General features: G+C 71.0%; 43 protein-coding genes, 3 pseudogenes and 4 riboswitches (1 of these 50 running past the window's edge). Of the genes and pseudogenes, 19 read left to right on the forward strand and 27 right to left on the reverse strand.

Going from position 1 to position 57,671, the window contains the following annotated elements:
- The 3 genes and pseudogenes from istB to FG154_RS13405 all read left to right on the forward strand — a co-directional run.
- Positions 1-684: pseudogene (gene istB, locus FG154_RS13395) on the forward strand (IS21-like element helper ATPase IstB); the annotation flags it as partial.
- A 61-nt stretch (positions 685-745) separates the two neighbouring features.
- A pseudogene (locus FG154_RS13400) lies at positions 746-1,123 on the forward strand (IS5/IS1182 family transposase); the annotation flags it as partial.
- A 208-nt stretch (positions 1,124-1,331) separates the two neighbouring features.
- Positions 1,332-2,027, forward strand: a complete 696-nt coding sequence (locus FG154_RS13405) for a class I SAM-dependent methyltransferase (protein ID WP_342779074.1) — start codon at positions 1,332-1,334, stop codon at positions 2,025-2,027.
- A 39-nt stretch (positions 2,028-2,066) separates the two neighbouring features.
- On the opposite strand, the gene FG154_RS13410 is transcribed toward FG154_RS13405, so the two are convergent.
- Entirely contained in the window at positions 2,067-3,026 is a 960-nt protein-coding gene (locus FG154_RS13410; RefSeq protein ID WP_246100273.1) for a glycosyltransferase family 2 protein, read from the reverse strand.
- 346 nt (positions 3,027-3,372) lie between these two features.
- Between FG154_RS13410 and FG154_RS13415 the strand changes: the two genes are divergently transcribed.
- The 4 genes from FG154_RS13415 (at position 3,373) to FG154_RS13430 (ending at position 18,684) form a co-directional block, all read left to right on the forward strand.
- Complete coding sequence (locus FG154_RS13415; protein ID WP_281282079.1) at positions 3,373-4,812, forward strand: oligosaccharide flippase family protein; 1,440 nt, start codon at positions 3,373-3,375, stop codon at positions 4,810-4,812.
- Positions 4,809-5,621, forward strand: a complete 813-nt coding sequence (locus tag FG154_RS21065) for a methyltransferase, TIGR04325 family (RefSeq protein WP_186312366.1) — start codon at positions 4,809-4,811, stop codon at positions 5,619-5,621. The genes FG154_RS13415 and FG154_RS21065 overlap by 4 nt, the downstream gene beginning before the upstream one ends.
- Before the next feature lie 356 nt (positions 5,622-5,977).
- The gene (locus tag FG154_RS13425) at positions 5,978-15,931 is read left to right on the forward strand and encodes a non-ribosomal peptide synthetase/type I polyketide synthase (protein WP_145108788.1); all 9,954 of its coding nucleotides are present in this window, start codon (positions 5,978-5,980) and stop codon (positions 15,929-15,931) included.
- The gene (locus FG154_RS13430; RefSeq protein ID WP_145108791.1) at positions 15,928-18,684 is read left to right on the forward strand and encodes a condensation domain-containing protein; all 2,757 of its coding nucleotides are present in this window, start codon (positions 15,928-15,930) and stop codon (positions 18,682-18,684) included. Before FG154_RS13425 ends, FG154_RS13430 begins: the two co-directional genes overlap by 4 nt.
- 23 nt (positions 18,685-18,707) lie before the next feature.
- Here FG154_RS13430 and FG154_RS13435 read toward each other — a convergent pair whose 3' ends face one another.
- Positions 18,708-19,355, reverse strand: a complete 648-nt coding sequence (locus FG154_RS13435; RefSeq protein WP_145108794.1) for a 4'-phosphopantetheinyl transferase family protein — start codon at positions 19,353-19,355, stop codon at positions 18,708-18,710.
- Between the two features lie 65 nt (positions 19,356-19,420).
- Here FG154_RS13435 and FG154_RS13440 point away from each other — a divergent pair, with 65 nt between their 5' ends.
- Positions 19,421-21,310 carry a CocE/NonD family hydrolase gene (locus FG154_RS13440; protein WP_186312367.1) on the forward strand — a complete coding sequence of 630 codons (1,890 nt, stop codon included), beginning with the start codon at positions 19,421-19,423 and terminating at the stop codon, positions 21,308-21,310.
- On the opposite strand, the gene FG154_RS13445 is transcribed toward FG154_RS13440, so the two are convergent.
- The 3 genes from FG154_RS13445 to FG154_RS13455 are packed head-to-tail and all read right to left on the reverse strand — an operon-like array spanning position 21,214 to position 25,764.
- Positions 21,214-22,425 (reverse strand): glycosyltransferase, encoded by a 1,212-nt coding sequence (locus FG154_RS13445; RefSeq protein ID WP_145108800.1) that lies wholly within the window; start codon positions 22,423-22,425, stop codon positions 21,214-21,216. The two genes, FG154_RS13440 and FG154_RS13445, sit on opposite strands and share 97 nt — an antisense overlap.
- Positions 22,418-24,553 (reverse strand): GumC family protein, encoded by a 2,136-nt coding sequence (locus FG154_RS13450; RefSeq protein ID WP_186312368.1) that lies wholly within the window; start codon positions 24,551-24,553, stop codon positions 22,418-22,420. Before FG154_RS13450 ends, FG154_RS13445 begins: the two co-directional genes overlap by 8 nt.
- Complete coding sequence (locus FG154_RS13455; protein WP_186312369.1) at positions 24,550-25,764, reverse strand: polysaccharide biosynthesis/export family protein; 1,215 nt, start codon at positions 25,762-25,764, stop codon at positions 24,550-24,552. The genes FG154_RS13450 and FG154_RS13455 overlap by 4 nt, the downstream gene beginning before the upstream one ends.
- 513 nt (positions 25,765-26,277) lie before the next feature.
- Here FG154_RS13455 and FG154_RS13460 point away from each other — a divergent pair.
- Positions 26,278-26,478: pseudogene (locus FG154_RS13460) on the forward strand (transposase); the annotation flags it as partial.
- Here the strand turns inward: FG154_RS13460 and FG154_RS13465 are convergent.
- A complete protein-coding gene (locus tag FG154_RS13465) occupies positions 26,396-27,235 on the reverse strand; it encodes a DUF4198 domain-containing protein (RefSeq protein ID WP_145108809.1) in 840 nt (279 codons plus the stop codon). The pseudogene FG154_RS13460 and the gene FG154_RS13465 overlap by 83 nt on opposite strands.
- 140 nt (positions 27,236-27,375) lie before the next feature.
- Positions 27,376-27,581: riboswitch (cobalamin riboswitch) on the reverse strand.
- A 73-nt stretch (positions 27,582-27,654) separates the two neighbouring features.
- Positions 27,655-27,841, forward strand: a riboswitch (cobalamin riboswitch).
- Between the two features lie 91 nt (positions 27,842-27,932).
- Here FG154_RS13465 and FG154_RS13470 point away from each other — a divergent pair.
- Complete coding sequence (locus FG154_RS13470; protein ID WP_145108812.1) at positions 27,933-28,310, forward strand: cysteine-rich small domain-containing protein; 378 nt, start codon at positions 27,933-27,935, stop codon at positions 28,308-28,310.
- Between the two features lie 47 nt (positions 28,311-28,357).
- Here the strand turns inward: FG154_RS13470 and FG154_RS13475 are convergent, their stop codons facing one another.
- From FG154_RS13475 to FG154_RS13515, 10 genes are all read right to left on the reverse strand, one after another.
- Positions 28,358-29,812 (reverse strand): cobyric acid synthase, encoded by a 1,455-nt coding sequence (locus FG154_RS13475; RefSeq protein ID WP_145108815.1) that lies wholly within the window; start codon positions 29,810-29,812, stop codon positions 28,358-28,360.
- Positions 29,809-31,365, reverse strand: a complete 1,557-nt coding sequence (locus FG154_RS13480) for a cobyric acid synthase (RefSeq protein WP_145108818.1) — start codon at positions 31,363-31,365, stop codon at positions 29,809-29,811. The genes FG154_RS13475 and FG154_RS13480 overlap by 4 nt, the downstream gene beginning before the upstream one ends.
- Positions 31,362-32,723 carry a cobyrinic acid a,c-diamide synthase CobB gene (locus tag FG154_RS13485; RefSeq protein ID WP_425456852.1) on the reverse strand — a complete coding sequence of 454 codons (1,362 nt, stop codon included), beginning with the start codon at positions 32,721-32,723 and terminating at the stop codon, positions 31,362-31,364. The genes FG154_RS13480 and FG154_RS13485 overlap by 4 nt, the downstream gene beginning before the upstream one ends.
- Before the next feature lie 85 nt (positions 32,724-32,808).
- Positions 32,809-33,013: riboswitch (cobalamin riboswitch) on the reverse strand.
- A 54-nt stretch (positions 33,014-33,067) separates the two neighbouring features.
- Positions 33,068-33,745, reverse strand: coding sequence for an energy-coupling factor ABC transporter permease (locus FG154_RS13490; RefSeq protein ID WP_145108821.1), 678 nt, complete (start codon positions 33,743-33,745; stop codon positions 33,068-33,070).
- A gap of 64 nt (positions 33,746-33,809) precedes the next feature.
- Positions 33,810-34,017: riboswitch (cobalamin riboswitch) on the reverse strand.
- 362 nt (positions 34,018-34,379) lie between these two features.
- A complete protein-coding gene (locus FG154_RS13495) occupies positions 34,380-34,775 on the reverse strand; it encodes an HMA2 domain-containing protein (protein ID WP_145108824.1) in 396 nt (131 codons plus the stop codon).
- Between the two features lie 180 nt (positions 34,776-34,955).
- Positions 34,956-37,067, reverse strand: coding sequence for a heavy metal translocating P-type ATPase (locus tag FG154_RS13500; RefSeq protein WP_145108827.1), 2,112 nt, complete (start codon positions 37,065-37,067; stop codon positions 34,956-34,958).
- Between the two features lie 4 nt (positions 37,068-37,071).
- Entirely contained in the window at positions 37,072-37,464 is a 393-nt protein-coding gene (locus FG154_RS13505) for a hypothetical protein (protein ID WP_145108830.1), read from the reverse strand.
- A gap of 4 nt (positions 37,465-37,468) precedes the next feature.
- Positions 37,469-37,639 (reverse strand): hypothetical protein, encoded by a 171-nt coding sequence (locus FG154_RS21070; RefSeq protein ID WP_186312370.1) that lies wholly within the window; start codon positions 37,637-37,639, stop codon positions 37,469-37,471.
- 3 nt (positions 37,640-37,642) lie between these two features.
- On the reverse strand, positions 37,643-37,825 hold the full coding sequence (locus FG154_RS13510) for a hypothetical protein (RefSeq protein ID WP_145108833.1): 183 nt from the start codon (positions 37,823-37,825) through the stop codon (positions 37,643-37,645).
- Positions 37,822-38,373, reverse strand: coding sequence for a hypothetical protein (locus FG154_RS13515; RefSeq protein ID WP_145108836.1), 552 nt, complete (start codon positions 38,371-38,373; stop codon positions 37,822-37,824). Before FG154_RS13515 ends, FG154_RS13510 begins: the two co-directional genes overlap by 4 nt.
- A gap of 215 nt (positions 38,374-38,588) precedes the next feature.
- Here FG154_RS13515 and FG154_RS13520 point away from each other — a divergent pair, with 215 nt between their 5' ends.
- The gene (locus tag FG154_RS13520) at positions 38,589-38,831 is read left to right on the forward strand and encodes a FeoA family protein (RefSeq protein ID WP_145108839.1); all 243 of its coding nucleotides are present in this window, start codon (positions 38,589-38,591) and stop codon (positions 38,829-38,831) included.
- A gap of 195 nt (positions 38,832-39,026) precedes the next feature.
- The gene (locus tag FG154_RS13525; protein ID WP_145108842.1) at positions 39,027-39,515 is read left to right on the forward strand and encodes a ferredoxin reductase domain-containing protein; all 489 of its coding nucleotides are present in this window, start codon (positions 39,027-39,029) and stop codon (positions 39,513-39,515) included.
- A 22-nt stretch (positions 39,516-39,537) separates the two neighbouring features.
- Here the strand turns inward: FG154_RS13525 and FG154_RS13530 are convergent, their stop codons facing one another.
- The 6 genes from FG154_RS13530 to FG154_RS13555 all read right to left on the reverse strand — a co-directional run bounded on the left by FG154_RS13530 (position 39,538) and on the right by FG154_RS13555 (position 45,979).
- Positions 39,538-39,930 (reverse strand): hypothetical protein, encoded by a 393-nt coding sequence (locus FG154_RS13530; RefSeq protein ID WP_145108845.1) that lies wholly within the window; start codon positions 39,928-39,930, stop codon positions 39,538-39,540.
- On the reverse strand, positions 39,930-42,122 hold the full coding sequence (locus tag FG154_RS13535; RefSeq protein ID WP_246100275.1) for a TonB-dependent receptor family protein: 2,193 nt from the start codon (positions 42,120-42,122) through the stop codon (positions 39,930-39,932). Before FG154_RS13535 ends, FG154_RS13530 begins: the two co-directional genes overlap by 1 nt.
- A gap of 72 nt (positions 42,123-42,194) precedes the next feature.
- Positions 42,195-43,442: an NnrS family protein gene (locus tag FG154_RS13540; RefSeq protein ID WP_145108909.1), complete on the reverse strand. Its 1,248-nt coding sequence runs from the start codon at positions 43,440-43,442 to the stop codon at positions 42,195-42,197.
- A 5-nt stretch (positions 43,443-43,447) separates the two neighbouring features.
- The gene (locus FG154_RS13545) at positions 43,448-44,188 is read right to left on the reverse strand and encodes an ABC transporter ATP-binding protein (RefSeq protein WP_145108851.1); all 741 of its coding nucleotides are present in this window, start codon (positions 44,186-44,188) and stop codon (positions 43,448-43,450) included.
- On the reverse strand, positions 44,188-44,997 hold the full coding sequence (locus FG154_RS13550) for an ABC transporter permease (protein WP_145108853.1): 810 nt from the start codon (positions 44,995-44,997) through the stop codon (positions 44,188-44,190). The genes FG154_RS13545 and FG154_RS13550 overlap by 1 nt, the downstream gene beginning before the upstream one ends.
- Before the next feature lie 7 nt (positions 44,998-45,004).
- The gene (locus FG154_RS13555; RefSeq protein ID WP_145108856.1) at positions 45,005-45,979 is read right to left on the reverse strand and encodes an ABC transporter substrate-binding protein; all 975 of its coding nucleotides are present in this window, start codon (positions 45,977-45,979) and stop codon (positions 45,005-45,007) included.
- Between the two features lie 201 nt (positions 45,980-46,180).
- On the opposite strand from FG154_RS13555, the gene FG154_RS13560 reads away from it, so the two are divergent.
- Entirely contained in the window at positions 46,181-46,657 is a 477-nt protein-coding gene (locus FG154_RS13560) for a hypothetical protein (protein WP_145108859.1), read from the forward strand.
- Positions 46,658-46,830: 173 nt separating this feature from the next.
- Here FG154_RS13560 and FG154_RS13565 read toward each other — a convergent pair whose 3' ends face one another.
- The 5 genes from FG154_RS13565 to hutW all read right to left on the reverse strand — a co-directional run bounded on the left by FG154_RS13565 (position 46,831) and on the right by hutW (position 52,192).
- The gene (locus tag FG154_RS13565; RefSeq protein WP_145108862.1) at positions 46,831-47,193 is read right to left on the reverse strand and encodes a hypothetical protein; all 363 of its coding nucleotides are present in this window, start codon (positions 47,191-47,193) and stop codon (positions 46,831-46,833) included.
- Positions 47,194-47,199: 6 nt separating this feature from the next.
- The gene (locus FG154_RS13570; protein ID WP_145108865.1) at positions 47,200-49,212 is read right to left on the reverse strand and encodes a TonB-dependent receptor; all 2,013 of its coding nucleotides are present in this window, start codon (positions 49,210-49,212) and stop codon (positions 47,200-47,202) included.
- A gap of 123 nt (positions 49,213-49,335) precedes the next feature.
- Positions 49,336-50,226 (reverse strand): Rossmann-fold NAD(P)-binding domain-containing protein, encoded by an 891-nt coding sequence (locus FG154_RS13575; protein ID WP_145108868.1) that lies wholly within the window; start codon positions 50,224-50,226, stop codon positions 49,336-49,338.
- Entirely contained in the window at positions 50,223-50,765 is a 543-nt protein-coding gene (gene hutX, locus FG154_RS13580) for a heme utilization cystosolic carrier protein HutX (RefSeq protein ID WP_246100277.1), read from the reverse strand. Before hutX ends, FG154_RS13575 begins: the two co-directional genes overlap by 4 nt.
- A gap of 50 nt (positions 50,766-50,815) precedes the next feature.
- A complete protein-coding gene (hutW, locus tag FG154_RS13585; RefSeq protein ID WP_246100279.1) occupies positions 50,816-52,192 on the reverse strand; it encodes a heme anaerobic degradation radical SAM methyltransferase ChuW/HutW in 1,377 nt (458 codons plus the stop codon).
- Positions 52,193-52,460: 268 nt separating this feature from the next.
- On the opposite strand from hutW, the gene FG154_RS13590 reads away from it, so the two are divergent.
- The 6 genes from FG154_RS13590 to FG154_RS13615 all read left to right on the forward strand — a co-directional run.
- Positions 52,461-53,411, forward strand: coding sequence for a ChuX/HutX family heme-like substrate-binding protein (locus FG154_RS13590; RefSeq protein WP_186312371.1), 951 nt, complete (start codon positions 52,461-52,463; stop codon positions 53,409-53,411).
- Entirely contained in the window at positions 53,408-54,238 is an 831-nt protein-coding gene (locus FG154_RS13595; protein ID WP_145108877.1) for a heme/hemin ABC transporter substrate-binding protein, read from the forward strand. Before FG154_RS13590 ends, FG154_RS13595 begins: the two co-directional genes overlap by 4 nt.
- Before the next feature lie 28 nt (positions 54,239-54,266).
- On the forward strand, positions 54,267-55,289 hold the full coding sequence (locus FG154_RS13600; protein WP_145108917.1) for a FecCD family ABC transporter permease: 1,023 nt from the start codon (positions 54,267-54,269) through the stop codon (positions 55,287-55,289).
- Positions 55,289-56,086 (forward strand): heme ABC transporter ATP-binding protein, encoded by a 798-nt coding sequence (locus FG154_RS13605; protein WP_145108880.1) that lies wholly within the window; start codon positions 55,289-55,291, stop codon positions 56,084-56,086. Before FG154_RS13600 ends, FG154_RS13605 begins: the two co-directional genes overlap by 1 nt.
- Positions 56,087-56,293: 207 nt before the next feature.
- Entirely contained in the window at positions 56,294-57,493 is a 1,200-nt protein-coding gene (locus FG154_RS13610) for a GTP-binding protein (RefSeq protein WP_145108883.1), read from the forward strand.
- Positions 57,490-57,671: the 5' portion of a DUF6525 family protein gene (locus tag FG154_RS13615; protein WP_145108886.1), read on the forward strand. Its footprint extends 76 nt past the window's final position; the window shows 182 of its 258 coding nt (coding positions 1-182); the start codon lies at positions 57,490-57,492; its stop codon lies beyond the right edge, outside the window. The genes FG154_RS13610 and FG154_RS13615 overlap by 4 nt, the downstream gene beginning before the upstream one ends.

Consider the following 57,671-nt stretch of genomic DNA (forward strand, 5'->3'; position numbering starts at 1 on the left):
GTACCGATGCTGTCGCAGCTCCTGAAGGCCGAGGTCGCGGAACGCGAGGTCCGCTCCATCGCCTGTCACATGAAGGCCGCGCGCTTCCCGGCCTAAAAGGATCTCGCGGGCTTTGACTTCGCCGCCAGCGAGGCCAACGAGGCCCTGGTCCGCCAGCTGCACCGCTGCGAGTTCATCGACGGCTCCCACAATGTCGTGCTGATCGGCGGGCCCGGCACCGGGAAAACGCACATCGCAACGGCCCTCGGCGTCCAGGCTGTCGAGCACCATCGCAAGAAGGTCCGCTTCTTCTCAGCCATCGAGCTCGTCAACACGCTCGAGCAGGAGAAGACCAGAGGCAAGGCCGGGCACCTCGCCAAAAGCCTCACGCGCGCCGATCCCGTGATCCTCGACGAGCTCGGATACCTTTCGGTCTCCACCACCGGCGGTACCCTGCTGTTCCACCGTCTCAGCAAGCCCTACGGGCGCAGCAGCGTCGTCATCACCACCAACCTGAGCTTCAGCGAGTGGGCCGCGGTCTTCGGCGACGCCAGGATGACTACCGCCCTGCTCGACCGGCTCACCCACCGCTGCCACATCCTCGAGACCGGAAACGACAGCTTCCGCTGCCACGCCAGCGCCAAGGCAGCGCGCAGCAACAAGGGGGCCGACCCCAACGACCCAAACCTGAGACCACGACCATAACCTTCAGGCGGGTCACTGCTCGATAAAAAACCCGGGTCAGTACTCAGCGATAATCAACACCTACGACACACGACGCTGCCACACGGCCATCGGCGAGCGCCGCGCCACAGCCGTCATCCCGGTCCGCCGGAACGGCCGGCCCTGGAAGGAAGATGGTCCCGCCGCCCGCGCCCGCAACGAGACCCTGCGCGCCACCCGGCCCTTTGGCCGAGCGCTCAGGAAGCGATGGACAGGCTACCACGCTCGAAGCCCGATCGATGCGAAGATGCTCTCGCCGGTTCGCTCGAACCGTTGGCGCTCACCGGCTCGGCTCACGGCCTTCGGTGAACGCATCATGGCGCGGGACCCCGACCGCCAGACCGCCGAAATCCACATCCGCGTCGCTCTCACCAACCGCTTCAACGCCCTCGGCACCGACGAGATCGTCCGCGTCGCGTAACGTTAGGGCGGAAAAGGGGGCGCTATACGTCAAGCTGGCGTTCTGCAACAACTCCAGTGTCCAGTGCACTGACGAGGCGGCCATGCCGCCACCTGCAGGTGCCGAAAACTGAAATTCCAGCCACAGGCCTTTCTGTTCATGTCATTCACATCACGGAGCGGACAATTCCTATCGCAGCGGACGGAAATACGCCGGCGTCCTGTCCCCGATCCTTGCACCCCGCAGCGTGGTGGATCTGGGCTGCGGCCGCGGGACCTGGCTCAAGGCCTTCCGCGAGACCGGGGCCAAGCGCACCCTCGGGCTTGACGGCGCCTGGAACACCCCCGGCAACATGGTCGATCCCGCCATCGACTTCCGGGCCGTGGATCTGAACCGTTCGTTCAGCCTGCCCGACGGCGAACGGTTCGACCTCGCCATGTCGCTGGAAGTGGCCGAGCATCTGGAGCCGGCTGCGGCGGAGACCTTCGTGGCCTCGCTGACCGGGCTGTCGGACGTGGTGATGTTCGGGGCAGCCTTCACCGCGCAGGGCGGCACGGACCACCTGAACGAACAGCGCCCGAGCTACTGGGCGGGCCTGTTCATGAAGCAGGGCTACCGCCCTTTCGACCTCTTCCGTCCGCTGCTCTGGGGCGATCCCGAGATCGACTACTGGTATCAGCAGAACACCTTCCTCTACGTCAAGGCGCAGTCGCCGGTCATGGATATCCTCGCCGCCCACGCCCATGCGCCGATCCGCAACCTGGCCTTCATGGACTGCGTCCATCCCGACCTCTTCCTCAGTGCGGTTCGCCGGACCACCCTGCCGGCCGCCCTGACGCGGACCGCGCGGGGCATGGTGCCCGAGGCCCTGAAGCCGCTGGCCCGCAGGATCCGGCGCATCGTCCGGCGCCCGCCCGGGGCCTGAAGGCGCGCGCTCACCGGGTTCGCCCGGGAGCCGCCGCCCTCAGGGCAGGTCCAGCGCCCGCTCGGGCCGCAATCGGCCGCGCAGGAGGTCGCCGAGCGCGATCAGGTTTCCGCGCAGCCTGCCCCGCCGATCGGTCCAGGGCTCGGGCCGAACGGACTTCAGGCCGTTCGCGATCAGGTTGCGCAGCAGCATTCTCAGCGCCCGGCGCGGGCTCATGCTGCGCTTGCCGATCAGATGCACGGGGTTGGCGATCTGCGAATAGCCAAGCCGGAGGCCGCTGGTGCGCCCCGACTTCACGCCCAGATGCACGCCCCGCATCGCCTCGTTCCGCACGATCCGGCCGAAGGGGGACAGGCGGCGCGAGAAGTCCACGTCCTCGAGCCAGCCATAGAGCGGCAGCCGCTCGTCAAAACGCAGCCCCGCCAGAACCGGCCCGGCGCGGAAGGCCATGTTGCAGCCATAGCCGTTGTAGACCTCGGTCAGGCGCTCCGCGGGCGCGGGGCCCGCCGCCGCAATCAGCGCCGCCGCCTGCGCATGGCCGAGGCCCGGCCCGCAGATCCCGTCGGCCAGCACCCGGCCCGTCATCATCACCACCTCGGGGTGGTCGCGGAAACCGGCGTCCAGCCTCTCCAGGCAATCGGGAGCCAGCACGAAGTCGTCGTCGATGAACAGCACGATCTCGCCGGGCCGGATCCGGTCGAGGATGGCGTTCCTCTGCCGCGTCAGCCCCTTCGGAGCGGTCAGGAACTCGACGTCGCCGAGGCCGGGGGCCAGCCGCAGATCCGTGCTGGCCGCGACGCAGACCAGGATCCGGTCCGGCGGCCGACTCTGGCCCGAGACGGCGGCGAGCGTCGGCAGGAGCACCTCGGGTCGGCCGGTCGTGGCGATGGCGACGACGATTCCCATGCGCGGAACGCAGGCTTCCGCGCCCCTGCCGGGCAGGGGATCGCATCGCAGGGTGCCGAGGCTCGTGTCGATCGTGTCTTGGGTCATGGTCATGAATCCGATGCGGCCGGAACGGCCGCTTCCCTGGCAGGACTGCCGGATCACACCGGCTGCGATAATGCCAGTGCCGCGGCCCGGAGCAACAGGTTTCTTCCCGCCCCGCGCCCGGGCCGGACGGGCATCGGCCGGAAGGGGCAGTGGGCGGGAAGGGACTGCACCCGCCGGCCATGGTCTCGCCTTCCGGTGAAATGGACAGGCTTCCGCCCTTGGCCGACCATCGGGGCCGATAGGACGATTCGTTTCATGCCGGAAGCAGGCGGCCATAACCGCTGGAGATTTTCTTTTGACCATTGATCCCAGTGCGGACGCGCTCGGTCGAGGAGGACGGCCTCCCAGCATCGTGAAGGGCGGGATACTTACCACGATGGCCCGCGTGCTTTCGCAGGGCTCCCAGCTCGCCATCTTCCTTCTGGCCGCCCATGTCATGGGACCGGCCCAGTTCGGTGTCTTCGCCCTCGTCTCGGCGGTCGCGCTCATCGCGCTGCGCATGTCCGAGGCGGGCTGGGCCGAATTCGTGATGAGCTGGACCGGCGACGACGAGGTGCCGGGGCAGGTGCTCACCGTGGCCATCCTCTCGGGCCTCGTCGTGGGATGCGCGGGGCTGGGTCTCTCGCTGGCGGTGCAGGCCTGGCCCGGCCTCGGCGACGCGGGTCGGCTCGGGATGCTCTTCAGCCTGTGGATCTGCCTCGCCACGACCTGGACCGCGCACAACGGACTGATGCTGCACCAGCAGAGGCTGGCCGCCTCGGCCTCGGTGCTGATGCTGGGCGAGGCCGCGGGCTTCGTCGTCTCGGTCTGGGCGCTGCTCGAGGGCCACGGCATCTTCGCCATGGCCTACGGGCGGGTCGTCCAGCAGAGCGTCCAGCTCGCGCTGGCCGTCCGCATCCTGCGCACCCGCCCCCGGCTGGGGATGAAGCGCGAGGTTCTGGGGCAGCTGATGCGCTTTTCGGGCAACATCCTCGCCGCCCGGACGATCTCGACCATCAGGGTCTATGCCGCGACCTTCGTCATCGGGGCCTTCCTGGGGCCCGCCAGCGTCGGCTTCTTCCGGCTGGCGCAACGGCTGGTCGGCGCCTTCGCCGAGGTCATGAGCGAGACGGCCCGCATCATCGCCTGGAGCATGTTCCGCAGCGCCCGCACCCGTCACGGCTCCGGCCGCGGCTTCCAGGAAGAGGCGGCGGTCTTCTTCCCCGCCCTCCTCGTCCTGGCGGTGCCGGTCTTCGTCTGGATCGCGCTCGAGGCTCAGCCCCTCGTCACCGGCCTGCTGGGTCCCGAGTGGGCCCCGGCCGCGCCGGTGATCCTGATCGTGGCCCTGTCGCAATGCCTGCTGCTGCCGACCTACGCTTCCGAGCCGCTGCTCTCGCTGGCGGGCGAGGTCCGGCGGATCCCGCGGGTGTCCCTGTTCAACGCGGGCGTCGCCATCGGGCTGGCCCTTGTCACCGGGCCCGTCGGCATCATGGCGGTGGCGCTCGGGCAGGCCCTGGCGGCGGCCATTGCGCTCGCCACCAGCATCTGGCTGCAGCAGCGCCATGCGGGGCTGAACTGGCGCGGGATCCTGCCCGGTACCTTCCGCGCCTTGCCCGCCCTCGGAGCGGGGGTGGCGTTGCTGCTGCTGCTGCGGACTCAGCCCGCGATCGACGCGCTGCCGCCGCTCCTGCGCCTTGTCGCGGTCGGGTTCCCGGTGCTCGTGACCTATGCCGCAGGCCTTGCTCTCGCCTATCCCGGCGCCGCGCGGCAGGCCGCGGCCCTGCTTCTGCGCCGCGCGAAGGTGGCACCATGATCCGGCTGACCTCGCTCGCCCGGAACGGACTGAGCGGTGCGGCGCTGCCCGCCCGCGCCATGATCGGCCGGCTGCGCCAGTATGGCCCCCGGCCGCCACGCTTCGCGGGCGCCTATGGCAGCGTGGCCGAGGCGCTGGCCGCGGTTCCGCCTGGACAGCTGGCCGGCTACGACCATGAGGCCGCGACCGAGGTTTCCTTCGAGGCGATGACCCAGGTGCATCTGTGGGACTACCCGGTGCTGTTCTGGCTCGACCGGGTGCTGGCTCCCGGCATGACCGTGCTGGATGCCGGCGGCCATCTCGCGACCAAGCACACCGCCTTCCGCCGGTTCCTGCACCTGTCCGGCATCACCTGGGCGGTGCTGGACCTGCCGGCCATCGTGCAGCGCGGCCGCCGGCTGCAGGCCGAGGGCCACCTGCCGGCCTCCGTGCAGTTCCACGAGGACCCCTCTGCCTGCCCGGCCGCCGACGTGCTGCTGGCCTCGGGGCTGCTGCAGTATCTCGAACAGCCCCTCGCCGATCTGGTGGACAGGCTGGCGCAGCGCCCCTCGGTCATCCTGCTCAACAAGGTGGCCACGCGCGATGGGCCCGAAGTGGTCACGCTCGAACGGATCGGGCCGACCCGCGTCGCCTACCGCATCCGCAACCACGGCCAGTTCAAGCAGGAATTGCGCGGGATGAACCTCCACTTGATGGACGAATGGGTGATTCCCGGACTCGGCCATCGGATCGCTACCCATCCGGGTCTGGGGACGAGCATCAGTCGTGGGTTTGCGCTGAGTTCGCATCCCCCTAAAGCCGTACGATAAGATTTTCGGACCGGAAAAATTATGACTTTCGTCGACGATCCGATTGTTCTTCCGGAAACCGGACAGTTGCCGTAAAAAGTCTTGATTACAAAGCGATAAATCCGACGATGTCAGAGCGTTCATTGCAGGCTGGTAAAATACATGGTTTTCAATCTGCGCGTGATTGACAAGGTGGTGGGGTTGTCGCGATGAATGAGGGCGGGCGGAACGGTCCAGCGATCGCCCGGATTTGAACTCAAAGCCTGAGGCTGGCGCGGCGAAACGTCAGCCAGACATCGAAAGCCGGCTCCTCGGGATTGGAAAGAGACATTCATGATAACGGGCCCGTCTGCCCGTTCATTAAAAGGTGTTGCGTAGTGTCCAGCAGAGACTCCGCTCCGCTTGAGAATGCGTTTCAGGACTTCACCCCGGCCCTGCCGCTTTTCAACATATTTGAAAACGTGGTCGGCACGCGCCCTGAGGCGGCCGCCCTGATCTCCGAACGGACGCGCCTGACCTATCGCGAGCTGCACGCCCGCGCCGTTTCCCTGGCCGCCCGGCTGGTGCGGTCGGGCGTGGGCCCCGGAGACGTGGTCGGCATCGTCTCGGGACGCTCGGTCGAGGCGCTGATCGGCATGCTGGCTATCCTGCGCGCGGGCGGCGCCTACATGCCGCTCGATCCGACCTATGCCCGCGAACAGCTCGCCTACATGGTCGGGGATGCCGGCCCCGTGCTGCTGCTGCATGCCTCGGGCGAAGCGGACCTGGCCCGGACGCTGGCGGCGGGGGCGCGTCCCGTGCTGGCCATCGCGGAGGATCCGCAAGCCGCGGAGGCCGCCTCGTCCCTGCCGGACTGGCCCGCGCGCAGCGGCGAGGATCTGGCCTATGTCATGTACACGTCGGGCTCCACCGGCAAGCCCAAGGGCGTCGAGATCCCGCAACGCGGCGTGGCGCGGCTTGCGATCCGGCAGCCGGACTGCCAGTACCTGCCCTCCGACGTGGCGCTGCACAGCTCGACCTTCGGCTGCGACGGGTCGGTGCTCGAGATCTGGGGGCCGCTGCTGAATGGTGCCGCGCTGATCGTCATCGAGACGCCGAAGCCCGCGCTGGAGGTGATCGCCTCCACGATCCTCGGGCAGGGCGTGTCGGCGATGGTGCTCTACACCGGGATCTTCCACCTGATGGCCGAGCATCACCCCGAGGCGGTCGGCCGGCTGCGCCTGCTGATCGTGGGTGGCGACGTGATGATGCCGCGGCTGGCCGCGCGCGCGCTCGAGCACGGGGAGATCCACGGCCCCGGGCTGAAGCTCGTCAACGCCTACGGGCCGACCGAGAACACGGTGATCGGCACGCTCCATGTGGTGGCGCCCGCGGATTTCGATGGCTCTCCGTTGCCGATCGGCCGTGTAGCGGCGCATGACGAGGTGCTGGTGCTGGACGAGACCCTGGCCGAACTGCCGGACGGCGAGGCGGGGCAGCTCGCCCTCACCGGACCCGGGCTCGCCCTCGGCTACCGCAACAAACCCGAGCAGACCGCCGAGCGCTTCGTGCCGGACCCGCGACCGGGCCGCGAGGGAAAGATCTATCTCACCGGCGACCTGGTGCGGCGGCGGCCGGACGGGGTGGTGCAGTTCCTCGGGCGGATCGACCGGCAGGTGAAGCTCGGCGGGCGGCGGATCGAACTCGACGAGGTCGAGCATGTGCTGCGCCGCCAGCCCATGGTCGAGGACGGCTCGGTCGAGGTCATCCGCGCGCCGAACGGGGACCGGCGCCTCGCGGGCTTCGCGCGGCTCGTCGAGGGGACGGATCTCGACCCCGAGGCGGCGGCCGCGGCCATCCGCGAAGGCATGGCGCGTGAACTGCCCGAGGCGATGGTGCCGGGACTGGTGACCGTGCTCGAGGCGCTGCCGCTCACGCCCGCCAACAAGATCGACCGCAAGGCACTGGTGGCACTCGCCGAGGCGCGGCAGGCCGAGGCGGCCGCCGTCCTGGCCGACGAGCCCGTCGCGGAGGATGCCTCCGGGACCCCGGCGGCGCACCCGGCCGCGCCTGTTGCCTCCGTCACCGAGCTTCGGGCCCGCATCGCCGCCCTCTGGCAGCGGGTGCTCGGCTGCGGCCCGGTTCCGCCCGGGCGGACCTTCTTCGAGATGGGCGGCAGCTCGCTGCAGCTCATCGACGTCCATGCGCTGCTCGAGAAGGAACTGGGCCTGCGCATCGACATCACCCTCATGTTCGAGACCCCCCGCCTGCAGGACCTGGCCGAGCGTCTGGCCGCCCTCGTCGGGGCCCCCGCCGCCGGGGCGGAGGCCGCGGTCCCGGCCGCCCCCGCACAGGACGAGGGCGCCATCGCCATCGTCGGCATGGCGGGGCGCTTCCCCGGCGCGCCGAGCGTCGAGGATCTGTGGCGGCACGTGACCGAGGGCACGAGCCTCTTCCGCCGCTTCGACCCCGCCGAGATCGAGGACGTCTTCACCCCGGCCGAGCGCGCCGCGCGCGGCTATGTGCCCGTCCGGCCGGGTCTCCAGGACGTGGAGCTGTTCGACGCCCGCTATTTCGGCATGTATCCGAAGGAGGCCGCCGCCACCGACCCGCAGGCGCGGCTCTTTCTCGAGACCTGCGTCGAGGCGCTGGAACAGGCGGGGACCGATCCCGCCCGTCCTCCGGGGGCGATCGGAGTCTTCGCCGGCGCGTCCTTCAGCACCTATCTCGTCCGCCACGTGCTGCGCGACCGGGCCACGGCCGAGGCCTTTGCCACCGGCTACCAGGTGGACATGTTCGCCGAGATCCTCGGCAACATCTCCGACACGCTGGCGACGCGGGCGGCCTTCAAGCTCGGCCTGCAGGGGCCCGCGATCACGGTCAGCACCGCCTGCTCGACCTCGCTCGTGGCCATCGCCCAGGCCTGCCAGTCGCTGCGGGCGGGCCAGTCCGACATGGCGCTGGCGGGCGGCGTCTCGATCACCTTCCCGCAGAAGCGTGGCTACCGCTGCACCGAAGGTGGGATGGTATCGGAAAGCGGCGCCTGCCGCCCGTTCGACGGCCGCGCCGACGGCACCGTCTTCGGCCATGGCGTGGGGGTCGTGGTGCTGAAGCGGCTCGCGGATGCGCTGGCGCAGGGCGACACGATCCACGCGGTGATCCGCGGCGTGGGCATCAACAACGACGGGCGGGACAAGATCGCCTATACCGCCCCATCGGTCACCGGCCAGGCCGGGGCGATCCGCATGGCGCATCGCGACGCCGGGGTGGAGCCCGCCTCGATCGGCTATGTCGAATGCCACGGCACCGCCACGCCGCTCGGCGACCCGGTCGAGATCCGCGGCCTGGCCTCGGCCTTCGGGGAAGCGCCGCAGGGGCGCATCGCGCTCGGCTCGGTCAAGGGCAACATCGGCCACCTCGACGCGGCGGCCGGCGTCACCAGCGTCATCAAGACGGCCCTCGTGCTGCGCGAGGGGCTGATCCCCCCGATGGCGGGCTTCGAGACCCCGAACCCTCGCATTCCCTTTGCCGAGCTTCCCTTCCGCGTGCCGACCGCCGCCACCCGCTGGACCGGCGAGGGTCCGCGCCGCGCGGGCGTGAGTTCCTTCGGCGTGGGCGGGACCAACGTCCATCTGGTGCTCGAGGAACCCCCGGCGGCCCCCGCGGCAGAGCCGGTGACGGCGCCGCAGGTCCTGCCGATCTCGGCCCGCTCGCCCGAGGCGCTGGCGGCGCTGGCGGCGCGCATGGCGGGGTATCTGGACAGCCATGCCGGGGATCTCGCCGATGTGGCCTTCACCCTGCAGGAAGGCCGCACCGTCCACGACCACCGGCTGGCCATCGCCGCACGCGAGCCGGCCGAGGCCGCGGCCCGGCTGCGCAAGGCCGTGCCCCCCAAGGGCCCCGCGCCCGCCGACGCGCCACCGGTGGTGTTCCTCTTCCCCGGCCAGGGCTCGCAATATCCCGGCATGGGCTCGGGCCTCTATGCCGAGGAACCCGAATACCGCCGCTGGATCGACGAGGGGGCGGCGATCCTCGAGCCGCTCCTCGGGCTCGACCTGAACCAGCTTCTCTGCTTCGGCGACACCTCGGACAAGGATATGGCGCGGGCGCTGCGCGACACGCGCCTGACCCAGCCCGCGCTGTTCCTGACCCAGGTCGCCACCGCGAGGCTCTGGCTGTCGCGCGGCATCCGGCCCTCGGCCATGATCGGCCATTCGGTGGGCGAGTTCGCCGCCGCCGTGATCTCGGGCGCAATGAGCTTCGCGGACGGGCTGCGCATCATCGCCCGGCGCGGGCAGCTGATGCAGGACATGCCCGGCGGCGCCATGCTGGCCGTCCGGGCCGAGGCGGCGCGCATCGAGCCGCTGCTGCGGCCTGGCGTGGATCTCGCCGCGCGCAACGCGCCGAAGCTCAACGTGCTGGCCGGATCCTTCGAGGCGATCGAGGCGATGGAGGCGACGCTGGCCGGGGCGGGCATCGCCTGCTCGCGGCTCCATACCTCGCATGCCTTCCATTCGGCCATGATGGATCCGGTCTGCGAGGCGCTGGCAGGGGAACTCGCCGGCCTCGACCTGAAGGCGGGAGAGATCCCGTGGATTTCCTGCGTCACCGGGGCCCGGGTAACGGAGAAGGAGGCGCGCGACCCGGCCTACTGGGCCCATCAGGCGCGCGCCACGGTCAACTTCGATGCCGCCATCCGGGTTGCGGCATCCGAAGGGCAGGCCCCTGTGCTGCTCGAGGTCGGGGCGGGAAGCACGCTCTCGACCTTCGCCGCGCAATGCCTGTCGCGCCTTGGCCATGGCGGTATCCTCCAGTCGCTGCCGGATCACACCAGACCGGTTCCGGACGGTTTCGCCATGACCGAAGCGCTGGCCGGGCTCTGGGCGGCGGGCGTTCCGGTGGACTGGTCACGGGCCGGTCCGCGCGGCTCCCGCCGCCTGCCGCTTCCCACCTATCCGTTCGAGCGGCGCCGGCACTGGATCGACGCGCCGCCCGCCGCGGCATCCGCGCACGTGGCCGCCGCCATTCCCGCGCCCCTGCCCGTCCCGGCAGAGCCGACCGCGGCCCCCGCACCGACCGCCGTCCTGCAGAGCCCCTACCCTGGAGAGTCCCTTCCGATGACCAGCACGCCTTCGCGCAGCCTGCGCCTCAGTTCCGACCTCCTGGCCCTGCTCGCAGACCTTTCTGGCGAGGAACTCGGGCCCGACCAGGCCGAGACGAGCTTCCTGGAGCTGGGCTTCGACAGCCTCTTCCTCGGTCAGGTCGCGCAGCGGCTCGCGCGGGACCATGGGGTCGAACTGACCTTCCGGCAGCTGCTTTCGGATTATCCGTCCGTGGCGGCGCTCGCCGCGCACATGGATGCCGTCCTGCCGCCGGACGAGCCGGTGGCGGCCGCGCCCGTGGCCCGGGTTGCCGTCGCCGGCACGTCTCCCGCCGGAAGTGAGACCCCCGCCCCCGCCATGGCAATGCCTCCCACGCCGCCTGCGGCCTTCGCCGCCCCGGCCCTGCCGGCCGAGGGGATTGCGGGCGTGCTGCAGTCGCAGATGCAGACCATGCAGGCGATCTTCACCGAACAGTTGCGCGCCCTGGGCGGACAGGCCCCTGCTGCGCTTGCCCCTGCCGCCCCCGTCGCGGTGCAGGCTCCTGCGCCCGTTCCCGTCTCCGTTCCGGCGCCCGTGGCCCAGCTGGCGGCGCCGGCCGTGCAGGCCGGGGGGGCCGAGGAGGCTCCGGCCTCCGCCCGCTTCCGCTTCGGCCGCGGCGTCGATCTCTCCGGCGGCCAGTTCGACGCCCGCCAGCAGGCCTTCGTCAATGATCTCGCCCGGCGCTACTCGGCGAAACATGCCGGCTCCAAGGCCCATACCGCGAAGCACCGCCCCGTCCATGCCGACCCGCGCACCGCCGCGGGCTTCCGGCAGGAATGGAAGGAGCTGGTCTTCCCGATCGTCGCCGAGCGGGCCAAGGGCGCGCGGATCTGGGACATCGACGGCAACGAGTTCATCGATCTCGTGAACGGCTTCGGCCAGACCGCCTTCGGCCATTCGCCCGATTTCGTGCTGGATGCCGTGCGGCGGCAGCTGCAAAAGGGCTTCCCCATTGGCCCGCAGGCGGAACTGGCGGGCCCCGTCGCCGCGAAATTTGCCCGTATGGTGGGGCACGAGCGGGTGACCTTCTGCAACACCGGATCCGAGGCGGTGATGGCCGCCATGCGGCTCGCCCGCGCGGTCACGGGACGCGACCGGATCGTGGTCTTCGGCAACGACTACCACGGCCAGTTCGACGAGGTGCTGGTCAAGGGCCGCAGCCGCGGCGGCGATCCCGTGGCGCTGCCGATCGCGCCGGGTATCCCGCGCTCGGGCCTCGGCAACATGGTGGTGCTGGGCTATGGCGCGCCGGAAAGCCTCGAGTGGCTGCGCGCCAACGGCCGCGACGTTGCCGCCGTCATCGTCGAGCCCGTCCAGAGCCGCCACCCCGAGTTGCGCCCGGCCGAGTTCGTGCGCGAGCTGCGCGCCATCACCGCCCAGCAGGGCTCGGCGCTGGTGATGGACGAGGTGGTGACCGGCTTCCGCACCCACCGGCGCGGGATGCAGGGCCTCTGGGGGATCGAGGCCGACATGGCGACCTACGGCAAGGTGCCGGGCGGCGGCATGCCGGTGGGGATCCTCGCGGGCAAGGGCCGCTTCATGAACGCCCTCGACGGCGGTCTCTGGGGCTATGGCGATGACAGCCGCCCCGACACGCCGCCCACCTTCTTTGCCGGCACCTTCGTGCGCCATCCGCTGGTGGTGGCGGCGGTCGATGCCGTGCTCGACCATCTGGAAACGCAGGGGGATGACCTCTGGACCGCTACGGCCGAGCGGGCGGCAGTGCTCGCCGCGCGACTGAACCGGGCCCTCACCTCGCGCGGCCTGCCCGAACTCATCCACGGGTTCTCGAGCTGGTTCGCCCTGAACCTGTCGCAGCACGAGGCGCGCGCCTCGCTCGCCTATCCGCTGATGCGGATGGAGGGGATCCACATCATCGACAGCTACTGCGGCTTCCTGACAACATCCCACGGCGAGCAAGAGTGCGACCGCATCGCCCGCGCCTTCGAGAGCGCGCTGGACCAGTTGCAGTCGATCGGCATCCTTGCCTCCGGGACCGAGGCGGCGGCGCCGCCCGCGGACATCGCGGCTCCCACAGCCGCCCCCGCCGCGGCGCCGCCCACGAACGCCATCCCGCTGACCGAGGCGCAGCGCGAGATCTGGATGACGAGCCAGCTGGGCGACGCGGCCTCGTGCAGCTTCAACGAGGGTGCCTCTCTGCATCTCGACGGGCCGCTCGACGTGGCGGCGCTGGAGGCGAGCCTGTCCGACATCCTCGCCCGGCACGACAGCCTGCGGCTGGTCTTCGCCCGCTCGGGCGAGAGGTTCGACGTGACGGATCCCGCGCCGGTGGACCTGCCGCTCACCGACCTGTCGGAGGCGCCCGACCCCGAGGCGGCGCTGGCCGGGATCCTGCAGGCCGAGGCCGAGACCCCGCTCGACCTGGTGGCGGGACCGCCGATCCGCTTCCGGCTGGTCCGCGGCGGCCCTGACCGGCACACGCTGGTCGCCACCGCCCATCATATCGTCTGCGACGGCTGGTCCTACAACGTGATCTTCACCGACCTCGCCGCGCTCTACGCCGCCCGCGTCGAGGGACGGGCAGCCGCGCTGCCGCCCGCACCCTCCTTCGCCGCCCATGCACTGGCGCGCCGGCCGCACGACCCGGCGCACGAAGCCTGGTGGCGCGGCGAATATGCCACCGTGCCTGCCCTGCCCAACCTGCCGGGCGACCGGCCGCATCCGGCGATCAAGAGCTTCCGGGGGGGCACCGTCACCGAGCGGCTCGACGCCGAGGTGCTGAAGCTCGCCCGGAAGGCCGGGGCGAAGCAGGGCTGCACGCTGTTCGCAACCCTTTTCGCGGCGCTGCAGATCACGCTTGGCCAGCTCTCTGCGGCTCAGGACGTGGTGCTGGCGGTGCCGACCGGAGGGCAGGCGCTCCTGCCCGATCCGAACCTCGTCGGCCATTGCGTGAACTTCCTGCCGGTGCGCGTGCCCTTCGCCGAAGGCGCCACGGCGGCGGATCACCTGAAGGCCGTGCGCGACAAGGTGCTGGCCGCGCTCGACCATTCCGACGTCACCTATGGAACGCTCGTGCGCGAGTTGAAGATCGAGCGCAGCCTGAACCGGCTGCCGCTGACCGAAGTGCAGTTCAACCTGGAAAAGGTGGCCGAGGGGCTGGCGATGCCGGGGCTTTCGGTTGCCACCCATCCGAACCCGAAGGCCGCGGTCAACTTCGACCTCTTCTTCAACATGATCGAAAGCCGCGAAGGGCTGCGACTGGACGTCGATTACAATTCCGACGTCTACGAGGCCGCAACCGTGCGGCGCTGGATCGGCCATTTCGCCCTTGTGCTGCGCGGGTTGGCCGAGGATGCCGACCGTCCGCTGGCGGACCTGCCGCTCGTCGAGGAAGGCGCGCTGCCCGCCCTTCCCGCCACCCTCATCGCACCCCCGGCCGCGCCCACGCTGCATGGGCTGGTGGCGGCCGCCGCGGCGCGCTGGCCCGAGGCTCCGGCCATCGAATTTGCGGGCCGCAGCCTCACCCATGCCGAGCTTGCCCGGCAGAGCGACGCGCTGGCGGCGCGGCTTCGTGCCGCCCTGCCCGAGGGGCGCGGCCGGGTGGCCGTGGCGCTCGAGCGTTCCGAGCTGCTGCCCGTGGCGCTTCTGGCCGTGATGAAGGCGGGCCATGCCTTCGTGCCGCTCGACCCGCGCCACCCGCCGACCCGGCTGCGCCATGTGCTGGAAGCCGCGCGGGCGCAGGCGCTGATCCTGCCCGACGCCATGCTTCCCGCCTATGCCGAGGGGCTGGAGATCGCCGCCATCGGGGTCGCGGGCGAGGCGCCGGAACCCGTGAGCCTGCCCGCCACCGGACCGGACGATCCGGCGTACGTGATCTTCACCTCCGGCTCCACCGGCACGCCGAAGGGAGTCGAGATCCCGCACCGCGCCGTGGTGAACTGCCTGTCGTCGATGGCGGCCGAGCCCGGCTTCACCGCCGCCGACCGGCTGCTGTCGGTCACCACCGTCTCGTTCGACATCGCCATACTCGAGCTCTTCCTGCCGCTGATTTCGGGCGGCTCGGTGGTGGTGGCCGCGACCGAGGACGTGCTCGACGGCTTCCGCCTCGCCGCGCGGCTGGGCCAGGGCGACATCACCGTAATGCAGGCCACCCCCACGCTCTGGGGGATGCTGCTGGAAGCCGGGCTGAAGATCCCCGCGGGGCTGAAGGTCATGGCGGGGGGCGAGCCGCTGCCGCTCGACCTCGCACGCCGGCTGATGGCGGAGGGGGCCGAGCTGTGGAACCTCTACGGGCCGACCGAGACGACGATCTGGTCGGCCGTGAACCGCATCCGGCCCGAGGATGCGACGATCACCATCGGCCATCCGATCGCCAACACCGCGCTCCATGTCCTCTCGCCGGAGGGCCGGCCGCTGCCGGTGGGGGTGACGGGAGAGCTGAACATCGGCGGCGCGGGCCTCGCCACCGGCTATTTCGGCCGCGAGGACCTGACGCGGCCCGCTTTCCGCAAGCTGACGGTGGGGGGGCGGACCCAACGGCTCTACCGCACCGGCGACCGGGCGCGGCTGCTGGCGGATGGCTCGGTCGAACTTCTTGGCCGCGGCGACGGCCAGATCAAGCTGCGCGGCTTCCGCATCGAACTCGGAGAGATCGAGATGGCGCTGCGCGCCGTGGACGGCGTGGCCCAGGCGGCGGTTGACCTGCGGACCAATCCACGCGGCGAGAAGCAGCTCGTGGCCTGGATCGTGCCCGAGGCGGGCGCCGATCCCGCACCCGAGACGCTGATGGCCGCGCTGGAGCGGGTGCTGCCGAACTACATGATCCCGTCGCGCTGGGTCACGCTGAGCGCACTGCCGCAGACGCTGAACGGCAAGCTCGACCGCAAGGCGCTGCCCGCGCCCGAGGCCGCGGCGCCCGTCACGCCGCTGCGCGAGCTGACGCGGCCCGCCACGCCCATGGAGGAACGCCTCGCCGGGATCTGGGCCGAGGTGCTGGGGATGGAGGCGATCTCGACCACCGACACGCTCTATGCGCTCGGGGCGGATTCGCTCACCGTCTTCCGCATCGCCGCCCGGATGCTCGATGCGGGCCTGAACCTCGAGGCGCGCGACCTTCTCCAGCATCCGACCATCCGCGACCTCGCCGCCTTCGCCGCGAGCCGCGAGGCCTCCGGCGCGCCCGCGGGCGCCCGGCCCTCGCTGCGCTCGTTCCGCCACGGCGCGCGGCGCGAAGGAGCCATCGCATCATGACCCACCCGCTTCCCCTGACCGAGCCGGTCGTCGCCCGCTTCCCCGCGACCGCCACGCAGCTGCGCTTCTGGTTCCTCGACCAGATGACGCCCGGCACCCCGGCGCTGAACGTGGCGGTGCGCTGGGAGCTCCGCGGCCAGGTCCTGCCGTCGAGCATCGAGGCCGCCTTCCAGCGCGTCGTCGACCGGCACGAGATCCTGCGCACGCGGCTGGTGGAGGAGGACGGCCAGCTGATGCAGGAAGTGGCGGCCGCGGTCCGCTTCCGCCTGAGCGTGGTCGAGTTGCGCGTCGCGGCGGGCGAGGACCCGTCCGAGCGGATCGAGGCCATCGCGCAGGAGACGGGCGCGGTGCCCTTCGACCTTGCCAAGCCTGGCCTGATGCGGGCGACGCTGGTCCGCCTGTCGCCGGAACGGGCGATGCTGTTGATCGTGGCGCATCATGTCTGTTTTGACGGCTTTTCGATCCGCGTCCTCGGCCACGAGATCGGCACCATCGCCGAAGCGATCGAGGCGGGCCGCGAGCCCGACCTGCCCGAGCTGCCGCTGCAATACGGCGACTACGCGCTCTGGCAGCAGGAATACCTCGCCTGCGGCGTCCTGGAGGAGGACGGCGCCTACTGGAAGGCGCAGCTGGCCGACGCGCCCTATTTCGAGATCGAGGCCGACTTCCCCCGTGCGAGCCGCCGCGGCACCGCCGCCGCCATGACTTCGGTCGTGCTGCCGCCGTCCTTCGGCGAGCGGCTCGAGGCCGAGGCGAAGCGGCGCGAGGTCTCGGTCTTCGCCTATGGCACAGCGGTGCTCTCGGCCTGCCTTGCGCGCTTCACGGGGCAGACCGACATCCTGATCGGGACCCAGGTGGCCAGCCGCAACGACGTGGATCTCGAGCCGCTGATCGGCGTCTTCATCAACAACCTCGTGCTGCGCCTGCCGACCGACCCCGAGGCGGCCTTCGCTGACCATCTCGGCCGGGTGCGGGGCGTGGTGCAGGAGGCGCTGGCGCATCAGTCAATGCCGTTCCACAAGCTCGTGGAGCTGATGAACCCGCCGCGCGATCCCTCGCGCATGCCGCTCATTTCGATCAACTTCAACATCCAGCGCACCTTCCTGCAGAACCGCCGCTACGGGAAGTTCGAGCTGCTCTCGGCACCGTCCCACACGCCGGGCGCGGTCTACGATCTGAACTTCCAGATCGTGGGGCGGCCCTCGGGCTGGCGGGTGACGCTGGAATACGCGACCGAACTCTTCCAGCCGGCCACCGCGCAGGCGCTGCTCGACCTGCTGGTGGCAGGCTTCGATCAGGCGCTGGACCATCCGGGCGAGCCGCTGAAAGCCCTGCCGCTCGACCATGCGGTGCTGGAACGACGCGACCGGCAGGCGGGGCGGCTCGCCCGGCTGGAAGCCGCCGCCCGCGACATGGGCGGTGTGGCCGATGCCGCGGCGGTGGCCGAGCCGGACGGCACCTATCTCTTCGTCGTGCCTCGGCCGGATCACGCCGGCCCGCTCGAGGACCTGCCGGCCGAGGTGGCGGCCCATCTGGCGACGCGGCTCGATCCGGCGGACGTGCCCTGGGGGGTGAGCCTGCTTCTCGCTCTGCCCCGCGACGCCGAGGGCAACCTGCGCCGCGACCGGCTGCGCGTGCCGAAGAAGCCGACCTCTGCCCCGGCGGCGCCCGCATCCGCCCCGCTCCGCAGCATCGAGGCGCAGCTCATCCGGATCTGGAAGGACGTGCTCGACCGCGACACGGTCGAGCCCACATCGAACTTCTTCCACCTCGGCGGCCATTCGCTCCTGGTGCTGCGGATGCTGACCCGGGTGCGCGACGAACTGGGGGCCGAGATCGGCATCGGCGCGATCTACGACAACCCGCGGCTCTGCGACCTCGCGGGCGTTATCCGCGCGCAGACGGCGCCCGCGCCCGCGCCGGACAAGGACGACTGGCGCATCCTGCCGCTTCAGCGGGGCGGCAGCGGCACGCCGCTGATCGCGGTCAACAACGCCTGGACGGCGACGGCCATCCACGCGGGCTTCTCGGCCGATCGCCCGGCGATCTGCGTGCGGCTGTTCGACGGCTCGCCGGGGCAGGAGCATGGCCGGCACAGCATGGAGGACATCGCCACCGACTATGCCGACATCATCCTCAGGGCGCAGCCGCAGGGGCCGTTCCTGCTGTTCGGCATCTGCGTCCACGGCAACGTGGCGCTGGAGGCCGCGCGGGTGCTGAAGGCGCGCGGCCACGACATCGCGGCGGTGGTGCTCAAGGACGTGTGGGAGCCCGGCTTCGTCGAGCGGATGCTGGCCGACCGGCGGCTGCGCTGGCTTGACCGGCGCCACACGCTGAAACGGCGGGTCCGGCGCTGGTGGGTGGGGCAGATGTCGACCGACGCCTTCCTGGGCGGCTACAGGATCATCCGCCTCTCGGGCGCGCTGCATGTCGCCCGCGCGCTGCGCCTGATCGGCCGCGTGCGCCGGACCGACCTGGAGCCGGAGGAGGAGGACTTCATCGACTTCCTCGTCGCCGCCCGCGACCGCTATCGCCCCGATCCCATCGACGTGCCGGTGCTGCATGTGGTGACCGACGACGTGCCGCGCGCACGGGGCTTTGATGCCTCCATCGGCTGGGAACATGTGGTGACGGGGCGGCTGAAGACCGTCCACATCCCCGAGGTCGTCGCGTTGGGCGCCTTGCGCATCGGCACCGACCGGCTGGCCGAGGAGATCGAGACCTTCCTGGCCGAAGGATCCTCGGGGCGTTGATCGGCCGCAGACGATCCCTTCGGTCAGTCGCGCAGGCGAAGCTCCACACCGCCGCCGCGCGCCTCGACCGCGATGGCGCCCATCGTTCCGGCCGCGGGCGACAGGTGGATCAGCGCCCAGTCCTGCGCCCGCTGCCCCTCGGCGCGGAGAAGGCGGGGCCGGTCGTCCGCCGTCACCTCGAAACTCGCGAGCGGCGTGTCGAGCCCGGTGCCGACGGCCTTCAGGAACGCCTCCTTGCGGGTCCAGAGCCGGAAGAAGGCCTCGTCCCAGGCGGCCCCCGACAGCGCCTCCAGGTCCCGCAGCTCGGCGGGGGCGAAGAAGCGGGTGGCCACGGCGCGCTCGATCGGGCGGATCGCCTCGATATCCACGCCCACCGCGGCCGTGGAACAGAGGGCAAGCGCCGCGCGCGCGCCGCAATGGCTGAGGTTGAACGAGGGGCCACCCGGCAGCTCGGGCCGGCCGAAGCGGTTGTAGCGGAAGGCGATCCGCGCCGGGTCGAGCCCCAGATGCGCGCCGAGCCGCTGCCGCAGCCCGCTGCGGCCGGCAATGAAGCGGGCGCGGAGCGTTCCGGTCGCGAAGGCGGCCGCCCGGGCGAGTTCGTCCGGCGAAAGCAGGGCTTCGTCGCCCGGTCGGTCCAGATCCCAGGTCCAGAGTTCGATGCGATGCGTCATGCGCCCGTCCTGCCGCAACCTGCGCGGAGACGGCAAGCCGGTTCCTGCGGGCGGGAGGCGGTGCTGTGATCCGGCCGGGCCTCGCCGCCCTCCTGCTCCTGGCGTTCGGGCTGGCGCTGGCGCTGTTCACCACCGGCCGGGGCGAGCGGCTGCTCGAGAAGGCCCGGCTCTGGGCCTGGCGCAACGGGTCGCCGGCCTTCGGGCACTCTGTCGAAAGCCTCGCCGTCCCGGCCGGCGACGGCACCCTGCTCGCCACCGACATCTACCTGCCCAAGGGTGCAGGACCCTTTCCATCCATCCTGATCCGCCTGCCCTACGACAAGCGGCGGTATGGCGAGGTGCTCCGCTGGGTCAGGCTTCTCAGGCCGCGGGGCTATGCGGTGGTGGCGCAGGACATGCGCGGCCGCCACGGATCGGAGGGAGTCTTCGCCCCCTATCCGCACGAACGCGCGGATGCCGTGGCGACGCTCGACTGGATCGTGGCGCAGGATTGGTCGAACGGGCGCGTGGGCACGGTCGGTTGCTCGGCGCTCGGCGAGACGCAGGTGCTTTTGGCGGCGGAACGGCACCCGGCGCATCAGGCGATGATCCCGCTGGGCGCGGGCGGTGCGATGGGCGCGCTCGATGGACGTGCGAGCTATTTCGGGGCTTTCGAGGGCGGCATCCTGAACCTTGCCTCGGCCTTCGGCTGGTTCGTCGCCTATGGCGGCAAGACCCCCGACCGGATGGCAGGGGTGCCGGTCGACCATGCCCGGGCGCTGCGCAGCCTGCCGCTGATCGACATGATGCGGCAGGCGCGGCCCGACCCGACCGACTGGGAGGATTTCCTGCGCCGTTTCGAGGACAGGGGCTACTGGAAGGCGGCGGGCTACATCGACGATACCGACCGCTTCGCCACGCCGGGGTTGATGGTGGACACCTGGTACGATCCGTCCATAAGCGGCAGCTTTGCCCTGACGAAGGCGATGCGGACGACGGCGCCCGGCCAGCACCTGATCGTGGCGCCGGGCACACATTGCAACCACTCCGGCGCGGCCAGCAGCGGGGCGGTCGCCGACCTGCCGGTGGGGCCTGAGGCGCTCCTGCCCTTCGACGAGATCTTCGTGACCTTCCTCGACCACCGGCTGAAGGACAGACCCGCCCCGGACCTGCCGCCCTATCTCTACTACATGCTGGTCGAGAACCGCTGGCGCGAGGCCGGGACATGGCCGCCCGAAGGCGCGGTCGCGCAGGAGATGCTCCTCGCCTCCGAAGGCCATGCGCAGACCGCCGCCGGGGACGGGCGCCTCCTGCCGCCGCCCGGCGCCGCCCTGCCCTTCCCCGGCGAGGCGCCGGCCGCCCCGGCCTCCGACGGCATCGTCTCGGACCCGGCCGATCCGGTGCCCTCGGTCGGGGGCGCCATCTGCTGCACGGGCGATCCCGAGGAACGCGCGGGGCCGCTCTACCAGGACCGGGTCGAGGCGCGGCCGGACGTGCTGGTTTACAGCTCCGCCCCGGCCAGGGCCGACCTGCCGATCGCGGGACCGCTCTCGGCGCGACTGCGCGTCTCGACCGACACGCTGGACGCCGACATCGTGGCGCGGCTTTCGGACGTGGACCCCGCGGGTCGATCCCGAATGATCCAGGAGGGCGCACTGCGCCTGCGCTACCGCAAGGGCTTCGACCATCCGCGCCCGATGGAGCCGGGCGAGGTGGCCGAGGTGACGGTGGAGATGCGCCATATCGCCTATCTGCTCAAGGCCGGCCACCGCCTGCGTCTCACTCTGGCCGGATCCAGCTTCCCCCGGCTCGAGCGCAACCTCAATACCGGAGGGGCGAATGCCGAGGAGACCGGAGGCCGTCCCGCCCGGATCGTGCTTCACACCGGCAGGGCCAGCGGCCGCGGCAGCGGCCCCACGTCCGGCTCCGACGGCACCGGGATCTCGGCGCTGAAGTTCTTCACCTTGAGCGAGTGACGACCGAGTTCGGAGGTGATGATCGCCGCGATCTCGCGCCGGAAACGCTCGGCGCTGAAGCGCTGCGCCATGCCCGCGATCCGCACGGGATCGAAGCGGGCGGCGTCGCGTTCGAAGCGCAGCACCGCCTCGCGGATGTCCTCCACCCCCTGCCGCTCGAAGAAGAGGCCCGAGACGCCGTCGGTCACGCTGTCGAGGATGCCGCCGCGTCCATAGGCGATGACCGGCGTGCCGCAGGACATGGCCTCGACCGGGACGATGCCGAAATCCTCCTCGCCGGGGAAGATCAGCGCCCGGGCCGAGCCGTAGAGCGCGGCGAGGTTTTCGGTCGGCACCCGGCCCAGCATCGTCACGTTGGGCGGCAGGTTCCGCGCGAGATTTTCGGATTCCTCGCCCTCGCCCACCACGAGAAGCCGCTGGTCGAGACCCCGGAACGCCTCGATGACGAGGTCGGGCCGCTTGTAATGCACGAGTTGCGACACGAAGAGGTAATGGCTGCGCTTCGTGCCCGCCAGCGGCAGCCGATAGGTCTCGAGATCGACGGGCGGGTTCACCACATCCGCCCGGCGGTGGTAGTAGCGCTGCACCCGCTCGGCCACGAAGTTCGAATTGGCAATGAAGCGGTCCACCCGCGCGGCCGAGGACACGTCCCAGATCCGAAGACGGTGGGCGAGGCGCGAGAAATAGAACCGCTTCAGCCCGGAAAGCCGACCGCGATAGGTGGGATAATGATCCCAGAGATAGCGCATCGGCGTGTGGATGTAGCAGATGTGCGGCACGTGCGGGGGCACGATCACCCCCTTGGCCGGACCGCTCTCCGAGGAAATCACCAGATCGAAGTCGGAAAGGTCGATCTCTTCCAGAGCGCGCGGCATCAGCGCGAGGTATTTCTGGTAGTGCCGCCGCGCGAAAGGCAGCTTGCTGATGAAGGTCTCGTGCAGCGGCCGGCCGAGGATCAGCGGCGACAGCTTGGAGCGGTCGGCGACATGGGTGAAGATCTCGGCCTGCGGAAACAGCCGCAGGAGTTCCTCGACCACGCGCTCGCCGCCCCGCATCGAGACGAGCCAGTAATGGATGATGGCAACGCGCTGTGCCCGGGTCTGCTGGTCAAGCATAGTCGTACCTGTACATTTCTCGGGCTGCGGTATGGCCCTTGCGGATCTGGGTGAGGACCGTGCCGATCACCGGCACCTCGGCCGCCTGCAATCGCTCGTAGGCATCGGCCACCAGCACCCGCGGGGTCTTGCCGCTGCGGACCACGAGGAGCGTGCTGTCGGTGTGGCGCGAGACGACCAGCGCATCGGCGATGTCGAGCACGGGCGGCGCGTCGATCATCACCACGTCGTAGCGCAGGCGGAGCCGGTCGATCAGCTCGCCCAGCCGCTGCGAGGAGAGCAGGTCGGCGCTGTTGGTCACCGAGCGCAGCGGGGCGAGGACGGTGAGGCCCCAGGGCAGCACGGCCGGCTGGAGCTGGGCCAGGTCGATCTTTCCGGCCAGGTAATCGGCCACGCAGCCCTTCTGCGAGCCGAGGTCGAACACCTTGCGCGTGATCGAGCGGCGCAGGTCAAGGTCGAGCAGGATCGCGCTGGTCGAGACCCGCGGCAGGGACGCGGCGAGGCCCGCGCAGGTGCTGGACTTGCCTTCGCCCTGCAGGGCGGAGGTCACCATCAGCACCTTGGGTCGGGCCACGCTGCGCACGTCGAAGATCTGGGCGCGCAGCGCGCTGATCGCTTCCATGTAGGGAGAATGGTCGGTCCGGGCCAGTTCGCGCGCCAGCCAGTCCGGCATGCGCCGCCTCCGCTGTTCGTAGGGGACGAGGCCCATGACCGGGCTCGACGTGATCCGGCGCAGTTCCTCGCTCGCATGGATCCGCCGGGTGAGCGCCTCGAGAAGGAAGGCCAGTGCCGTGCCGAAGGAAAGGCCGAAGACCCCGGCCACCGCCAGCATCAGCTTCTTGCGCGGCGCGGTGGGCCGGTCGGGGGGCGTGGCCACGGTGACGACCCGTGCATCCGGGCGCTGGAAGTCGGACTGCGCATTGGTTTCGGTCAGGCGCGACAGGAAGTTCTCGTAGACCATCCGCGTGGCCGAGGCCTGCCGCTCGAGCTGGTTGAGCTTGACCGCAGCGGCCGAGAGCTTCACCAGCCGCTGCTCGATCTCCTTGATCTGGTTCTGCAGCGCCAGTTCGCGCTGGGTGGCCACGTCCACGTCGCTCTTCATGTTCTCGATGATGCGCCGCACCTCGGCCTCGGTGCGCCGGTCGAGGTCCTGGATCCGCGCGTTCAGCCGGATCATCTCGGGATGGCGCCGGCCCAGCCGGTCGGCGTTCACCGCCTGCTCGCGCGCGATGTCGATCCGTTCGCGCTGCAGCGTCTCGAGCAGCGACGAGGACACCACATGGGCAACCGAGGTGAGGCCCGCCTTCTCGAGCCGTTTGGTCACGATCTCGTAGCGCACCCGGGCGTCGGATCGCTCGGACGCGGTGGCCACCAGCCGCTGGTTCAGATCGACCAGGAAGCGCTCGGTCGTCTCCTGGTTCGAGCCGTTCTCCTCGGAGGTGCGGGCCCGCAGGTCGATGATCGCCTGGTCGGCTTCCTCGACCGCGGTGGAAAGCTCTCCCAGCCGCTTCTGCAGCCAGGCGGTGGCGCGCAGCGTGATGTTGCGCTTCGACTCGATCTGGTCGGCGATGTACTCCTCGGCCAGCGTGTTGGCGACCAGCGCCGCGAGCTTCGGATCCCTCGCCTCGTAGGCGATGCCGATGGCATAGGAGATGCCGACCTGCGTCACCGTCAGCCCCGAGGAGATCCGCAGGATGGTGATGCGGCGCTTCTCACCCTCGGGCAGCGCGTCGCCCCCCTCGAGCGCGAAGTCAGGATGGGCGGTAAGGTTCAGCTTGTCGACGACCTTGCCGATCAGCAGGTTCGACTTCAGCGAGACGATCTCGCCCGCGATCACGGAGTTGGTGACGTCGAGGTCCGAGATCACCTGCTTGACGTCCGTCACCCGCTCCTGCCGCGTGTCGAGGATCACCTCGGTGTAAGCGGTGTAGGTGGGCTCCATCCGCTGGAGGGCGCCGAACATGGCCGCGACGACGATCGCGCCCGAGGCCAGGATCTGCCACTTGCGCCGGCGCAGGACGTCGACGGCGAAACCCAGGTCGACCGTCTCGACCGATGCCCGCCGACGGGCATCGGTCTCCTCCGCAAGGGGCGGTCGGACGGCGAACTCTGGCGTGGTCTGTTTCATTGCGTCTTCTCCGAGCTTTCCGGCGGCCGCAGGGCCACGACCAGCTGGTCGCCGGGCAGCAGTTCGGTCTGCCCGGTGACGCCGAGGCTGATGAGCTTGGCCTCGTTCCGGCGCCGGACCTCGTATTCGATGCGGTATTCGTTGCGGGTGTTGGTGGCGGTGTTCATCCATTGGCTGATCAGGTCGAGCCGCTCGGTGACAGATTCGAACTCGCTGATCTTCCTGTCCTTCTCCGCCTGGAGGAGCTGCGCCTGGGTCAGCAGGTCGGTGTTGCGGCCGGTCTCGAGCCGCAAGATCTCGCGCCGGTGCTCGCCCAGGATGCGCCGCGCGACCGACTGCTGCTCCTGGATCTGCAAAAGCTGGCCCTCACCCGCCTTGGCCGCCCGCTCGAGCTGCGACAGCGCCGAACTGGTGATGAGGCCGCCATGCGCCATCTCGCGCTTGCGCGACAGATCCTGGCGGTCATAGTCAAGCGCATCCAGCTGGACACGCTCGCGATCCGACAGAAGGCGGAGCTGCTCCTCGACCTCGACCTCGGCATTGGCCAGAAGCGAGCGCTGGACGCGGAAATTGGTCCGTTCGAGCGACATGATCTTGTCCTCGTTCGGCTTCAGCTCCTCGAAGTCCTCGCGCCTGATGATGCTGCGCAACTCCTGCGGAACCAGGGTCCACTCGATCGCCTCCTGGTTCTTGAGCTGCGCCTGCAACCGCGCCGCTCGAGCCGCAATCCGGGCAAGATCGGTCTTCACCAGCTCGAGTTGCTGCGAGAGCTTGCGCTTCTCCAGCACCCGTGCCTCCTCGTTCTCGTAGGAGAGCATGGCGCCGCCCGCGAGGCCCATGGCCTGTTCGGCCGTCAGGAACGGGTGGAAGTCGTAGTTGCCGGGCTTGCGCACGTCGCCGAGCACGAAGACCGGGCGGAAGGCCGCGACCGAAACGGCGAGCGTCGGGTTGATGTAGATCTCGCTCGAGACGAAAGCCTCGTGCAGCCGCGTGCGGGCCTCGTCCGTCGTGAGATCCGCGATACGGAAGCCGCCGATCAGCGGAAGCTGGATCGCTCCGTCGCTGCCCACCGTGTATTTCTGAGAGGCTTCGGAATCGTCAAGAACGTCTATCTCGATCTGATCGCCGATATTGATGCGGTAATCGTTCTTGCTTTCCGCTGCAAGCGTACCGGGAATTGCAGCCAGGAAGAGGAAAATGAATAGACGCAACATGATTTCCAACCGTATTGGTCCTTCATTTCGATAATTCATTACAGAAAATTTCTCGAATCGCCGGACCCGGTAAGGTCATTTGCAGGATAGCAGGCAAGGTCCGGGCGAGAACTTGTCTTTTGGAAGGAACAGGGGCCATGGGTCGGCATCCCGCTTCATCCGCTTCACCTACCTACACCATTAGAATGAGAATATTCGACGGTAAGGCATGAGCCTTCCCTCATCCCGCCATCGGCAATGTCGACAGGCCAATCCGCCGAAAGACACAGGAGACGGCCCGGATGGACCTATCCTGCGCGCCTTCCGGGCCCCAATAAGGCATAGGCCCGGCGTTGATGATGTGACCGCCCTCCGACGAGTTATGGCGGATTTTGGGTGACGCGGCCTGATCATGCGGCGCGGCTTTTGGTGCCGCCCATCTGGGCGAATTCGGCTTGGTCGTGCCTAGGCTCCAGACCCATTGATTTCGTGGGGATCGCGTGATTCAGGCCTCGCAAGGAGACCTGACCGATGAGCAACCTCTACTGGCTGTCCGAGGCGCAAATGGAGCGCCTGAAGCCGTTCCTTCCCAAGAGCCATGGCAAGCCCCGTGTCGACGACCGGCGCGTCCTGAGCGGCATAATCTTCATCAATCGCAATGGTTTGCGGTGGTGCGACGCACCCAGGGAGTACGGGCCGGCGAAGACCCTCTACAATCGCTGGAAGCGTTGGTGACCCGCACCCAGAGCACGGCATCCTGACGCAGTGGCCGGGTGGCATGCCATTGCTTGGCGCCGACGCCTCGCGCGGCGACAGCCCATAGGCCGGCGTGCGGGAGGCGCACCCGAAAGCACCCGGATTGGTCGGCAGTCGCCAGAATCCAACCGCCACCCGGCATCCCTCGACCGGCCAGCGCGTCGGCCTGAACGCACTCGATCTCCAGCGCCGCGCAGGGAACGGGACGCCCTTCCGCCAGCACCCTCCCCGTAAGCATGCCCCCGGGCGCCAGATCGCTCGCGCCCGGATCCGGAACGATCTCGGCCGCAAGCCCGAGAGGCGTCGCCCAGTCGCTCCCTGAAGGCCCGAGCCGGACGCGGGCCGTGGCGATCTGTTGCACATGAACCCGTGCGTCGGCGTCCCAGGGTGGCTCGGGCACCGCGACCAGCAGGTGATCGCCCGGCTGATCAAGGGCGAGCGTCGTTTCCCAAGCCATCGCCTCGTTCAGGGCACCCCGCGCGATGCAGGGGGACAGGCGCGGGCGCAGGTCGGTGCGGGTGCCGCGATGGACCAGGAAGACGGCGCGCGGCGCGGCCATGTCGAAGACGGCCCCGCCCGACATGGGCACTCCGCGCGCCAGCCGGACGGTCAAGGTGCCCGGCTGCTCCATGCGCGCGACGGGGATGTCGCAGAGCTGCAGCGCCGCGGGCGTGGGGCGCGGCGCAAGGCTAAGCGCGCGGGCCGCCGCCATCATGTTGGCGTGGAATATCATGGGTCGTTGCCTTTCATCAGGGGCGGCCGGAGAGGGCCGCGCGGGAGAAAGGACGAACGGGATGAGAAGGCTCGGGCGTGCGCTCGCGGACCCGCCCGGGCCAGACGCGCACCCCGGCGTCCGGTCGAAGCCGCGCGGCCGGGGCCGGCGGGTGATCGGCAGGTCTCCTGGCTCGCGGGTCTCTGCTCGGCCGGCCTTCCCGGGAACTCCCAGTGGCATCTTCGGCGTCGCTCACCGCTCACAGTTGCGGGGGCAGCCGCGGTCTTGCCCCTCTGGGGCGCACCGCGTTCCCTTTTAATCCCCGGACGCCTGGACGCCCGGGGGAACCGATCACGCGCCTGTCTTCCCAGAGCCCCGTGCCGCCTGTCAACCGGAAAGCGAGGCGCCGCGGGGGCGGTTGACACCGGCGGCCCCCCGCCGCATCGTCGCGGTGCCCTGGTTCCCGCGGTGATCCCGCGGGCGAAGAGGGAAGCCGGTGCAACTCCGGCGCTGCCCCCGCAACTGTGAGCGGCGAGCCGTCTGCCATGCCACTGGCCCTCGGGCCGGGAAGGGGCAGCCGGCGTCCGAGCCGCAAGCCAGGAGACCTGCCGGGCCTTGACGACCATCCCGGGCGGCGGGCCCGGAGGCATGGGCCTGTGCGCTCGCGCCGGGATCAGCCACCATTCCGCCTTCCGGTCAAGCGACCGAAGGAGTGGCCATGGAGCCGAAAGACACCACCCTGAACGAGGCCTTCAAGGGCTTCACCAACCGCGACTGCCCGTTCCTGCCCTGCCATCCGGGCGTGAAGCGCGCGTTCAACTGCCTGTTCTGCTATTGCCCGCTGATCGCCTACGACTGCCCCGGGCCGTATGAGACCTACACCGACCGCAACGGGCTGGTGCGCAAGGACTGCTCGGCCTGCACCCTGCCGCACGACGGCTACCAGCAGTCGTGGAACTTCATCCAGAAGTGGCTGGAGTTTCCGCAGCCCTGGTCGGGCCGGCCGCAGACCGACCCGCCGACGCCGCGGCCCCGCCCGGCCGAGGGTGCGACCGAGGCCGTGGCCGAGGCGCATCGCCGCCACCGCGAGGGCTGACGCCGCGAGGTGCGCCGGGTATACCGCGGCCGAAGCGCCCCGGCGGCCTAGCGCGCCAGCCTCAGCAGCGCATCGAGATCGAGGTCCGCCTCGATCCCGTCGGCCAGCCGATCAAGCGCGGTCTCGATCCGCGCGGCGTGGTCCCCGGCCGATCCGGCGCCGCCCATGGCCTGAAGCCACCGGGCGCGGAAGGCCCCCGCGCCGAAGATGCCGTGCAGGTAGCTGCCCATCACCCGGCCGTCCGGCGACAGCGCGCCCTCGGGTCGGCCGTCCGGGCATAGCCACGGGCGGGCGAGGCCTGCGCCGGTCGTCACCCCCATGTGCATCTCGTAGCCACTCACCTGCGTTCCGCTGATCGCATCCGTCGCGCTGACCTCGCAAAGCCGCTTGGCCGGGCCGATCACGGTATCGATGTCCAGCAGGCCCAGGCCCTCGGTCTCGCCCGGCGGGCCCTCGATCCCGTCGGGGTCCGCGACGCGCCGCCCCAGCATCTGGAAGCCTGCGCAGATCCCCACCACCCGGCCGCCGCGTCGGACATGTGCGCGGATGTCGATGTCCCAGCCCTCGGCCCGCAAGGCTTCCAGCGCGGCGCGCGTGGATTTCGCGCCGGGCAGGACCACCACGGCGGCCTCGGCGGGCAGCGGATGGCCGGGGCGCACCCAGCGCAGATCCACCCCCGGCTCGGCCGCCAGCGGGTCGAGGTCGCAGGCATTGGCCAGCCGCGGGATCTCGGGCACCGCGATCACCAGACCGCGGCCGGGCTGCCGCATCTGATCCAGCGCCAGCGAATCCTCGGCCGGAAGGGCGCGGGCGGCCTCGGACCAGCGCACGAGGCCCAGCACCGGCCAGCCGGTCGCCTGCCGGATATCGTCGGCGGCGGGTGCGAAGATCGCCGGATCGCCGCGGAACTTGTTCACGATCACCGCTGCCACCCGCGCCCGCTCGGCCGCGGTCCACAGGAGATGATGCCCCAGCACCGCCGCCGTCACTCCGCCGCGCGAGTCGTCGGCCAGCAGCACCGCGGGCAGGTCCGCCGCGCAGGCCAGCCCCATGTTCGAGATGTCCTGCGGGCGCAGATAGCGCTCGGCCCCGCTGCCCGCGCCCTCGATCAGCACCAGATCGCGGCCCTCGCAGAGCCGGTTGAGGCTGTCCACCACCCGCGGCAACAGGGCGAGCTTCAGCAGCTGGTAGTCGGCCGCGGAAAGCCGCCCCTCGACCCGGCCCTGCACCACCAGCTGCGCGGTCACGTCGCTGTCGGGCTTCAGCAGCACCGGGTTCATGTCGGTGACGGGCGCCAGCCCCGCCGCGCGGGCCTGCAGCGCCTGCGCCCGGCCGATCTCGCCTCCGTCCACGGTCACCGCGGCGTTGTTCGACATGTTCTGCGCCTTGAACGGCGCGACCTGCAGCCCCCGGCGGGCAAAGGCGCGGCAGAGGCCTGCCACAGCCAGGCTCTTGCCCACGTCCGAGCCGGTGCCCAGCACCATCAGCCGTCGCGCCCTCATCGCGCCAGCGCCAGCAGCGCGTCGAGGTCGAGGTTTGCCTCGACATGGGTCGCCAACGCGTCCAGCGCCGCCTCGACCTGGCCCGCGTGATCGAGCCCCGAGGCCCGGCCCCCCATCGCCTCCAGCCAGTGCGCGCGGAAGCCGTCGGCGCCGAAGAGCCCGTGGACATAGCTGCCCATCACCCGCCCGTCGGCCGAGACCGCGCCCTCGGCCCGGCCCTCGAGGTCGAGCCACGGCCGGGCGAGGCCGGGGCCGTCCGTCACCCCCATGTGCATCTCGTAGCCGGTGACGCGGGCGCCGCTGATCCGGTCGGTCGCGCCGAGCGTCAGAAGCCGCTTCGAGCGGCCTATCACCGTCTCGACATCGAGAAGGCCCAGTCCCGGCGTCTCGCCCGGCGGCCCCTCGATCCCGTCCGGATCGCGCACCATGCGACCCAGCATCTGGAACCCGGCGCAGATCCCCACCACGCGGCCGCCGCGGCGGGCATGGGCGCGGATGTCGATGTCCCAGCCGTTCGCCACCAGTTCCTGCAGCGCCTGGCGGGTGGTCTTGGATCCGGGCAGCAGCACCACGTCGATGCCCTCGGGGATCGGCTCGCCCGGGCGGATCCAGCGCAGATCCACCCCCGGCTCGGACGACAGCGGGTCGAGATCGTCGAAATTCGCCACGCGGCTGAGTTGCGGCACCGCGATCCGCAGCCCGGCGCCGTCGCTGCGCAGCGGCCGGGCCAGCGCCAGCGCATCCTCGGCCGGCAGCAGCGTCGCGGCGTCGAACCAGTGCACCACGCCCAGGAGCGGCCAGCCGGTCTGCGCCGTCATCACCTCGCAGCCCGGCGCGTAAAGCGCGAAGTCGCCGCGGAACTTGTTGACGATATAGCCGCGGATGCGGGCGCGTTCCTCCTCTGTGTGCAGCATCCAGCTGCCGACCACCGCGGCCAGCGCGCCGCCGCGGTCGTTGTCGGTCAGCAGCACCACCGGCAGGTCGGCATGCTCTGCCAGCAGCATGTTGGCGATGTCCGACCGGCGCAGGTGGACCTCGGTCGCGGCGCCCGCACCCTCGACGATCATCAGGTCGGCCTCGGCCGCCACGCGGGCGAAGCTGTCCATGATGGCGGGCATCATCAGCGGCTTCAGCTCGTGGTAATGCTTCGCCGGCCAGTTCCCCAGCGCGCGGCCGCGCAGCACCACCTGCGAGCCGACCAGCGCCTGCGGCTTCAGGAGCACCGGGTTCATGTGGATGGACGGAGCCACCCCCGCCGCCCGCGCCTGCAGCGCCTGCGCGCGCCCGATCTCGCCAAAGTTCGGCCCGTCCGGTCCCGGCGGCAGATCGCTGTCGGCGGCAACGGCGGCGTTGTTCGACATGTTCTGCGCCTTGAACGGGGCGACCTTCAGCCCGCGGCGGGCGTAGGCGCGGCAAAGCCCCGCCACCAGGAGGCTCTTGCCGACGTCGGAACTGGTGCCCTGGATCATCAGGGCGCGCGCCCGCCGCGGCGGGGGCGGGTCGAGCAGCGGCACGTCGATCTGCGGCAGGGCAGGGCGGGGATGATGGGTCATTCGGCCTCCGGGGCCACAAGATGGAAGAACGAGCCGGTGACGCGCCCGCGGCGCGAGCCGGTCTCGGGCACCGGATTGCCCTCGGCGTCGGTGACGCGCGCGAGCGGCGCGTCGGGCTGGTCGAGGATGGTGGAATAGTGGAACTCGTGCCCCGCAAGGCGGGCGCCCGCGTCGTGTCCCGGCAGCGGCGCCAGCAGATGAGCGGTGCGATAGCCCAGATGCAACCGCCGCCGCTCGTAGCTGGTAACGAGGCCGAGGAGCCCCGCCATCCTGCGCCGCTCGCCCTTCGCATCCACCAGCGCCGTGCCGAGCGCCATGTAGCCGCCGCATTCGCCATGGACGGCGCGAGTCTCGGCGTGGCGGGAAAGGCCGGCGCGGAAGCTCTCGGCTGCGGCCAGCCGGCCCGCGTGCAGTTCTGGATAGCCGCCCGGCAGCCAGACCAGATCGGCCTCGGGAGGGGCCTCGTCGGCGAGCGGCGAGAAAGGCAGGATCACGGCCCCCGCCTCACGCCAGCCGGTCAGGAGATGCGGATAGGTGAAGGAGAAGGCCGCGTCCGCGGCGAGCGCAATGCGCTGCGCGGGCGGCGGTGGCAGGCGCCCGGCGACCGGCGGCGCCCCGGCGCGCGCCGCGGTGCGGATGGCGTCAAGGTCGGCGTGATCGCGCAGGAGCGCCGCGAGTCGCCCAATCGCCGCCTCCAGGTCAGGATGCTCGCCCGCCTGCACCAGCCCCAGGTGCCGCTCGGGCAGGACGAGATCGCTGCGCCTCGGCAGCGCGCCCAGCACCGTCAGGCCAAGCCGCGCCATCTCGCGGCGGATCATCACCTCGTGCCGCGCCCCCGCGACGTTGTTCAGGATCACGCCCGCGAAGTCCGGCGCCTCCGGGTGGCGCGCAAAGCCGAGCGCCGTTGCTGCGGCCGATTGCGCCTGCCCGCCCACGTCCAGCACCAGAACCACCGGCCAGCCGAAGCGCCGCGCGATCTCGGAGGCCGCCCCACGGCCCGAGCGCCCCGGGGTCGAGGTGCCGTCGTAGAGCCCCATCGAGCCCTCGGCGATCACCAGATCCGCCCCAGAAGCCCGCGACGCCAGCGCGCCCAGCAGACCTTCGCCCATCGACCAGCCGTCGAGGTTGAACGACGGCCGCCCCGCCGCCGCGAGGTGGAAGGCGGGGTCGATGTAGTCGGGGCCGTTCTTGAACGGCTGCACGACCAGCCCTTCGTCGCGGAAGGCGCGCAGCAGGCCCAGCGTCATCGTGGTCTTGCCCGATCCCGATCCCGGCGCGGCGATCATCAGCCCCGGCGGCCGGGTCATCGGTGGCACCGCTGCGCTGTCCCGCGCCGGCTGGGTCTTGTCGTCCTGCATCCGAACCTTCCCGTGTCGGCGGAACGGCATGCAGGGGCGGCGAGAGCCGGAAACCGGAACCCGTCGCCGGAACACCCCGTCCGGTCAGCGTCATGTCGAGCTGGCAGGTCTCCCGGCTTGCGGATCCCGGGCACGAAGCCCTGCGGTCGCCCCGCCTTCCCGGCCGGGGCCAGTGGCATCGGGGCAACCTCTCCGGTCACGGTCGCGGGGGCGGCGGCCCCTGGGCCTTGCGGCCTCTGGCCTTCCCTTTTCACCCGCAGGAAGCGGGCACCAGCATCGCGGCATCAAGGACCGTGCCCGGCCAGCGGGCACGGCGAAAGCGGCCCCCCGAAGGGGCCGCGGTGTCAGGCCGCGTGATGCAGCCGGTGGGTGAAGAGGCCGGAGCCCGCGAGGCCACGCAGCGACTTGGCGCCGGCAAGCACCGCCAGATCGGCCAGCGGCTCGATCAGCACCACCAGCATGTAGGCGCTGCCGAAGGCGAGGATCGAGGTCATGTTCTCGGCCCCGAACCCCTGGCCGAGGAAGGCCCAGAACGCCACCCAGGCCACCACGCCGCCCTGATAGGCGGTCGAGAGGGCCAGCGCCTGCCGGTAGTCGAGATCGACATAGGGCGTGTGCGGCGCGATGATCCGCCGGGCCAGCGCCTGCACGGCAAAGAGCGGCACCAGAAGCGTGGTGACGTTCATGCCGTATTGCGGCAGGTCGAAGGGCGCGAACAGCAGCCCCTGGATCAGGAGACCCAGCGCCAGCCCGATGGCCGCGGGCGCGGCGCCCAGGATCAGGAACAGGGTCGAGCCGAGGATCAGGTGAACCTCGGAGACGCCGACCGGATAGTGTGGAAGGATCTCGAAGAAGGCAAAGACCGCCGTGGTTGCAAGGGCGCTGCGCAGGGCCAGCGAGGCGAGGCCGGTTTCGCGCAGGGCCTCCCAGCCGAGCTTCAGCGCATGGCCGCCCGCGGTCGCCGCGGTGGCAAAGCCCAAAATGGCCTTGGCTCCGGTCACCAGACCGGGTTCGATATGCATTGTCGTCCTCCTGACCGTCATCCCCGACGGCGTTTGGGGTTGGGCCGGTGTACCGGCAGTGGCGGCGCGGATGCGCCCGACGGCAGGTCTCCTGACTCGCGGGTCGTGGCCGTCCCCGAACCTTCCCGGCCATCGGCCAGTGGTGTCCATCGGGGCGGCTCGCCGCTCACAGTTGCGGGGGCAGTCGCGGCATCGGGGTTGCCCCCTCACCGTGTTCCCTTTTCATCCCTCGGGCCTCGCGACCCTCGGGAACCGTCGATGACAGGGGGTGGCAGATCCGGGCCGCGCCGTCAATGCGCCGGCTGCTGCCCGATTGGTTGCGAACCTCATCCGCGACCTTTCGGCGCAGGGGGCGAAGGGCAAGGCATCTTGCCAGAACAGAAAGTCGCGCGCCGGGCCCCCTTGGCGGGTCCATGCAGGGACGAAGGCTCATTGGCGAGAGCAAGGGCGCCGATCGTCGAACGCTGGTTCGGAGCTTCGAGCGACGTCGTTCACGGGCGCGCGTCGGGACACAGCCCACTGGTGGCGTTATTGGCAGTCCGGATCTCCTGGCGCGAACCCGCGCCACGCACATCGATCAGAGCGAAACGCCCCGACCGATTGCGGGGCCGGGAAAGAGCCCGGTCGTGCGCCTTCAGCGTCCGAGCAGAACGGTCCGCAGGCTGTACTCGAGCGTCCGCTGCACGATGGTGGCGAACATCGCCTGTCCCACCATCTCGCCGACGCTGCGCGAGACGTTTTCGCCGATGCGGCCGCGGGCGGCGGCGGGCACCGGCGTCTCCAGCGGGACGCGGCTGACCTCGGGCGGCTCGCTGTGGGCACGCAGCACCTCGACCACCCGGTCGAGCGGGGCGAGGGCGCGATCGTAATGCACGACCACCGATGCCGCGGCGGGGTTGATCTCCACCCGCTCGACGCCCTCGATCGCGCGCAGGGCGGACACCAGAGCCTCGCGCAGGGTAGCAGCCTTCGGCATGCCGGGCACCCGGAAACGGGCGCGGCCCGGGACATGGTGGACGAAGTAGGACATGCCGTATGCCTCCTGAACTTGTGCCGGACCCCGACGGCCGGGACTGCATCTTACCCGACAAAAACCGTAGGAAACAAATCGGGGGCCGTCAATGTTCTTTTTCCGGCACAGGGGTCCGGGACGGCACATGAAAACGCGCGCAGCCCGGGCTGCGCGCGTTTTCAACGGGCATTGCCGTTTTCAGCGGCGTTCCTGCTCCGGCAGCCCGGCCCGGGCGAGCGCATGGGCCAGGAGCGCGATGGTCGAGCCGTTGTGCATGAGCGAGGCTGCGGCCGGCGCCAGCCACCCCGCCGAGGCCGCCGCGAAGAGGCCGGTATTCACCGCCATCGCGATCCTGAAGTTGGTGTCGATGATCTGCATGGCGCGCGTGGCGCCCTCGCGCGCATCGGCCACCAGCCCGATCCGATCGTCCATCAGGATGATGTCGGCCGTCGCGCGGGCAATGTCGGCGCCCAGCGGCATGGCGATGCCGACATGGGCCGCGGCCAGTGCGGGGGCATCGTTGATCCCGTCGCCCACGAAGACAACGCGCCGGCCTTCGCGCTTCATCGCCGTGACGATCTCGGCCTTGTCCTCGGGCTGAAGCTCGGCCAGCACCTGATCCAGCCCGAGCGCCGCCCCCATCGCCTCGGCCCGGCCGCGCCGGTCGCCCGAGAGCATCACGATCCGCGACACGCCCGAGGCGCGCAGCCGGTCGATGGTGGCGCGGGCGTCCGCCCGCAACTCGTCGCGCAGGCCGATCATGCCGATCGGCCGCGTGCCGTGGCCGATGAAGAGCACCATCTTGCCCGCCTCCGCCAGCCTGTCGACGGCGCAGCCGTGGGCGGCGAAGGAGACGCCCAGCTCTTCAAGGAAGCGGCGGCTGCCGAGGCGGACCATCGCCCCCTCGACCTCGGCGAACAGCCCGCGTGCGACCTCGGTGCCGACGTCGCCGTGCGGCAGGTGGCCGGTGCCCTCGCGCGTGCCCGCCGCCGCCACGGCCTTGGCCACGGGATGCGAGGAATGCTCCTCAATCGAGGCCGCCAGCGCCAGCAGCCGCCGCGCCTCCCAGTCGGGATCGAGCGAGATCACATCGGTCACCACCATCGCGCCGTGGGTCAGCGTGCCGGTCTTGTCGAAGACCACCGTGTCGATCTGAGCGAGCTTTTCCAAACAGGGGCCGCCCTTGATCAGCACCCCCGCCCGCGCGCCCTTGGCCATGGTCGCCCGCACCGCAACCGGCGTCGTCAGCTTCACCGGGCAGGCGTAGTCGATCAGGAACACCGAGGCGAGGCGCTTCACGTCCCGCGTCAGGATCAGCGTCGCCAGCCCGATGCCGAGCGTGGTGTAGACCCGGCGGTTGGCGTTCTCCTCAGCCAGCCGCTCGCCCTCGGATCGCGTGGTGAGCGACTCGTGGATGAAGGCCGCGATCCGTGCCGTCGTCGTCTCGTCGCCGACGCGCTGCGCCTCGATCCTGAGCCGCCCGCTCTCGACGGTCGAGCCTGCGATCATCGCGGCGCCGGTCTCCTTGATCACCGGCAGGCTCTCGCCCGTCACGGAGGCCTCGTTGACCTGCGCCCGACCGTCGATCACCACGCCATCGACGGGCACCAGCTCGCCGGCGCCAACCACGACCGTGTCGCCGGTCACGACCTCGCGGAAGGGGATGCGAAGCGTCTCGCCCTCCCGTTCCACCCAGACCGTCTCGGGGTGCGGTTCGAGTAGCGCCTGCAACAGCGAGGTGGCGCGGCGGGCGGTGGTTTCCTCGAGATACTCCCCGCCCGACATCAGCGTGTCTGTGAAAAGCGCGGTGCGGAAGCCGCCGCGCGCCGCGCCGATGCCCACGGCAAGCGCATCGAGCACCTCGACGGTGATCCCGTGGGTCACCAGCGATCTCGCACCCGTCAGAAGCCGCGGCGCGATCATCGCCCAGGCGGCGGCGGTGCCGAGCCGCGCCGGCAGCGCCGGCAAGGTCGCGATCAGCGCAAGGCGCAGCACCAGCGGCCAGAGCCGGGGCTCCTCCTCGTCGTCGAAATGGGCGGGCGCAGGACGCGGCACGGCATGGGCCAGCACGGCCGGCGGACCGCCCGCTATCCGCAGCACCGCACTCCGGGTCTCGGCCCGGCCGTCATGCTCGACCACCAGCGACCGGGCGGCGGCGTTCAGGCGCGCCGAGCGCACGCCTGGCAGGGTCAAGACCGCCTCGGCGAGGCTCGGGCCGAAGCCCGCCGACCGCAGGCGCAGCCGGCAGGGCAGTTCATGAGCAATCTCGACCGGCGCGGCCGGTTCGATAAGGCGTTCCGGCCGCGACATCGGATCACTCACCCTTGTGGGCGCGAACCTCGGCCTCGGCGTCGCGGAACCGCTCGCGGGTTTCCTGCAGCCCGCCCTGCAGCCCCATCCATAGCTGCATCGCGCCCCGCATCACGCTGCGCTGCACCGCCTCGTTCGAGAGGACATAGGTGATCGCGCCCCCCACCAGCAGCCCGGCCACGAAGCGGCCGTTCAGCATCGATGCATTGGCGGGCGTCGCGGCGGCCTGCGCGGTCGGTTGTGCTGTCGGGGGCCAACCTGCGGCGGGTTGCGGCCAAGGGGCAGGCTGTGCGGCCCAGCCCGGTCCGGGCCAGCAGGCGCTGCGCGGCACGCGGGCACCGCCCGGCGCCGGCGCGTAGCCGGGATACATGACATAGACGGGGGGGTCGCTGCTCATGGTCTCAGGCCTCCGGCGCGGACGTTTCGGATTTCCGGCCGCGGCCGGCAAGGTAGAGCGCGCCGACGCCGGCCGCGATCACCCCGGCCAGGCCGAGCAGCGGCGTCCGGCGCGCGACATGGGCGGCGGTGCCGATCACGACACCCGCGCCCGCACCGATCGCCGCATGTTTCATGGCCTACGAGATCGCGCTGTTGCGGGGGATCGAGCCGTCGGTCACCGAGGGGCTCTGGCTGTAGACGCTCCAGACCGTGGCGGCCATCGCCCCGGTGGCGCCCGCGCGCAGCACCGCATCGGCCGGCGGCACCATCCGCTCGACCTGTCGGGTCGCCACCCGGGTGTAATGCTGGATCGAACTCATGACTTGCGCTCCTCGCTGCCGGGCGTCCTGCCCGCTTCCCCCGACGCCATGAGGGCGCCGAGGATCGACCGGATGGCCGGGATATTGGCCACGAGCAGACCGGCTGCCGCGCCGAACATCGCGCCCTTCCAGAACTCGTGATCGCATGCGCCGAGAAGCCGGCCGATGGTGTCGGCCTTCACCTCGCCCCTGGCGAACTGCTCGAACATCTCCTGCATCGCCTCGGTATCGAGGCCGCCCGCGGTCGCGTCCGGCTGCGGTGCGGGATGCCCGCCGGGCATTGCGGCCCCCGGGGGGTAGCCCCAGCCGGGAAAGGGCGCGGCCACCGGGGGCACTTCGGGACCGTAGTAGTACCAGCCAGGGGGCGGTGCCGGGGGCCAGCCCGCCGCACCCGGATGGGCCGCGAATGCCGCGCCACCGAGCTGCTGCGCCCATCCCGGCGGCACCGCCTGAGGGGCTGCGGCGCCCCAACCGGGCCCGCAGCCCCAGCCCGGCGGCGGTCCCCAGCCGGAGGCGTCGCGCTCCTCATGATCGTTCTTGTCCGACATTCCGCACTTTCTTTCTGGTTGCCCTCGCCGAAGGTTCGAGCGTGCGGCTCTCGAATCCTTGATGCAGATCAACCCGGTGCGGGCCGCAGGACTGGAGGTGGTCGTTTGCAGGCAGATCGGCGGCGGGGTGCGTCAAGCTGACGCCCGCGAAAGCCCGACAAAAACACTAAACCGGAGCCGAACGGGTAGGGCCGCGGGGGGCGGAAACAGAATCAATGCATTCAGGACAGATTCCGCTGGCGATGGTGCCCGAAGGGCGGCGGGCGATGGTGATCGCGCTTGTAGGAGGATCCGGGATGCGCCGCCGGATGGCAGATCTCGGGATCCTTCCCGGCCACGAGCTGCAGGTGGTTCGCGGCGGCGAGTGGGGTCCACTGATCGTCCTGGTGGGCGAGACGCGACTGGCCCTTGGACAGGAGGTCTCGCGCAAGATCTTCGTGATGCCCGTGCAGTCCTGACGCAGGAACAACGAGCGCAATCAGTTGGTGACCGCCTGGACGGATCGGGCGCGCATCGGCCCGTCGCCTTCCGGCGGATGGTGCTGCTCCGGTTCCCCCGGCCCACGGCCGCTGCCATCCGCCGGTTTGACACCGATCCGGTGCCCGTATATTCCGACAAAAATACTAAGGTTAGCGCCTCGGAGCATCCTCATCATGACGGCCTTTGACCCGGAACTGGCTGATCTCGCGAGTCGCGCGGCGCGCGCCGGCCGGGTGGCATTCTTTGCCGAGGAAGAGGCCATTCCCATGCTCGTCAGGCTGATCGGCCTCTTGCCCGATGATACGGCGGGCCATGCCTTCATGTCCTCCGCCGATCCGATGGCGGGCGTGCTCGCGGGGCCGCGCGGCCTCCATCTGCGCCGGGTTGGTCGGGGCGGGTCCTCCGGGCTCTTGCATCGGCTCGAGACGCTGGCATCGCCGGCAGCCGGCGGTCCGCGCTTCGTCTGGTTCGGTGGCCGGCCCGGCAACGCGCTTGAGGCACAGGCCATGCTCGCCGCGGGCGCGCGGCCTGTCGGGCAGGATTTCGCCGTCTCGGTCTGTGCCCACTGCCCGCTGAGGCAGGCCGTGCTGGGACGTGCGGCCGCACCGCAGCGGGCCGCGGCCCCTGTGCCCTCGCCGCGTCGCGCGCCGAAAGCGGGTTGACCGCAAAGCGCCCGCCGACGGCCTACCTGCGGCCGATGGCGATGAGCGCCCCCGCCAGTGCGGCCAGCGCCACGGCAGGCGCCCAGAGCACGATCGCCGAGCCGATGCCGAGCCGATCCAGCGCAAGGAAGCCGCGTGCGGGTCCTGCCGCCCAGTGCAGCGCCAGCATCAGCCCGGTGCCCGGCACGCTCCAGAGCAGCGCCGCGAGCGGGCGGCGCCCGAGGAACCCCGCGCCCAGGTGCAGCAACATCACCGGACCCGCGCCGCGCACTGCCGCTCCGAGTGCGGTCGCAAGCATCAGCGCCGAGACCCGGATGTCGAAGGGCCAGAGCGCGCCCCGCCATGTCACCGCCGCGAGGCCCGCGGCGATGACGAGGAGCGCGGCGAAGCCAAGGGCCAGAATCCGCGCCCGCATCAGAAGGTCATCCGCGCGCCGAGGTAGAACGCCCGCCCTTCGCCCGGCAGGAATGCCGCCTGTCCGGTCGCCGCGGTATCGACCGTCAGCGTCGAGGCGGCGTAGTGCGCGTCGGTCACATTGGTGATCTCGGCCAGCAGCGAGAGCCGCTCGTTGACCCGATATTCGCCCCGCAGGTCGGCCAGCAGGTAGCTCTCGGCCCAGAGCGTGTTGGCATTGTCCACCGGCACGTCATCCACCCATTTCAGCACCCCAGTCAGTGTCAGCTCCGGCGCGACCTCCCAGCCCAGCGTCGCCGAGACCACATTTTTCGGCGCCCCGGCAAGGCGGTTGTCGCCATGGGTGGCGTCATCGTCGAAGCGGAAGTCCTGCCAGGTCCAGGCCAGCCGCCCGGCAAGGCCCGGTGCCAGCTCCGCCGCGAGTCCGGCCTCGAGCCCGCTGTGGCGCGTGCGTTCGGCATTGACCGAGGCAAGCGTGGCGCCGGTCAGGTCGCGCAGCGACAGGATCTCGTTCTCGATGCGCGAGTGATAGGCGGTTACGTCCCAGCCGATCCCGCCCCGCGTCCCACGCCAGCCAAATTCGAGCGTTTCAGCCACCTGCGCCTCGAGGTCGGGCGTGGAGAACATCGCGCCAGCCGTGACCGGCGTGGGCCGCCCCGGTCCGGTGTTCGGCGTGCCGTTGACGGTCGCCAGCAGGTCGTCCTGCGTCGGCGACTCGAAACTGCGCGAGACCGAGGCCCAGAGTGTCTGATCCTTGGAGGGCTGCCAGGTCAGCGCCAGCGACGGGCTCCACCCCGAGTAGCTGCGCGCGTAGCCGGTTGCGGCGGTGGGCACCGCGCCGTCGGGCAGCCGCATTCCGGGCATCATCGGGTTGTAGCCGACCGTCGGCCGCGTCGGGTCCGTCCAGAGGTCGTCGTTGTCCCGCGTGGCATGGGTGAAGCCGAGGCCGGGCGAGAGCGTGAGCCCCGGCGCCAGTGGCAGGTTCGCCCCGGCATGAAGTGCCAGTGTCGAGGAGCCGAGCGTATTCTCGCCAAACTTCGGCCCGGCCTTGCCGCCGAGGTTGTGGAAATAGCTGCGGTTGGCGGTGCCGACCGACCAGCGCGCTGTGGCCTCGATGAGCGGCAGCGGCCCGTCCCCCCTCAGCGCGTAGCGCGCCGACAGCGTGCCGTCGAGACTGTCGGTGTCGCGCATCCCGGCCGAGATCGGGAAGGCGAAGCGGTCGTCGGTGCGGCTGGCAGAGAGGCCGAAGTCCCACAGATGCCGGCCGAGGTCGATCGTGGTGCGGCCGCCCGCAAGGATCTGCGTCGTCTCGCGGAAGGGCCAATCGCGCAGCACGTTCGGCCCCGGACTGGTCGGCAGCCCGCCGACGATCACCGGCCCTCCGTGGACGCCGGCCGGATCGTTCTCCAGCGCCTCGGCGGTGACGGGCCCGGGGATCTCGAAGCTCAGGTCGGTGGCGGTGACGAAGAGCCGGGTGGAGGCCGCGCCGGTAGCGACGTCAAGCGTGCCGCCCAGCACGGCGCGGCGCGAGGCGTTGTTGGCCTCGCGGAAGCCATCGCCCTCACTCAGCTCGAAGCGCAGCAGCCCGTCGGCCTGCGCGCCGTCGAAGGCGGTGCTGCCCGCGAGGCTCCGGCGGCCGAAGCTGCCGGCGGCTGCGGTCAGGGTCGTGCCCGGCGCGGTCGCGGCCGAGGGCGAGATCAGGTTGATCGCGCCGCCCAGCTGCGCGGCCCCCAGCCGGTTCGCCGCCGCCCCGCGCCAGACCTCCAGCGCCTCGGCCTGTCCGGGCGCGGCAAGGCCCACGACATAGGCGCCGTCAGCCCGGTTCACCGGCATCCCGTCCTGCAGCACCAGAAGCCCGCGCTCGGTCGGGTTCTGCTGCAGCCCCGAGCCGCGGATCTGCAGCCGCGGCTGGTCGTTGCCGCCGAAGAACTCCTGCACGACCACGCCGGGCAGCGCGACCAGCGTCTCGGCCATCGTCGGTGCCGGGCCGCCGGGCGGGGCCACCACCGAGGCGCCGCCGGGCGCCGCGAAGATCCGCGCGCGCAGCGCCTCGATCCGCGCGGCGGCGGCATCGAGCGCCTCGACCACGATCGGCGCCAGCTCGATATCCGCGCCCGGTCCCGCCGATTGCGCGAAGGCGGGCGTCACCGCGGTCGCCAGTATCAGGGCCATCGGCCCCGTCCGTCCTGTCATCATCGTCTCCATGAGGTTCGGCGCGGGTGTCTGGCGGGGCGGGGCCCGTGGCTGGCACGCAAGGTCAAGGGGTCAGCAGGCTCTGCCGGCGCCGAGCGTCCGCGGGTCGCGGATCGAGGGCCAGGCGGCGGAGAGCCAAAGAAGGAAGGCTGCCGCCCAGAGGAGGCTCGCCACCGCATGGCCCGGCCAGCCGGCGAGCGGGGCGAGGATCCCGGCCTCGGGCAGCACCCGGACAAGGCAGGCCACGACCAGCGCCACCATCGCGAGGCGCATCGCCAGCGGCAGGCCGAGGCCCATCCCGGTATGCATCCGCGTGGCGATCGACAGCACCGCCAGCACGCCGAGCCCCAGCCCGCCCATCAGCGCCAGATGCGCGCCGCCCGCCTCGGTCAGCGGCAGGCCAAGATGCGCCGCGCCGATCCAGACCAGCCCCGCGCCCGCCAGCGCCGAGGCGCCCGAGAGCGCGAGGATCTCGGCCCGGACGCTCTCGCGGCCGATGAAGCCCTCGGCCGTCCGGTCGAGGAAGGCGGCCCCGGCGGCGATCCAGAGCCAGCCGCCGACCGCCTCGGAGATCCCGGCAAGCTGACCCGTCAGCGCCAGCGCGACAAGGCCCGCGGAGAGGTTCATCCGGCCGGGATGCGGACGGTAGGGCGAGGTCTCGCCCGTGGGATCGAGCACGAGGTTGGTGACCGCCACCGCGATGCGGGCAAGCGACAGGGCCAGCACGCCCAGGAGCACGAAGCCCCCCGCCTGCGCGCCGGCGATGGCCATTCCGGCATCGCCCGAGATCATCCCGATCCTTGCCCAGACGGCCGCGGCAAGCAGGGCCAGAAGCCAGCCGGTGAAGGCCAGAAGCCGGGTCGTCCGCCGTCGCCATGAGAGGTGCATCAGCCAGACGGGCAGCGCTGCCAGCCACAGAAGATCCGACGCCGAGGCGAGGGGCAGCAGCAGGTCCGACCCCACCAGCCCGACCCCCCGCGCCACCATCCAGGCCAGCGCCATCAGCCAGAGCACCCGCCCGCGCGGCCGCTCGGTATCGCTCCATTCCGGAACCGCTGTCAGCAGGAAGCCGATCAGCGCGGCGCCGAAACTGCCCCAGATCATCTCGACCCGGTGCCAGACGCCGGCCGGCAGGTCGGTCGCGCCCAGAAGGCCGTAGCCCTGCACCACTACCCAGACCACCGGCCAGAGCGCGGCATGCAGCGCGGCCAGCGGAAAGAACAGCCGGAAGCCCTCGTCGCCGACGATCCCGGACAGCGTCGGAACCGGAGGCGGGTTGAGCGGGGGCGGGGCGCGCAGCCCGGTCAGCAGGGGATCCATCGCGCTCACGCCAGCCGCCTTTCGTCGATGTCATGGATGCGGCGGAAGAGCGGATCGGCCAGCCAGCCCTGCACCCGCGCGAAGATCTCGGCGTCGCTGCGTGCGCCGGGCGTGCCGGGGACGGTGCGGCTGCCCAGGATGCCGCGGCCGCCCGCGTCCAGCACCAGGATGCGATGGGCGATCCGCGCGGCCTCGGCCAGATCATGCGTGACGAAGAGCGCCGCGAACTCGCCCGTGGCGGCGGCGGCGATCACCAGATCCTGCATCCGGCGGCGCAGCGCCACGTCGAGCGCGGTGAAGGGCTCGTCGAAATGGATGAAGTCGGGACGCGCGACCAGAGCCCGGGCGATGGCCGCGCGCTGGCGCATCCCGCCCGACAGCTCCACCGGATATTTCCCCAGATCGGCGGGATCGAGCGCCACACGCGCCGCCGCATCCTCGGCCGCCGTCCGCGCGGCGCGGCGCGTGTGCCCGGCGATCCGCAGCGGATAGGCGATGTTGTCGCGCGCAGTGGCCCAGGGCAAGAGCCGCGGCTCCTGGAAGACCATTGCCTGCCGGCGCCAGCCCCGCGTCACCCGGCCCTCGACAGGCTCCACGAGCCCCGCGGCGATATGGACGAGCGTGGACTTGCCCGAGCCCGAGGGGCCGACCAGCGCCACCACCTCGGAGGGCGCGACCGTCAGATCCACCTTCGCCAGAACCGCCCGGCCGAGGAAGGCATGGCCCACGCGCTGCATCGCCAGCATCACCGCTTCACCCCCCAGGGCCGCGCCGCCTCGCGCCAGCGCTCCAGTTCGGCCCGCACCGGATGGATCAGGCCGTATTCCACCGCCACAAGCGCCGCGACGGTCAGGATTACCCAGGCCAGCGCCTCGGCGATGTCGAGGTTCGCGCGCGCCAGCGCCAGTGCCCCGCCGATGCCGCCCGCGTTGGCCAGAAGCTCGGCCATGACCGCCACCTTGAAGGCCGAGCCGAGGCCGAGGATCAGTGCCGGGAAAAGGTGCATCAGCACCTGTCGGAGCCCGACGGTCAGGAAGCGCCGCAGCGGCCCCGCGCCGAAGGCCTCGGCCATCGCGTCAAGCCCGCGGTCGCGCGCGGCCACGCCCTCGGCGGCGCCGGCGAACAGCACCGGCAGAGTGCCCACCGCCACCGTCACCACCACCGTCCCGTCGGTTGCGCCGAACCAGATCATCGCCAGCACGATCCAGGCGATCGGCGGCACCCCGAGGATCACCGTGATCAGCGGCCGCGCCAGCCGCATCGTCGCCGGCGAATAGCCCGCGGCGATACCCGCAGCCCCTCCGGTCAGCGCCGAGAGGCCGAAGCCCTGCAGCGCGCGGGCCGTGGTCTCCGCCGCCAGCCGCCATGTCTCGGCCTCGGCCAGCAGCGCCGCGACGGCGGTGAAGGTCGCCAGCGGCGCGGACAGGATGAAGTCGCCGTAAGTCTCGTGGCCCGCCTGCCAGAGCGCCGCCAGCAGCGCGAGGCCCGCCACGCCCGACCAGCCGCCCCAGAGGAAGCGGAAGATGCGCTCGAGCCGGGAGAGGACGAAGCCCATCGCGCCCTCAGACCAGATAGAAGCCGTCGCCGGGCAGGCCGCCGCCGATCAGCTTCGGATCGGCGGCGGCCAGCGCCGCCAGCATCGCCTCGATCTGCGGCCGCGCCACGCGCGCAGGCCGCGCCACCAGCGCCGAGCGCGGGATCGAGCGCGCAAGGACCGGGGCGGGTATGCCCAGATGCCGGGCGGCCGAGGCCGCGGCGGCGGCGGGGTCGGCCAGCACCGCGGGCAGCACCCGCGCGAGCGCCTCCTGCAGCAGGGCCGGCGCCTCGGGGTTCGCCGCAAGGAACGTCGCGGTGATCCCCAGCCCGGCCTGCGGCAGCGAAGCGCCGAGCCCGGTGATCCGCCCCCATTCGCCGGTGAGGTCGAGCACGCGATGGAGCGCGCGGCCCGACTGCTCGGCCTTCATCTCGGCCAGCGACGCCGCGGGTTCGGGCAGCAGCGCCACCTCGGCCCGGCCGGTCAGCAGAAGCTGCGCTGCCTCGATCGGCGTGCCGGCCCCGATCAGGGTCAGGTCGGCCTCGGACAGCCCCCGCTCGGCCAGCAGCCGGCGCAGCAGGATGTCGGGCATGTCGTTGCGGAACGGCACCACGACCCGCCGGCCCCTGAGCGCGGCCACGTCGGTGATCGAGGCATCGCCAGACAGCATCCCCGTCAGCCCGTCGGTCATCACATTGACAAGGCCCAGCCCCAGCCCGCGGTTGTGGAGGTTCGCCGCCACCTGCACCGGCAGGATCGTGACCTGCATCGTGCCCGAGGTCAGCCCCGCGCGCATCTCGTCGGGGCTGCGCCAGGGACGGAAGCTGACCTCGGCCGCCAGCCCTGCGAAGGCGCCGACAGCGACCGCATGGGCCAGCGTGATCGAGGGTCCGGCCGGCGGTCCGGATAGCTCGAGCCGCGCCGGCGCGGCGCGCGCCAGCGCCGGTGCCGCCAGTGCCGCCACCGCCGTGGCCAGAAACCGCCGCCGTCCGAAATTGCCCATCGCCTGCCTCCGTTCCTGGCTGGCCACAGCCTTAGGCGCCCCCGGCAGGGGCAAGTTTGTCCTGGCGCAAACTGCGGCTTGATTTATCCGATAAAAACAGTCAGTCATTTCTGACCCAGCCAGCGCGCATCCCCAACGGCGCCCCAGCCCCGGCAGATCGCATCATCCCGCGCCCAAGCGGCGCCGAGGCCGGAGATACCGATGACCCATACCGACCCCCGCCAGCGCGACGCCCAGGGCTGCCGCAAGGGCAAACTCTTGTCCGACTGCGGCTTTGACGAGGTCGAGCGGCGCGCGCTCACGCTCATGCGTCACCTCTTTGCCGGGATGGCGCAGAACCGCCCGCCGGGCGCGCCCGAGGCCGTCATGCTCGCCCGCACCCTCCTGGGGCCTGCGAAAGGCGACCAGGCCATGGCGGCGCTGCTGGGCTTCGTCCAGACCATGTCCCTCTCGCGGAGCGAGCCCTTCCGCTACGCCAATCCCTTCTGCTCCGGCTGCGCCGCGCGGATCACGGCTGACGAGGAGCGGCTCGTGCGCGTCCTGCACCACGTCCGCCGCGGGCAGGAGGGCCGGGCGATGATCCATGCGTTGATGCTCTGCGAGGCACGGCCGATCGGCCCGCTGATCGAGGCAGCCCATGACGTGCATCGGGCCGCGGAACCCGCGCGCTTCGCCTGAACGCGCGATCCCTCGACGGGAGAAGAGGTGCCCCGGATCCGGTCGAGGACCGAAGGCGCCTCTGGCGCCACCGCCCCCCCCCGTGCCGGAGGCGTGCCACTCCCGCGGCTTTCGATCCGAGCCAGGCACCATGAGGGTGCGTCACCCGGCGGCTTCCGCCGGGTGATGTCGTCTCAATCGCCGGCCAGAACCTTCTGCGCCGAGCGGCCGCAATGCACCACCGGCGTGGCCTCGGGCTCTGGCGTGCAGGCTGCGCCCCCGGCCAGTGGCGCGACGGTGAAGCCGCCCGATGCGGGAAGCTCCACCCGATAGCGGTTGACCTCGGTTTCCGGCGCGGCGCCGTGCTCGAAGGGGGTGAGCCGCAGGCCCGTTTCGCCGCAGACCGCGGCGAGTGGGGGCCGGCCTGACCGGGTGAGAATGGCGGTGCCGGTGGTCCGCGCCAGCGCGCAGTCCTCCGCCCCCGCCTGCTCGCTCAGGGTCACGCGGGTCGCGCCGTCATCGGTCAGTGTCAGGACAAGAAGTGCCGTCTTCAGCATGGCGCCTCAGAACGTCTTGGTGAGGAACAGGTTGATCGACCGCTCGGCGCCCGGCAACTGCGCATAGGGGCTGTAGGACCGGTCGGTCAGGTTGTTCAGTTCCGCCACCAGCGACAGGTCGTTGCCGAACTCCACATCCGAGCGCAGGTTCAGCGTGCCGTATCCCGCGGCCGAGGCGGCGACCGTCCCCGATGAACCGCGGTAGTCCACCGCGCTCTCGCCCCGAAGGAACAGGTCGAACGTGCCCGACAGTGCGGCGGTCTGCCAGCCCTTCCGCACCCCGATCCTGCCGGCAAACTCGGGGCTGCCGCTGTCGAAGGTGCTGAACCCGTTGGAATAGGTCAACTCTCGGCGCAGCGCCGCGACCGAGACATAGGGCGTGAGACCCCACTGCTCCAGCTCGTGCTCGGCGTGAAGCTCGAGACCCCAGCTTCGCGCCTCGTCGACGTTCTGGTAGGTGTAGACGGTCCCCGTCACCGGGGCCGTCGCGATGTAGTCCCTGGCTTCGGTGTAGAATACCGTGGCATCGACCATCGTCGCCCCGGCCGAATAGCGCGCGCCAAGCTCGAAGGTTGTCGAGGTCTCGGGATCAAGGTCGGGATTGCCGACGATGGTCTGCCCGCCGCCCGTCGTCGTCAGGAACATCTGCCCGAGCGTCGGATAGATGTAGCCCTGCGACAGGTTCGCCCGGAAGGCGAGGCTGTCCGAGGGCGAATAGACAAGCCCCATCGATCCGAGCGCAAGGCTGTCCGAGGCGTCGGAGGTGGGATTTCCCACTCCATTGGTCGAGGATGCGAGATGGCTTGCGGTCACGTCATACCAGCGTCCGCCAAAGGTCGCGGTCAGCGCCTCGGTCAGGTCGATCTCGTGCTGGGCGAAGACCGAAAGCGTTTCGATCTTGGCCTCGTCGCGACGCGCAGTGGTGGTGACGAAGCCGGGCGGCGTCATGGTGGTGTCGGTCAGCTTGTCGCTCGTCAGCCGGTCGTCCTCGTATTCCAGGCCTGCGACGGTGCGGGTGTTGGGCGAAAAACTCATCTCGGCGCGCAGGTTCAGCCCGGCGGTCTCCTGCGCATCCTCGGAATTCGACAGGACCCGGATCTGCATCGGCCCCGCCGCAACGGAGACATCGTTGGTGAAGGTGCGGTCGATGGTCTGGCGGTAGAGGTCCGCGCTCAGCCGCGTCAGCCAGGGCGTGAGATCGGTGCCCTCGTAGAAGGTCGAGACCTTGCGCAGATCGCGGTGCGGCAGCTCGATGCGGAAATCCGGGCCGCCGGTGTAGACGTTCGCGGCAAGGTCATACCTCTGCGCCCTGAGCCCGAAATAGTGCTGGCCCAGCCGGTAGCCGAGATGCGCCGACAGGTTCCGGTCCTGCGTGTCCGAAGGCTCCAGCATGCCGTCCGGCGTCTTGCGGTCGCCCTGGTCCATGCGCCCGAAGCTCAGGCGGTAGTCGAAGGCGCCCGCGCCGGCCGCGAGCGTCCCCGCCGCGCTGGCCGAGAACCGGTAGCCGTCGGTCGCGGACATGTAGCCCGCGGTCGTGCTGAATTCGAGGGGCACATCGGCGCCCTTCCTGGTGATGATGTTGATCACGCCGCCGATCGCACGGCTGCCCGAAACCACCGAGGACGAGCCGCGCACCACCTCGATCCGCTCGATGGTGGTGGGATCGACGAGGATCGGCTGGCCATAGTTGGTGTGGTCGGTCAGCTTCTGCCCGTCGATCAGGATGGCCACCCGGCGCGAGGTCTCGCCGCGGATCGAGACGCGCTCGATCCCTTCCTCGTTGATCTGCACGCCCGGCACGTCGCGCAGCAGCGAGGCGATCGAGACGGGGGCCGTCTTGCTCAGGGTCTCGGCGGAAATGACGGTGATCGAGGCCGGGCTTTTCATCACCTCGGTCGGAAGTCCGGTGCCGATGACGGTGATCTGCTCGAGTTCGAGGACCTCCTGCGCCAGCGCGGCGCCCGCCGAGCCGAGGGCGGTCCCGGCAAGAAGAAGGAAGGTGAGGGAAGATCGGAACATGGTGAAGCCTTTGCGTCAGCTGTGCAGGAGATGCCTGGCAATCGGCTGGGCAGGATGTGAAGCGCCGTCAGGAACGGCGGCAGCGGGGAGGGCCGAGTCCTTCGCCGCCCTGAAGAAACCGGATCATGCCGCCTGCGCCCGCCGTTCGGCCTCGAGGATGGCGGCAAGCCCCGCGTGATGGTCGGGGTGGCGCAGAACGAACCCCGGCAGCGCCCGCAGGCGCCCGTTCAGGATCCGGCGGTTCTCGGCGTAGAAGGCCGCCATGACGGGCGGCAGGTCCGCCTCCTCCAGCGGCACCTCGGGTGGCGGGGGAAGGCCGAGCAGGGCGGCGGCATGGGCCAGAACCTCGGACGAGGCCGCGGGGCAGCCATCGGCGAGGTTGAGGATGCGCCGGCCCGCCGGATGGCTCATGGCGGACAGGACCGAGCCGGCGATGTCCTCGACATGGATGCGGTTGAACACCTGGCCCGGCTTGACGATCGCGCGCGCGCCGCCGCGCCGAAGCTGGTCGAAGGCCGAGCGCCCCGGCCCGTAGATCCCCGAGATGCGCAAGAGGTCGATCGCGGCGCCGCGGTGACGGGCCAGCGCGCTCCAGGCCCGCTCGGCCGCCACCCGCCCCAGCGCATCGGCCGATTGCGGCGCGACCGAGCGGGATTCGTCGATCCACGCCCCGCCGCAGTCGCCATAGACCGCGGTCGAGGAGAGATAGCCGATCCAGACCAGACCGGGCAGCCGCACCAGCGTCGCCCGATGCGCGAGGAAGGCCGGGCAGCCGAAGCGGCCGGGCGGCACCGAAACGAGGATGTCGGTCACCCCCTCCATCGCCTCCGCGGGAAGGGGTGCCGTGCCGTCGAACACATGGGCCGCGACGCCGTGTGCCCGCCAGTCGGCGGCGCGGGCCTCGCAGCGCACCGTGCCCGAGACGCGCATCCCCAGGGCCATCACCTGTGGCAGCAGCGCCCGGACCGAGTAGCCCAGCCCGAAGCAGAAGAGATGCCGGTCCCCGAGGTTCATGGCCGGCGCCCCGCGAACCGGGCGGCGGCGGCCTCGAAGGCCGCAACCTGCGCCGGGATCAGTTGCCGGTCCGGCCCGCGGCCGAGATAGACCTTGAACATGCAGGCGCCCGTCACGGAATAGAACTGCACCGAACGGGTGGGCGTGCCGAACAGGTGGCGGGTGACGAAGGCCACCGTCCGGCAGGCGTCGATGCGCAGATGCCCCCCGATGGGCTTGCCATTAAGGTTGAGGAAGCCGCGGCCCTCGCTGCCCTTCGGCAACTCGCCCTTGGCCTCGAGGATCACGTCGCCCGTGTTCACGACCAGCGTGATCTCGCCCCAGCCCGCGATCTCGTCCATCACCTCGACGAAGAGGCTGCCCGGCAGGCACAGCGCCTCGCCCGCGGGCAGGGCGGCCAGCACCTCGGAGGGCGTGGTGCCGGTGCGGGCGGCCACATCCTCGAGCGCCGACCCCGGATTGGCCTCGAGATCGGCCCGGATCGCGGCAAGCGCGGCGGGGGGGCAGGGTGAACTGGCTTCAGGGGTCATGACGGACATGAGGATCTCCTTGCGGACGGGGATGGACGGAAGCAGAGGTGCCGGAACGCTCATCCCGGCACCGCCCGGTGTCGGGGACTTTCCTGGATGAGCCACTGGATCAGGTGTCCGGTCAGCGTCACCTGCCAGAAGCGCCCGGCAAGGGTCAGGTCCAGGAAGCGGTGGTTCGGGCGCATCAGCCCCGCCTCGCACCACTGGTCGAGAAGCGGCGCCGCGACGGCTGCGAAGTCGGTTCCCAGCGCCTGCGACACCGGAAGCGGGTCAAGCCGACCCCGCTCCATCCCCGACCGCAGCGCGTTCAGCGCCGGGGCAAGCGGCCCCGCCTGCATCATGCCCGTGGTCAGGCAGCCGCCGCTGCCGGCGCGGTCGAGGTAGTCGGCAAGCCGGGGAAGGATGCGGAAGCCCGTGCCGCCGAGGTTGCCCCCCGCGCCCGCGCCGAAGGCAAGGCAATGGGCGCCCGACTTGGCCTCGAAATTGTAGATGTTGCGCTCGCGCGTGCCCTGCCGCCAGTGCGAGCACGACAGCCAGCGCCAGCCGGCCCGGTCCATCGCCTCGGCGCCGGCGCGGTAGAACCGCCCCAGATGGTCGCGCGGCGCCGGTGTCAGCTTGCCCTTCTCCTGCGCCACCAGAAGCGGGGTGCCGGGGATCAGGTTCAGCGCATAGAGGTCGATCCCGTCGAGCCCGAGGCCCGCCGCCAGTCCGACATCGGCCGCGAAGCTTTCGGGCGTCTGGTCCGGCAGGCCGAACATCAGGTCGATGACGACGGCGCCGCGGTCGAGCGTCGCGAGGGCTTCGAGAAAGCGCACCGCCTCGGCGCGGCCGGCGCGGCGGCCGAGACGGCGCCGCAGGCGCTCATCGAAGCTCTGCACGCCCAGCGAAACCCGGTTCACCCCCGCGTCGAAGGCGGCGCGGGCCTTGTCGAGCCCGAAGGAGAGGATGCGGCCTTCAAGCGTGATCTCGCAGTCGGGCGCGAGCGGCAGGTGCCGCCGCACGCCCTCGATCAACCGCACGAGATCGGGCGTCGCGAGCGCCGTGGGCGTTCCGCCGCCGAGATAGACCGCGCGCAGCGGCTGGCCCTGCTGCGCCGGGGTCGTAGCGCCGCGCTCCAGTTGCGCGAGAAGCGCATCAACATAGGTCACGCCCGCGTCGGCCCGCCAGGGGTTCTGGTAAAACCCGCAGAACAGGCAATGCGTCTCGCAGAAGGAAACGTGGAGATAGGCGATCGAGGCGCCGCTGCGTGGGCGGGCGTGGATCTCATGCCAGAGCGCTTCGACCGCCTCGGGCGGGACGGGGCGCGCGCCCGTCGTTGGATGCGCGGCGCGCTTGGGCGGGAAGGCGTCGGTCAGCAGGTCGCCGCCGGTGCGGGCGAAGAACTCGGCCGCCGCTCGGGGCGCATCGGGACGGGAAAAGGGGGCTGTCGCGGTCACGATCCTGATCCGGTCCTGGGCAAGGGGCACTTGCAGGGGGCCGGGCAGGATGCTGGTGCCTGGTCGGGAAACTAACTCTTTTGACCAGCTATCCGCATCCACGGCAGAAGGCAATGGCCTCGGACCTCGCGCGGTCAACTCAACCGTCGCGGGCATCACGACCACCGTCTTGCCAAGCCCCAAAATCAGAGTAATCTGGTCAACAAATATCCGCGCTATCCAGCCGCCGGGCCAGAGAGGCGCCTTCCCGTCTTCCACCGGAGGCCCCATGCTCGACAGCGCCTTTCCCGCGATGCCCCGCCACATCACCGATCTGCCCGAGGGCCCGGTGGCGCTGACCGCTCATCCCGAGCGGCTGATCCCTTTGCTCGAGACGATGGGCAGCCTCGTTGCGGCGACCGCCAATCCGGCCTGCCGGATTGCCCGGACCGGGCCCTATCGCGACTATCAGGGCGGTGCCCATGCGGCGATGGTCTTTCACGAGGCGGTGGACTTGCGCTTCTTCCCGGCGCACTGGGTCCAGGCGCGGGCGGTCATGGCTGAAGGCGCCCGCGCCATCCATGTCTTCGATGCGGCGGGGGATGCGGTCCACTGCATCACCGCGACCGAAGGAACCGACCGGGGCCGCTGGGCGGATCTCGTGGCGAGCCTTGCCACCGACGCGCCGACGCCGCCCCTTGCCGAACGCCCCGCGCCCGAGGCTCCGCGCGCCAATCCGGCCCGTGCGGGCGAGCTGCGCGCCGACTGGAACCGGATGACCGACACCCATCAGTTCCTGCGTCTCGTCGCGCGGCTGAAGATGAACCGGCTGGGCGCCTACCGGATCGCGGGCGAGCCCCATGCCCGCGCGCTACTCCCGGATGCGGTGGCGCGGCTGCTCGGCGCGGCCTCGGCCGATGGCCTGCCGGTGATGGCCTTCGTCGGCAACCGGGGCTGCATCCAGATCCACGGCGGGCCGATCCCGGGCCTCGCGCTCGACGGCGACCGGCTGACGGTGCGCAACCCGGATCTGTCCTTCGACCTCGACTGCGCGCGGATCGCCGAGGTCTGGGCGGTGACCAAGCCGACGCGCGCCGGCCCAGCCGTGTCGGTCGAGTTTTTCGAAGCGGATGGCAGCCTGATCGCCCAGCTCTTCGGGATGCGGCGGGCGGGCGAGGCCGCCGTCGCCGCCTGGGAAGCCCTCGTCGCCACCGAGACCACGGCCGGGGCGCGGGCATGATCCGGCTGATCGGCGTCCTTGCGCTGGCCCTCGCTTCGCCCGCGGCGGCCGAGCCGCAGCGCATCCTGTCGATCGGCGGTGCGGTGACCGAGATCGTCTACGCATTGGGGCAGCAGGATCGTCTGGTCGGCCGCGACACGACCTCGAGCTGGCCGCCCGAGGCCGGGGCGCTGCCGGACGTGGGCTACATGCGTGCGCTCTCGCCCGAGGGGGTTCTGTCGCTTGTCCCCGACCTGATCCTTGCGGAAGCGGGCGCGGGACCGGCCGAGGCGATGGAGGCGATCCGCGCCGCCTCGGTGCCGGTGGTGACGGTGCCGGACGTGCTGTCGCCGGAAGGGGTTGCCGACAAGATCCGCACCGTGGCCGAGGCGCTGGGGCAGCGCGACCGGGGCGAGGCGCTGGCCGGCACGGTGCTGGCCGAGATCGAGGCGGTGGCGGCCAGCACCTCGGCCGAGCCGCAGAAGCGCCGGGCGGTGTTCCTGCTCTCGACCACCGGCGGCCGGTTGATGGCGGCGGGCGAGGGAAGCTCGGCCGAGGTCATGCTGCAGCTTGCCGGCGCCGAGAATGCGCTGTCCGGCTTTCAGGGCTACAAGCAGGTCTCGGACGAGGCGATGATCGCGGCGGCGCCCGACGTGGTGGTGATGATGGCGCGCGACGAGACGCCCGCGGCCGCGGACATCTTCGCCCTGCCCGCGCTGGCCGCGAGCCCCGCGGCGTCGGGACGGCAACTGGTGACGCTGGACGGCCTGTTCCTTCTGGGCTTCGGACCGCGGACCGGCCAGGCGGTGCGCGCGCTGCATGACGCGCTCTATCCGGCGGGGGGCTGAGGTGACGGCCCTCGCGCCCCGGCTCGACATGGCTCCGCTTCGGCCGCCCCTTCCGCTGGCGCTCGCCCTGCTGGTGCTGGCGCTGCTGGCGGCCGGCGGCTTCAGCCTGTTTCACGGCGCGACCGACGCCTCGCCGCTGGCGCTGCTGACCGGCGAGGCGAGCGCGCGCGACCGGCTGATCGTCGTCGACATCCGCCTGCCGCGGCTGGCTATGGCGGCGCTGGTGGGCGCTGCGCTGGCGGTGTCCGGCGCGCTGATGCAGGGGCTGTTCCGCAACCCGCTGGCCGATCCGGGCCTTGTGGGGGTGGGCGCCGGCGCGGGGCTTGGCGCGGTATGCGCGATCGTGCTGGGCAGCCTGATGCCGCCCGCGCTGGCGGCTCTGGCCGGGACCTACGCCGTTCCGGTCGCGGCCTTTGCCGGCGGCTGGATCTCGACGCTTCTGCTTTACCGCGTGACCACACGGAACGGGCGGACCTCGATGGCGACCATGCTGCTTGCGGGGATCGCGCTGGGGGCGCTGGCGGGGGCGCTGACCGGGGTGCTGATCTACCTTGCCGACGACCGGCAGCTGCGCGACCTGACCTTCTGGGGGCTCGGCTCGCTGGCTGGCGCGACCTGGACCAAGCTCGCCGCAGCGGCACCCCTGATGCTGGCGGCGCTGGCCGCGGCACCCCTGCTGGCACGCGGTCTGAACGGTCTTGCGCTGGGAGAGGCGGCGGCGGGCCACATGGGCATCCCGGTCGAGCGGGTGAAGTCCGGCGCCATCGTCCTTGTCGCCGCGGCGGTCGGGGCGGCGGTGGCGGTTTCGGGCGGCATCGGCTTCGTGGGCATCGTCGTGCCGCACCTGCTGCGGCTGGTGATCGGGCCGGATCATCGCGGCCTGCTGCCAGCCTCGGCGCTACTGGGCGCGCTGGTGCTGATCCTGGCCGACACGCTGTCGCGCAGCATCGTGGCCCCGGCCGAGCTTCCGATCGGCATCGTCACCGCCGTCATCGGCGCGCCGGTCTTCCTCTGGATCCTGCTGCGGCGACGCAGCCTTCTGGACCTCTGATGCTGAGCGCAGACAACATCTCGGTCAGCTTCGGCCGCGCGCGGGTTCTGGAGGGCGTCGGCTTCACCGCCTGTCCGGGCGAGGTGACGGCCATCGTGGGGCCGAACGGGTCGGGCAAGACGACGCTTCTGCGCGCCATGACCGGTGAGCTGCGTCACGCCGGCCGAGTCAGCCTGAATGGCCACGACTGCGCGGGGCTGAAGGGCTGGGAGATGGCCTTGCTCCGCGCCGTGCTGCCGCAGGCGACGGCGCTGGCCTTCCCGTTCACTTTGGCCGAAGTGGTGCGGATGGGCCTTTCGGCCGGGCTCCATGCGGGCCGGGATGAGATCGTGCGGGCGGCGCTCGCCGCGGTCGACCTCGCCCATGCGGCGGGGCGGTTCTTCCAGGAACTGTCAGGCGGCGAGCAGGCACGTGGCCATCTTGCCCGCGCCCTGGCGCAGGTCTGGGAGCCGGTGGTGGACGGCGCCCCGCGCTGGCTGTTCCTCGACGAGCCGGTGGCGAGCCTCGACATCGGTCACCAGTTGCAGGTGATGGACCTCGTCAGCCGCTATGCCGCCCGCGGCGGCGGGGTGGTGGCGGTGATGCACGACCTGAACCTGACCGCCATGTTCGCGAACCGGGTGACGCTGCTCGACGCCGGCCGCGTTCTGGCCGAGGGCACCCCCGCCGAGGTGCTGACCGACGGCCATCTCTCGACGGCCTACGGCGCCGCGCTCCGCGTCAACCGGATCCCGCAGCAGGGCACCGTCTTCCTGTTGCCGCAGGCCGCGGGCGGGCGAGAGGCGCGCATCTCCTGACGCCGAGGCGCCACGGAATGGCAAGGAAGCCGGGTTGAGGCCCTGCGTGCGGTCGTGTGTATGCCACGCTCCGGCTTGCTGCGTTGGCGCGGCAGATCCTCGTGCCGCACCGGGGCGAGGTCGGTCGTGGAGAATGCGTCCACTCGGCTTGCGAAGCGATATATTATAACATACGGTCCGCTCCACCCGACGCCAGAGGAGCCCGCGATGACCGACACCCGCCTGCCCGTAACCGTGCTTTCCGGCTTTCTCGGCGCCGGCAAGACCACGCTTCTGAACCACGTCCTGGCCAACCGCGAGGGGCTGCGCGTCGCCGTCATCGTCAACGACATGTCCGAGGTGAACATCGACGCCGACCTGATCCGCGCCGGCGGCAGCCTGTCGCGCGGCGAGGAACGGCTGGTAGAACTGACCAACGGCTGCATCTGCTGCACGCTACGCGACGACCTGCTGACCGAGGTGCGCCGACTGGCCGAGGAGGGGCGCTTCGACTACCTGCTGATCGAATCCACCGGCGTGTCCGAGCCGCTGCCCGTCGCCGCCACCTTCGAGTTCCGCGACGAGGAGGGACGGTCGCTCTCGGACATCGCGCGGCTCGACACGATGGTGACGGTGGTGGATGCGGCCAACCTCACCCGCGACTTCTCGGCGCAGCATTTCCTGAAGGACCGCGGCGAGGCGCTGGGGGACGAGGACGAGCGCAGCCTTGTCCAGCTTCTGACCGAGCAGATCGAGTTCGCCGACGTGATCGTGCTGAACAAGGTCTCGACCGCGACGCCCGAGCAACTCGCCAGCGCGCGGGCGATCCTGCGGGCGCTGAACGCCGATGCGGCGATCGTCGAGACCGACCACGGCCGCGTTCCGCCGCGCGCGATCATCGGCACCGGGCGCTTCAGCTTCGAGGCCGCCCACCGCCACCCGACCTGGGCGAAGGAGCTGTACGGGTTCGCCGACCATGTGCCGGAGGATGCGGAATACGGCATCACAAGCTTTGTCTGGCGGGCCGAACGCCCCTTCGACCCGGCGCGGATCGCCGAGTTCTTCGACACGCCGCTGCCCGGCGTGATCCGCGCCAAGGGGCATTTCTGGATCGCGACGCGCCCCGACTGGGCGGGCGAGTTTTCGGTCGCCGGGCCGTTGGTCGAGGTGAAGGGGCTCGGCCTCTGGTGGGCGGCGGTCCCCGAGGCGCACTGGCCGCCCGAGGCGCGCGAGCGGATGGCCGCGCGCATCGCCGGCGAGTTCGGCGACCGGCGGCAGGAGATGGTCTTCATCGGCATGCTGGGCGAGATGAACCGGGCGCGGATCTCGGCCATGCTCGAGCGCTGCCTTGTCCCCGAGACCCGTTTCGCGCCGGAGGTCTGGGAAGGTCTGGCCGACCCGTTCCCGCGCTGGGGCCGCGCGGCATGAGGCGCAACCTGCGAACCTCGCTGCGCACCCGTGCCCGCGAGCATCCGATGCTGGCGCACGACCGCCTGCCACCCGCCGCCCGGATCTGGGTGACGCAGGCGGTGCTGCCCTGGTCGGCCGCCTCGGTCCGGCGGATCTGGGCGCGGGCGCTGGCGCGATCCGGCAGCGAGGCGGCGGC

Source organism: Cereibacter sediminicola (assembly GCF_007668225.1).
Classification (GTDB): Bacteria; Pseudomonadota; Alphaproteobacteria; order Rhodobacterales; family Rhodobacteraceae; genus Cereibacter_A; species Cereibacter_A azotoformans.

Coding starts and splice junctions, on each gene's coding strand:
- FG154_RS13550 (WP_145108853.1), bottom strand. CDS start 44,997: ATGGGCTTCGTCCTCTCCCGGCTCGAGCGCATCTTCCGCTTCCTCTGG.
- FG154_RS13485 (WP_425456852.1), bottom strand. CDS start 32,723: ATGCAGGACGACAAGACCCAGCCGGCGCGGGACAGCGCAGCGGTGCCA.
- FG154_RS13570 (WP_145108865.1), bottom strand. CDS start 49,212: ATGTTCCGATCTTCCCTCACCTTCCTTCTTCTTGCCGGGACCGCCCTC.
- FG154_RS13555 (WP_145108856.1), bottom strand. CDS start 45,979: ATGGGCAATTTCGGACGGCGGCGGTTTCTGGCCACGGCGGTGGCGGCA.
- FG154_RS13510 (WP_145108833.1), bottom strand. CDS start 37,825: ATGAGTTCGATCCAGCATTACACCCGGGTGGCGACCCGACAGGTCGAG.
- FG154_RS13575 (WP_145108868.1), bottom strand. CDS start 50,226: ATGAACCTCGGGGACCGGCATCTCTTCTGCTTCGGGCTGGGCTACTCG.
- FG154_RS13450 (WP_186312368.1), bottom strand. CDS start 24,553: ATGAAACAGACCACGCCAGAGTTCGCCGTCCGACCGCCCCTTGCGGAG.
- FG154_RS13535 (WP_246100275.1), bottom strand. CDS start 42,122: ATGACAGGACGGACGGGGCCGATGGCCCTGATACTGGCGACCGCGGTG.
- FG154_RS13540 (WP_145108909.1), bottom strand. CDS start 43,442: ATGGATCCCCTGCTGACCGGGCTGCGCGCCCCGCCCCCGCTCAACCCG.
- FG154_RS13530 (WP_145108845.1), bottom strand. CDS start 39,930: ATGCGGGCGCGGATTCTGGCCCTTGGCTTCGCCGCGCTCCTCGTCATC.
- FG154_RS13610 (WP_145108883.1), top strand. CDS start 56,294: ATGACCGACACCCGCCTGCCCGTAACCGTGCTTTCCGGCTTTCTCGGC.
- FG154_RS13410 (WP_246100273.1), bottom strand. CDS start 3,026: ATGACCATGACCCAAGACACGATCGACACGAGCCTCGGCACCCTGCGA.
- FG154_RS13490 (WP_145108821.1), bottom strand. CDS start 33,745: ATGCATATCGAACCCGGTCTGGTGACCGGAGCCAAGGCCATTTTGGGC.
- FG154_RS13445 (WP_145108800.1), bottom strand. CDS start 22,425: ATGCTTGACCAGCAGACCCGGGCACAGCGCGTTGCCATCATCCATTAC.
- FG154_RS13600 (WP_145108917.1), top strand. CDS start 54,267: ATGGCTCCGCTTCGGCCGCCCCTTCCGCTGGCGCTCGCCCTGCTGGTG.
- FG154_RS13520 (WP_145108839.1), top strand. CDS start 38,589: ATGCATTCAGGACAGATTCCGCTGGCGATGGTGCCCGAAGGGCGGCGG.
- FG154_RS13500 (WP_145108827.1), bottom strand. CDS start 37,067: ATGTCGCGGCCGGAACGCCTTATCGAACCGGCCGCGCCGGTCGAGATT.
- FG154_RS13515 (WP_145108836.1), bottom strand. CDS start 38,373: ATGTCGGACAAGAACGATCATGAGGAGCGCGACGCCTCCGGCTGGGGA.
- FG154_RS13505 (WP_145108830.1), bottom strand. CDS start 37,464: ATGAGCAGCGACCCCCCCGTCTATGTCATGTATCCCGGCTACGCGCCG.
- FG154_RS13545 (WP_145108851.1), bottom strand. CDS start 44,188: ATGCTGGCGATGCAGCGCGTGGGCCATGCCTTCCTCGGCCGGGCGGTT.
- FG154_RS13475 (WP_145108815.1), bottom strand. CDS start 29,812: ATGAGGGCGCGACGGCTGATGGTGCTGGGCACCGGCTCGGACGTGGGC.
- hutX (WP_246100277.1), bottom strand. CDS start 50,765: ATGTCCGTCATGACCCCTGAAGCCAGTTCACCCTGCCCCCCCGCCGCG.
- FG154_RS13605 (WP_145108880.1), top strand. CDS start 55,289: ATGCTGAGCGCAGACAACATCTCGGTCAGCTTCGGCCGCGCGCGGGTT.
- FG154_RS13590 (WP_186312371.1), top strand. CDS start 52,461: ATGCTCGACAGCGCCTTTCCCGCGATGCCCCGCCACATCACCGATCTG.
- FG154_RS13565 (WP_145108862.1), bottom strand. CDS start 47,193: ATGCTGAAGACGGCACTTCTTGTCCTGACACTGACCGATGACGGCGCG.
- FG154_RS21065 (WP_186312366.1), top strand. CDS start 4,809: ATGATCCGGCTGACCTCGCTCGCCCGGAACGGACTGAGCGGTGCGGCG.
- FG154_RS13480 (WP_145108818.1), bottom strand. CDS start 31,365: ATGACCCATCATCCCCGCCCTGCCCTGCCGCAGATCGACGTGCCGCTG.
- FG154_RS13560 (WP_145108859.1), top strand. CDS start 46,181: ATGACCCATACCGACCCCCGCCAGCGCGACGCCCAGGGCTGCCGCAAG.
- FG154_RS13465 (WP_145108809.1), bottom strand. CDS start 27,235: ATGATATTCCACGCCAACATGATGGCGGCGGCCCGCGCGCTTAGCCTT.
- FG154_RS13435 (WP_145108794.1), bottom strand. CDS start 19,355: ATGACGCATCGCATCGAACTCTGGACCTGGGATCTGGACCGACCGGGC.
- FG154_RS21070 (WP_186312370.1), bottom strand. CDS start 37,639: ATGAAACATGCGGCGATCGGTGCGGGCGCGGGTGTCGTGATCGGCACC.
- FG154_RS13495 (WP_145108824.1), bottom strand. CDS start 34,775: ATGTCCTACTTCGTCCACCATGTCCCGGGCCGCGCCCGTTTCCGGGTG.
- FG154_RS13430 (WP_145108791.1), top strand. CDS start 15,928: ATGACCCACCCGCTTCCCCTGACCGAGCCGGTCGTCGCCCGCTTCCCC.
- FG154_RS13470 (WP_145108812.1), top strand. CDS start 27,933: ATGGAGCCGAAAGACACCACCCTGAACGAGGCCTTCAAGGGCTTCACC.
- FG154_RS13525 (WP_145108842.1), top strand. CDS start 39,027: ATGACGGCCTTTGACCCGGAACTGGCTGATCTCGCGAGTCGCGCGGCG.
- FG154_RS13595 (WP_145108877.1), top strand. CDS start 53,408: ATGATCCGGCTGATCGGCGTCCTTGCGCTGGCCCTCGCTTCGCCCGCG.